Origin of the sequence: Phytobacter sp. SCO41 (assembly GCF_003073275.1) — a bacterium.
Taxonomy (GTDB): Bacteria; Pseudomonadota; Gammaproteobacteria; order Enterobacterales; family Enterobacteriaceae; genus Phytobacter; species Phytobacter diazotrophicus.
In genome coordinates this window covers 3449894-3504836 of sequence record NZ_CP027225.1, presented here as the reverse complement: position 1 = coordinate 3504836, position 54943 = coordinate 3449894, and the positions used below count along the sequence as shown (strand labels likewise).

Sequence of the window (54943 nt, the reverse complement as noted above, 5' to 3'; positions counted from 1 at the left end):
CCACAATCCGCAAAGTGGGCTGGAGTATAACGGTCACACCCTTGCTTCGCTGTTTGCCCAGCGCCGAAATCTCATTAACCCATCTTTCTGGCATCTGCTCAGCGATATCGTGCGTTTTAACCGCCAGGCAAAACAGGCTCTCGCGGGCAAGGTAGATGAGAAAGCCACACTGCAAAGCTTTCTCGATGAGCACCGGTTCAGCGCCTTTTTTGCCCGCCATTACATTCTGCCGATGGGGGCGGCCATCTGGTCATCGTCCCTGCAAGAGATGCGGCGTTTCCCGTTGCCGCTGTTTTTGCGCTTCTTTGAGAATCATGGACTGCTGGATGTGACCCATCGCCCGCAGTGGTATGTGGTACCCGGCGGTTCGCGTGAGTATATCCGCGCCATGCTCGCCAAACTCGGCGACCGCCTGACGCTGCATCTCAATACGCCGGTGCAGAGCGTTACCCGCCACGATAAGGGGGTGGAAATCCAACTTGCCGATGCAACCTCTACGTTTGACCACGTTATTTTTGCCTGCCACTCCGCACAGGCGCTGGCGATGCTTGCCGATCCCACGGTTGCGGAAACAGAGATTCTCGGCGGTATCGGCTGGCAGCGTAACGAGGTGGTCTTGCACAGTGACCGACGCTGGCTCCCGCAACGTGAGCGTGCCTGGGCAAGCTGGAACTACCGCCTGAATGAGCGGGATCAGGCCAGCGCGTGCGTGACCTACAACATGAATATCCTGCAAGGGCTACCAAAGGAAGCGCCTTTATTCTGCGTAACGTTGAACCCGGACACGCCCGTTGATGAACTCTACGTCTGGAAACGCTTTGTTTATGAGCACCCGCTGTTTAACCCGCAAAGCTGGCAGGCACAGGCGCGGCGCGGTGAGATTAATGGCCATCAGCGTAGCTGGTTCTGCGGCGCTTACTGGTACAACGGCTTTCATGAGGATGGTGTTCGCAGCGCGCTCGATGTGGTGCAGGGCATCGCCCATGGGGAGGGCCAGTAACATGAACAGTTGTCTTTATGAAGGTGTTTTACGCCATCGGCGTCTTCTGCCCCGTGAGCACCATTTCAACTATCGTGTATTTATGGCCTTGCTCGATCTGGATGAGCTGGACGCACTCCCGATGTCAGGCATTCGTCGTAACCGTTTTGCTGCCGCCGCCTTTTATGACGAGGATTATCCGCTGGGATCGCCGCTTAAGGCGAAAGTTCTCGAACGGCTGGAAAATCTGACCGGCGAGCGTCCGCAGGGGCGGGTGATGTTGCTCACTCAACTGCGCTATTTCGGCTTTCATTTTAACCCGGTCAACTTCTATTACTGCTACGACCAGCAAGACGTTCTGTGTTGGGTGCTGGCCGAGGTGCGCAATACGCCCTGGAATGAACGACATTACTATGCCGTTGACGGACAGAATACCCGCCCGCTGGAAAAAGCGTTCCACGTTTCCCCGTTTAATCCGATGGATATGGTCTATCACTGGCGCTTTAACCGTCCTGGAAAAACGTTGCATATGCATATCGAAAACCATCAGGAGGCGAAGGTCTTCGACGCCACGTTGCGTCTGACCCGGCGTCCATTAACGCGCGCTGCACTCACATCCTTGCTGTTGCGTATTCCGCTCATGACGCTCAAGACCGTGATGGCCATTTATTGGCAGGCGCTGCGTCTGTGGCTTAAGCGCGTACCCCTTTATAACCATCCCGTCAGCAGGAGTGAACGCTCATGACCGATCCCGTCTTTGCGCTTGAACCCGATATGCCGCGTAATGCTCGCGTCGCGCGCTGGTTGCTCTTTCGCCTTCTGAACGGTTTACGCGTGGGGTCTCTCACGCTTCGTGAGGGGGGGCAAACTTACCATTTTGGCGACACTGCCGCCGCGTTGCGCGCAGAGGTGCAGATCCTTTCCCCGGTCGTTTACTGGCGTTTACTGACTGGCGGTAGCCTTGCGGCGGCGGAAGCCTGGATGGATGGCGAGTGGGAGACGCATCAGCTTACCCCGCTGTTGCAGATTTTAGCGCTCAACAGCCAGGTTTTAGGAAAACTGGAAAGCGGCTTTCGCCTGCTCGGGCGTCCGATTGAGCGGCTACGCCACTGGACACGGCGGAATGACCGTCAGCAGGCGCGGGAAAACATTGCCGCGCACTATGACCTGGGGAATCTTTTTTACGCCCAATTCCTGGATGAACAGTTGCTCTACTCCAGCGCGCTGTTCACCGCGCCCGATCAGGATCTCGCCAGTGCGCAGCAGGCAAAAATGGCGCGATTGTGCGAACAACTGGCGCTAACGCCGGACGATCACCTGCTGGAGATCGGCACCGGATGGGGGGCCATGGCGGAGTATGCCGCACGTCATTATGGCTGTCGGGTGACCACCACCACGCTATCACGCGAGCAGTACACGTGGGCTCAGGCACGCATTCTCCAGGCAGGCTTGCAGGATAAGGTTCAGGTATTGCTGTGCGACTATCGCGACCTGACCGGACAGTTCGACAAACTGGTTTCGATTGAGATGATTGAAGCGGTAGGAAAACGCTATCTCCCGACCTTCTTTCGAACCTGTCAGGCGCGCCTGCGCGCAGGTGGGAAAATGGCAATTCAGGCCATCACCATTCAGGATCAGCGCTACAGCGATTACAGCAAAAGCGTCGATTTTATCCAGCGTTACATCTTTCCCGGCGGTTTCTTGCCGAGCATAACGGCAATGAACAACCTGATGACCCGCCACACCGATTTTGTGGTGCGCAATGTGTTCGATATGGGGCCCGATTATGCCCGCACCCTCGCGCACTGGCGTCAGCGTTTCGTTCAGGCCTGGCAAGAGATTGAAAAGATGGGGTTTGATGAGCGTTTTCGCCGCATGTGGCTTTACTATTTTGGCTACTGCGAAGCGGGTTTCAATGCACGCACCATCAGCGTGGTGCAACTGACTGCGGAACGTGTATGAACCGCCATCTGCAGGTTTTCTTCATGGCCGTGGCGTTCGATCTTTACTGGACGCTGGTGGTGCTGTTTCGTGAGCGCGGCATTATCGTCTGGCTCGCACTGGCGATGCTCGCCTGCGTTATGCTTGCGCCAGCGTTGCGCATATATGCCCTGGTGCTGGCCGTGGCTGGCGGCTCGCTGGATGCCCTCTGGGCGCTTACCGGATTGATCCGTTTCAGCGGAGATGGCGTGCTGCCATTGTGGATGGTGGCGCTGTGGCTGATGTTTGCCGTCGTCTGGACCCGACTCACCCACACCAGTGCCTTGCCGGGCTGGACGCTGGCGTTGCTGGCGACGCTGGGCGGGCCAGTTGCTTACTATGTCGGTGAACGGCTGGGGGCGATTACATTCCTGCAACCGAACTTTATTGTGCTGAGCTGGCTCGGGCTCGGATGGCTGGTACTGGCGCTTTTTTTCCATTTATTGATGGGGAGGCGGCAATGAAAGCTCTGCGCTTTGCGCTGCTATTACTGATAGCCGCCGCTCCCTTAGCCAGTGCCTCTGACTGGCTAAACTGGCGCAAAGCCGGTGACGCAACATTAACCTGGGGGCCCTTTACCGTTTATACCTCGCAACTGCGCACGCCGCAGGGGCGTTATATCGCAGCGGATCAGGACCAGGCGTTAATCATTACCTACGCGCGGGACATCACGCGTGATGAACTGGTCGATGCGACTCGCGAACAGTGGCAGGCGCTGGGCATTCTGACGCGGGAAGCGCAGAGTCAGGCCTGGCTACGCACCCTGGCAACGCTCTGGCCGGATGTCCGTTCGGGCACGCAACTGGCGTTTGTTCTGCACGATAAACAAGGGCAGTTCTGGTATCGCGCTTCGGCGGCGCAAAAAGCCTTTACCCCGCTGGGGCCACCGCAATCCCTGGCGTTCAGCATCAGCTTTCTGGCCATCTGGCTCGATCCCCATACGCAATACCCCATGCTGCGTCAGCAGCTCATTGGAGGTGAACAATGAAACGCATTCTGGCACTTGGACTGACACTTCTCTTAATGCTGACGGGCTGCAGTAGCGAGATAAATGACTATCAACGCCAACAGCCGCCACTCGATATATTTCACTATTTTCAGGGCAAGACCGAAGCCTGGGGCATGGTGCAGGACTATAGTGGTAAACAATTGCGCCGCTTCCACGTTGAGATAGAGGGCGACGTGGTGGGCGACACGCTGACACTCAACGAACATTTTGTGTACGACGATGGCGAAAAACAGCAGCGGGTGTGGCATATCCGGCGTACCGGTAACGGCCGCTATGAAGGGACTGCTGGCGATATCGACGGTGTTGCACGGGGGCAGGCGGCAGGCAATGCCTTTAACTGGCGTTACAGCATGAACGTGACGGCTGACGGGAAAACCTGGCTGCTACACTTTGATGACTGGCTGTATCTGCAGGACGATACACACCTTTTCAACAAAACCGCCATGAAGAAATTCGGCATTACCGTTGCAACGGTCACGCTCTTTTTCACCCGAAAAACACAATAAAAGGAGAGGGGTATGAAAACTCAACCGACGATTGGTATCAGCGGCTGTTTGACCGGCTCGGCCGTGCGTTTCGATGGCGGACATAAGCGCATGGGGTTTGTGATGGACGAACTTGCCCAGTGGGTGACCTTTAGCCCTGTCTGCCCGGAGATGGCTATGGGGCTGCCCGTTCCCCGCCCGGCGTTGCGTCTGGTTCAGACCGCCAGTGGCGAGACCCGGATGCGCTTTAGCCAGGCGCCGAATGAGGATGTCACCCAGAAAATAGATGACTTCACCACGGCGTATCTGCCCCGCGTTGCCGAACTGGCCGGTTTTATCGTCTGTGCGAAATCACCGAGTTGCGGAATGGAACGCGTGCGACTGTACGATGAAAAAGGCGGGCGAGGGCGGAAAGAGGGGGTGGGGCGTTTCACCGGCGCGTTACTCTCGGCGTACCCGTGGCTGCCGGTGGAAGAAGACGGTCGCCTGCACGACCCGGTATTGCGCGAAAACTTTGTGGAGCGCGTATTCGCATTATATGAGCTCAATACCCTGCGGGCACGCGGTCTGACCCGTCATAGCCTGCTCGATTTTCACAGCCGCTACAAACTCCAGTTGCTGGCACATCATCAGGCGGGATACCGGGAGATCGGGCCGTTTGTCGCGTCACTTTCCCAGTGGGACAACCTGGAGGCGTTTTTCGAGGCTTACCGGGAAAAGCTGATGGCGATCCTCAAACACCCGGCCTCCCGCAAGAATCACACTAACGTATTGATGCACATTCAGGGGTATTTTCACGGCAAACTTACGCCTCGTCAGCGCGGTGAGCTTCGGGAGGTGATTCTTCACTATCGCGCCGGGCTGCTGCCGATACTTGCCCCCTTAACGTTGCTCAAACATTACCTTGGCGAATACCCTGACCACTATCTGCTGGCACAAAACTATTTCAATCCCTATCCCAACGATCTGGGGCTTCGCCTGAACCTCAAATAACCGGGTGGCAGTGACGTCAGACGCGGGCGATGTCACTGCATAACCTGAGTTGGTGACATGCGCAGAACAAGGTAAAGTATCGCCCGAATTCATCGCATGGGAATAAACAATGGCTGGCTGGCAACATATTGACGAGCTGCAGGATATCGCTGCAGATCTCCCGCGTTTCATTGAGGATCTGACACACCTTGTCACCCGCCTGGGGCTGGATATCCGTGACCTCAATGCTGACCATATCTCCTTGCGCTGTCACCAGAACGCGACGGCTGAACGCTGGCGTCGCGGCTTTGAACAGTGCGGTGAGTTGCTCTCAGAAAACCTTATTAATGGCCGACCTATCTGTCTGTTCAGGTTATCGCAACCGGTGCAGGTCGCGCACTGGGCATTTAGCGTGGTCGAACTGCCGTGGCCGGGGGAAAAACGTTACCCGCACGAGGGGTGGGAGCATATCGAAATTGTACTGCCGGGTGAGCCGGAAACCCTCAATGCCCGCGCGCTGGCGCTGCTTTCGGATGAGGGGTTGAGCCAGCCAGGCATTTTTGTGAAGACCAGTTCGCCAAAAGGTGAACGAGAGCGTCTGCCGAACCCCACGCTTGCCGTGACCGATGGTAAAGTCACCATCAAATTTCACCCCTGGTCGATAGAAGAGATAGTCGCCAGCGAGCAATAGAATCTCACTGTGTGAGGGCGCTCAGCACGCAGGTTGCCAAATAATGCCATGCTGAGCACGCTGCATCTTAAAGGAAGAAGAGATGACGTTACTGGAAATATGTTGCTATAGCGCAACCTGTGCAGAGATCGCGCAGCAAAACGGGGCGGACCGCATTGAGCTGTGCGCCGCGCCGAAAGAAGGCGGGCTTACCCCCTCACTCGGGACGCTTAAAGCCGCCCGTCAGCGGGTCACCATCCCTGTGCACCCGATAGTGCGCCCGCGCGGGGGCGATTTTTGCTACAGCGACGATGAATTCGCCGCCATGCTGGAGGATATCCAGGCCATCCGCGAACTGGGTTTTCCGGGAATGGTAACCGGCGTGCTGGATGAGGACGGCAATGTCGATATGCCGCGTATGCAACAAATTATTGAGGCCGCAGGGGGGATGGCGGTCACTTTTCATCGCGCTTTTGATATGTGTGCAAAACCGCGTGAAGCCGCTGAAAAATTGAGAGATTTAGGGGTTGCCCGCATTCTGACGTCAGGTCAACAGGCGAGCGCAGAAAAAGGTCTTTCATTAATTATGGAACTAAATACCCATTCAGGTGTTCCAATCATTATGGCTGGCGCGGGTGTCCGTGCAGCGAACCTGATGCGTTTTCTTGACGCAGGCGTGAAAGAAGTTCACAGCTCAGCGGGTATCTGGACACCATCGCCCATGCGTTATCGTAATACAGGATTGTCCATGTCGTCGGACGCCGCCGCGGATGAGTATTCGCGCTATGGTGTGGACGGCGAGGCAGTGGCGGTGATGAAGACAATGATTGTTCAGCATCGCCCATAACCGGTTTTTACCGCGCATCATGTCGCCCAATATGATGCTTGCTCGTACCAGGCCCCTGCCATTAACAGGGGCCTTTTTTTATCTTTCGCCTGCACATTTCGGCCTGCAACGGCGTTGGCTTTCCTCGCTCACCCTGGTCACCTGGTTATCTACGCTCCCGGGGATGCGCCGCGTCGCCGCTTTGTTGCAAACCGAACTATTCTGGCGAAAAGGCTTCGTCACTCATCACGGTTTACGTGCAATTAACACGGCGCGCACCGGGGCCGGGTAGCCTTCAATGGTCCTGGTGTGGTCATTCGGATCAAGGAAGTCAGCCAGTGATTCCGTCACCATCCATGACGTACCGCGCTGCTCCCCGGTGGTGGTCGCACAGACATCGGCGATACGGACATCAACAAAGCCGCACTTCTCAAGCCAGTTTTTCAGCGCCGCCGCCGAGGGAATAAAATAGACGTTACGCATCTGGGCATAGCGATCACCCGGCACCAGAACGGTATGCTCATCACCGTCGACAACCAGCGTTTCCAGTACCAGTTCACCGTCTTTCACCAGTTGGTCTTTCAACTGCCACAGGTGCTCCAGCGGTGAGCGACGGTGATACAGCACGCCCATTGAAAAGACGGTATTGAAGGCATTCAGCGCCGGAAGTTGCTCAATACCCAGCGGCAATAAATGGGCGCGACGATCATCCCCCAACAGCTTACGCACTGCTTCAAACTGACACAGGAAAAGTTGCGTCGGGTCGATGCCCACGGCCAGCTTTGCCCCCGCGCCAATCATGCGCCACATGTGATAACCACTGCCACAGCCTACATCGAGAATAGTCCGGCCCTGCAAGTCAGACAGGTGCGGCAGCACGCGATCCCATTTCCAGTCGGAACGCCATTCCGTGTCGATATTGATGCCATACAGAGAGTAAGGCCCTTTACGCCACGGCATCAGATTGCGCAGCAGGGTTTCCATGCGCGTCAGTTGCCCTGCGCTTAATGGTGTTTCGCTTTCGGCGGTGACGCTATTAAGCAAGTCGAGATGCGACGGCGTCAGCTCGGGTAAGAAATTCACCGCATTGGTCCACTGTTTGAACTGACCATGAAGCTGGTCACGTTGCCAGGCGGCAATCTGCGCCGGCAGGGTTTCTAACCAGTGAGACAGGGGGCTGACGGCGATTTGCTGATAAAAACGCTCGAAGGTGATCATGCCTGGTCACCCGCTTTCAGGGCAATCAGCGAACCAAAGTTAAAACACTGGAACCAGACTTCGCTATGTTCAAACCCGGCCTGTTGCAGGCGGGATTTATGCTTCTCGACCGAATCCGTCAGCATGACATTTTCCAGCATGCTGCGTTTCTGGCTGATTTCCAGCTCGCTGTAGCCATTGGCACGTTTAAAGTCGTGATGCATGTTGAATAACAACTCGCCGACGTTGGCATCTTCAAAACTGAATTTCTCGGACAGCACCAGCGCGCCGCCGGGATTCAACCCCTGATAAATCTTATCCAGCAGCGCCTGACGTTCTTCTGGCACAAGGAACTGCAGGGTAAAATTCAGCACCACCATTGAGGCGTTTTCAATGGCGATATCGCGAATATCGCCTTCAATAACCTCGACCGGCGTAGGCGCTTTATACGCATCAATATGACGGCGGCAGCGTTCAACCATTGCCGGCGAGTTATCAACGGCAATGATTTTGCAGCCGTCGTGATGAATATTACGGCGCACGGAAAGCGTCGCGGCGCCTAAAGAGCAGCCCAGGTCGTAAATCTGCGTCTGTGGCTGAACGAAACGCTCCGCCAGCATGCCGATCATCGAGATAATATTGGAGTAACCCGGGACGGAGCGCTGGATCATATCCGGGAAGACTTCGGCAACCCGTTCATCAAAGGTCCAGTCGCCCAGGCTGGCGATAGGCGCGGAAAAAAGCATGTCGCGGTTAGACATAATGTAAACATCCGGGAAAACAAAGTGGCGTATTGTGCGCTAACGCAGGGAGAAAACCAACTCCCACGGCATATACCACAGGTTTGCGACCACCATCAGTAGTAGCGAACTCCAGGTCGAGCTCATTCCGGAACGACGCCAGCTTAGCTGTCGGTGATGAAGCCCGTAGTAATGCATTAAACGTCCGGCAATAAGCAGGATGCCGCACACGTGAACCATCCAGGTTTCAGCGCCGTTCATCTCCATAAATAACAACAGCACCAACGCCAGCGGAATGTATTCCACCGCGTTGCCGTGAATACGGATGGCGCTTTGCAACTCGCTGAACCCACCGTCGCCATAGCTGACGCGGTATTGCATGCGCAGACGCACAACATCAAATGAAAACTTAATGAGCAGTAACGCACCCAGCACGGCATACAGCGCGCTTACCATACAAACTCCCTTTATACGCGGATGGCTTTACAATGATAGGTAATCCATTCAGAAAAGAGAAGATTGCTGAGGAATGGACGGAGGAGTGCCAATAGAGGGCAGCGCCTGCTGAAGATCTTTCCACAATACGTCCACGAGTTCCGGCGACTGGCCGTTATCAGGGGTGTGCAAAAACAGATATGGCGTGCTCTGCTTCTCCCATTGCGGCAGCTTCTCCAGCCAGACGCTGAATAATTGACGGTTCTGTTCCATATCGTCACTACCGATAAAGCGGATCAATGGGTTTTGTGCGGTCACCAGGGCATGAACCGGCAGCTTAGGCTTCTTGCGCTGCGCATCTATCACCGCTTCGCTGTGGGGGATGGCGCTGTGAATAGGGCGGCTATCCAGAATCACCCGGTTGACGCCGCGCTGATGCAGACCGCGGTTAAGCGACAACTCCGTCTCGCCTTTGGCAAAAAATTCCGGGTGGCGCACTTCAACACCGTAGGTGAAATCCGCCGGAAGCGCATCCAGGAAAGCCCACAGTGCCGGAAGATCGCGCGGACCAAACGTGGCGGGCAGTTGTAACCAGTACTGGCCGATACGCGTTTCCAGCGGCGCAAGACGGGTGAAAAATTCCTGCGTCAAATCGCTGCACTGGCGCAGCGAGGCCTGATGGGAAATGGTCGCCGGAAACTTAAAGCAAAAGCGAAAATCATCGTGGGTTTGATCGTACCAGCGCTGGACAATTTCAGCTTTCGGCAGGGCATAGAGCGTGGTGTTACCCTCCACGCAGTTAAAGTGGCGGGCATACTCTTCAAGACTGGTGATGCCAAGGCGCACCCATTTCGGGTGCGACCATTGCGGCAGGCCAAGGTAAATCATAACGCGGCCAGAATCTCCCCGGTGCTGCGCACGCGACCAATTCGCGGAAAGATATTTTTCATGCTGCCCTGATGCTGTTCGCTGTTGGCGGCGGAGCAGGCATCTTCCGCAACCACCAGGTTAAAGCCCAGTTCCCAGGCGTTGCGGGCGGTGGATTCCACGCCGATGTTGGTGGAAATACCGCACAAAACGATGGTGTCGATACCGCGGCGGCGCAACTGCAACTCCAGGTCGGTACCGTAGAATGCGCCCCACTGGCGTTTAGTGACCTCAATGTCGCTCTCTTTCTTGCCCAGCGTCAGCGGATACGTCCACCAGTTTTCCGGCAACGCGTGACCGCCAGTTTGCGCATCGACCGGCTGTTTTAACGCTTCGGCAAAATCGGCAGACCAGCCAACGCGGACCAGAATGACCGGCGCACTGTTAGCGCGAAACGCCTCCGCCAGCGTCGCGGCACGTTTCACCACATCCTCAGCGCTGTGCGGACCACCGGCAAACGGCAGAATACCTTCCTGTAAATCAATAACCACCAGGGCGGTGTTGGCAGCATTAAGTTCAAGCATGATAACTCCTGAAAAAAGAATGAGGTCGCACTTACCTTACGCGGTATCCTGCTGCACCCGGTTTACAAATTTTGTTAATTTTTGTGAGAATACGCACTAAGCGTGCGCAGCAAACGCGCGTACAGGCGGTATCGGGCTTATCGTGTGCCATTATTTCCAGTATAATAGCCGCCTTTTTTCATCCAGTTGTGACATTCAGCTAAAGCTGCGACATCGTCGCCTGCACGGCAGGCAACAATCAGCCTGCGGCAAAGTTAAGGGATATCTCATGCGTACAGAATATTGCGGACAGTTGCGTAAGTCCCACGTGGGGCAGCAGGTGACTCTGTGTGGTTGGGTCAATCGTCGTCGTGATCTCGGCAGCCTCATTTTTATTGATATGCGTGATCGTGAAGGCATCGTTCAGGTGTTCTTCGACCCGGATGCCGAAGCCTTCAAACTGGCTTCCGAACTGCGTAATGAGTTCTGCATCGTGGTGACCGGCACCGTGCGTGCTCGTGACGAAAGAAACGTCAACAGCGATATGGCGACCGGCGAAGTGGAAGTGTTTGCCAGCGAACTGACCATTATCAACCGCTCTGAGCCGCTGCCGCTGGATTCCAATCAGGTTAATACCGAAGAAGCGCGTCTGAAATACCGCTATCTGGACCTGCGTCGTCCGGAAATGGCCCAGCGCCTGAAAACCCGCGCCAAAATTACCAGCTTCGTGCGTCGTTTTATGGATGACCACGGTTTCCTTGATATCGAAACCCCGATGCTGACCAAAGCGACGCCGGAAGGCGCGCGCGACTATTTGGTGCCTTCACGCGTACATAAAGGCAAATTCTACGCGCTGCCGCAGTCTCCACAGCTATTCAAACAGCTTCTGATGATGTCCGGTTTCGATCGTTACTACCAGATTGTGAAATGCTTCCGTGACGAGGACCTGCGCGCTGACCGTCAGCCAGAATTCACCCAGATCGACGTGGAAACCTCCTTCATGACCGCACCGCAGGTGCGTGAAGTGATGGAAGAGCTGATCCGCAACCTGTGGCTGGACATTAAAGGCGTCGATCTGGGCCAGTTCCCGATCATGACTTTCGCCGAAGCGGAGCGCCGTTACGGTTCCGATAAACCGGACCTGCGTAACCCGATGGAGCTGGTGGATGTAGCCGATCTGCTGAAAAACGTTGAGTTTGCGGTCTTCTCTGGCCCGGCCAACGATCCGAAAGGCCGCGTTGCCGCGCTGCGCGTTCCGGGCGGCGCCTCTCTGACCCGTAAGCTGATTGATGAATACGGCAACTTTGTGAAGATCTACGGCGCGAAAGGCCTGGCTTACATTAAAGTGACCGAACGTGCGAAAGGCATGGAAGGTATCAACAGCCCGGTGGCGAAATTCCTGACCGCGGACATCGTTGAAGCTCTCCTGGATCGTACTGGCGCACAAGACGGCGACATGATTTTCTTCGGCGCTGACAACAAGAAAGTGGTAGCTGATGCGCTGGGCGCGCTGCGTCTGAAACTCGGTAAAGACCTGAGCCTGACCGACGAAAACAAATGGGCGCCGCTGTGGGTTATCGACTTCCCGATGTTTGAAGACGACGGTGAAGGCGGCCTGACCGCAATGCACCATCCGTTCACCTCACCGAAAGACATGACGGCGGATGAACTGAAAGCCGCGCCGGAAGAGGCGGTTGCGAACGCTTACGATATGGTTATCAACGGCTACGAAGTGGGCGGTGGTTCTGTGCGTATTCACCGTGGTGACATGCAGCAGACCGTGTTCGGCATTCTGGGCATTACTGAACAGGAACAGCGCGAGAAGTTCGGCTTCCTGCTGGATGCGCTGAAATTCGGTACCCCGCCGCATGCAGGCCTGGCATTTGGTCTGGATCGTCTGACCATGCTGCTGACCGGTACCGATAACATTCGTGACGTTATCGCTTTCCCGAAAACCACTGCGGCTGCTTGTCTGATGACCGAAGCACCGAGCTTTGCTAACCCGGCTTCCCTGGCGGAACTGGGTATTCAGGTGCTTCCGAAAGCGTCAAAAGAGATTTCGGAGAACGAATAATATGCAATTTAAGTATCCCGTTTCTGTCTTAGTTGTTATTTATGCCCAGGACACGAAGCGGGTGCTGATGTTGCAGCGACGCGACGATCCCGATTTCTGGCAGTCGGTTACCGGCAGCCTGGAAGAGGGAGAGTCCGCATCGCAAGCCGCCGCGCGCGAAGTAAAGGAAGAGGTCGCCATTGACATTGCGACTGAGCAACTGGCCTTAATTGACTGTCAGCGCACGGTGGAGTTTGAAATTTTTGAACATTTACGTCATCGCTACGCCCCTGGCGTGGTGCGCAATACCGAATCCTGGTTCTGTCTTGCGCTACCCCATGAACGGTCTGTCGTGTTCACTGAACATCTGGCTTACCGCTGGGTTGATGCGCCGCAAGCGGCCGCGTTAACCAAGTCATGGAGCAACCGGCAGGCGATTGAAGAATTTGTAATTCATGCCGTATAAATCAACGGTTAAGTGGAGAGTTTCTTATGGCAGGTCACAGTAAATGGGCCAACACCAAACACCGCAAAGCGGCACAGGATGCCAAGCGCGGTAAAATTTTTACCAAAATTATTCGTGAGCTGGTTACCGCAGCGCGCCTTGGCGGCGGCGATATCGGTTCCAACCCGCGTCTGCGTGCGGCAGTGGATAAAGCGCTGTCGAACAACATGACCCGTGACACCCTGAACCGTGCTATCGCACGTGGCGTGGGCGGTGATGAAGACGCGAACATGGAAACCATCATTTATGAAGGTTACGGTCCTGGCGGCACAGCGGTGATGGTGGAATGTCTGTCTGACAACCGCAACCGTACCGTTGCCGAAGTGCGCCATGCCTTCACCAAAACCGGTGGTAACCTGGGCACTGACGGTTCCGTTTCTTACCTGTTCAGCAAGAAAGGCGTGATCTCTTTCGAGAAAGGCGACGAAGACACCATCATGGAAGCGGCGCTGGAAGCGGGCGCGGAAGATGTTGTGACCTTCGACGACGGTGCCATTGACGTCTATACCGCATGGGAAGAGATGGGCGCAGTGCGCGATGCACTGGAAGCGGCAGGCCTGAAAGCCGACAATGCCGAAGTCTCCATGATCCCGTCAACCAAAGCGGATATGGATGCGGAAACCGCACCGAAACTGCTGCGTTTGATCGACATGCTCGAAGATTGCGACGATGTGCAGGAAGTTTACCATAACGGTGAAATTTCTGACGAGGTTGCGGCGACTCTGTGATGAGGCAACTTATCGCAATGACCGGAGACGCGTGATGTCTGTCATTCTCGGTATCGACCCGGGTTCACGCGTAACCGGTTACGGTGTGATTCGCCAGGTAGGCAGGCAACTGACCTACCTGGGCAGCGGATGCATCCGTACCAAAGTTGATGATTTACCGTCGCGCCTGAAATTAATTTATGCCGGTGTGACGGAAATCATCACCCAGTTCCAGCCTGATTACTTCGCGATTGAACAAGTCTTTATGGCAAAAAACGCCGATTCTGCGCTCAAGCTTGGGCAGGCGCGCGGTGTGGCCATTGTGGCTGCTGTAAACCAGGATCTGCCCGTGTTTGAATATGCGGCCCGTCAGGTCAAACAGACCGTCGTCGGTATTGGCAGCGCCGAGAAAAGCCAGGTTCAGCATATGGTACGCACCTTGCTGAAACTTCCGGCGAACCCGCAAGCGGACGCCGCCGATGCGCTGGCGATTGCTATCACCCATTGCCATGTCAGCCAGAATGCAATGCAAATGAGCGATACCCGGCTTAATCTGGCGCGCGGGCGGCTGCGCTAAGTAACGCGCTGATTTTTTGGGCATCCTCAGGCGTTGACGGGTTATAGACAATCATCGTCAGATCTGGCTGCCCTTCAACGACAAAACTCGAATACTCCAGCGATAATCTCCCCGCTTCGCGATGAATCAGCACTTTCGTGCCTTCGCCCATCGTGTCGATGGTATTGCTGCGCCACAGTTCGGCGAACAGCGGCGACGCGGCCATCAATTCATCAATAAGCGGTTTCACTTCTGCTGTTGCGCCTGAGCGGGTAGCATCCGCGCGAAAAGCGGCGACCAGCGACTGCGCCAGGCCTTCCCAGTCTGCCTGGACCTCACGCACCCGTGGGTCGAGAAAGATACGCCGCAGAATATTGCGCTCGGTATGGGGCAGCTTTGCATAATCGGTCAGCACGACGGCAGCGGGCTGATTCCATGCCAGTACACACCAGGTCGCGGTGCGGATCATTGCCGGGCTGAGCGTCATACAATCCAGCACCTTTTGCAGCCGCGCCGTGACGGCCAGAGACGGGGTATAACGCACCTCAGGGGCGCGTCCGAGCGCCAGATGGAAGACATGCTCACGTTCGGGTGGGCTAAGTTGTAAAGCGTGGCATAAGCGCTCCAGCACTTCTGCTGACGGGGTGCCGCCGCGCCCTTGCTCCAGCCAGGTATACCAGGTAGCGCTAATACAGGCCAGATGCGCCACCTCTTCACGGCGTAATCCGGGTGTACGACGACGCCCGGTATGAAAACCAAGCGCATCCGGGTCGAGCCGCGCACGGCGGTGTTTGAGGTAATCGCCTAACTCTGTGGGACGGGTATCGCGCTGCATCCTGTTAGTCCTTATACCACGATAATGTCACTACTTTTCACCTCTGAGGATATTCATCACTATCACATGATGAGTCAACACAAGGGGAGTGAGCTATGCATGTTTTTCTGACGGGGGCGTCTGGCTGGGTTGGTTCAGCCGTTGCTGAAGATCTACTGGCGGCCGGGCATCAGGTTACCGGGCTGGTGCGCAATGCGCAAAAAGCACAGGCGCTGGTGGCCCTGGGAATGCAGGTGGTCACGGGAACGCTGGACGATCATCAATTGCTGCATGATGGCGCAAGCCGTGCCGATGCGGTTATCCATACTGCCTTCAACCACGATTTTTCACGCTTTAGTGAGAACTGCGCGCAGGATGAGCGCGCCATCCAGATTCTGGGGGAGGCGCTACACGGTAGCGACCGCCCTCTGTTGGTGACCTCCGGGGTGGCGATGATTGCCCCAGGACGTCTGGCGACAGAGAACGACCTGCCGTTTGTCGCGCCAGCGTATCCACGCCGTTCTGAGGCTGCGGCACGTGAGTTGGCAGACAAGGGCGTGCGGGCCGCAACGATACGCCTGTCGCCGACAGTCCACGGCGTGGGCGATCATGGATTTATTCCCATCCTGATGGACCTTGCGAAGCAAACGGGTGTGTCTGCCTGGCCTGAGGACGCAGAAAACCGCTGGGCGGCGGTGCATCGTCGGGATGCCGCCACGCTTTATCGGTTAGCGCTGGAGACGGGGATGACTCAGGCGGTTTATCACGCGGTGGCGGAAGAGGGCATCCTGTTTCGCGATATCGCGCAGGCCATCGGTAAACATCTTGGGGTACCCGCCGAGCCGCGGGCGAGGGAGCATTTTGGCTGGTTTGCTGATTTTGCATCTCTCGATATGGCCGCAAGCAGTGAACAGACGCGCGCAGTACTGGGCTGGCACCCGACGCATCCAACGCTACTTGCTGACCTCGAGCAGGCGCAATATTAGGCCAGTAAATTAATACACTTCGCTTTTCATCAATAAGCGGCTGGATATCTATCCAGCCTTTTTTTATGATACAGCATTCTTACTTCGGCCATTAACGCAGGAGCGTCATGTGATAGGCAGACTCAGAGGCATTATTCTGGAAAAACAGCCCCCTTTAGTCCTGATGGAAGTCGGAGGCGTGGGCTACGAAGTGCATATGCCGATGACCTGTTTCTATGAACTGCCGGAGGCGGGGAAAGAGGCCGTGGTCTTCACCCATTTTGTGGTGCGTGAAGATGCGCATCTGCTGTTTGGTTTTAACAACAAGCAAGAGCGCACGCTGTTTCGCGAACTGATAAAAACCAATGGTGTGGGGCCAAAACTGGCGCTGGCCATTCTTTCCGGCATGAACGCGCAACAATTTGTGAATGCCGTCGAACGCGAAGACCCTGCGGCACTGATTAAACTGCCGGGTATCGGCAAGAAAACGGCAGAGCGACTGATTGTCGAAATGAAAGATCGCTTTAAAGGGTTACATGGCGACCTGTTCACGCCAGCCGCCGATCTGGTGCTGACATCACCCGCCAGCCCGGCTGCGGATGATGCAGAGCAGGAAGCGGTTGCCGCACTGGTGGCGTTGGGCTATAAACCTCAGGAAGCCAGCCGGATGGTTAGCAAAATCGCCAAACCGGGCGCCAACAGTGAAACTCTGATCCGCGAAGCATTACGCGCCGCGTTGTGAGGTAAAGGATGATTGAAGCAGACCGTCTGGTCTCCCCCGACAGCGTTATTAATGCGGAAGAGGTCGCGGATCGCGCGATCCGCCCTAAATTGCTGGCGGAGTATGTGGGCCAGCCGCAGGTGCGCTCGCAAATGGAAATTTTTATCCAGGCGGCGAAGCTGCGTGGTGACGCGCTGGATCACTTGCTGATATTCGGCCCTCCGGGGCTTGGGAAAACCACCCTGGCGAATATTGTCGCTAATGAGATGGGCGTCAACCTGCGTACCACCTCGGGTCCAGTGCTGGAAAAAGCGGGCGACCTGGCGGCGATGCTCACCAACCTTGAGCCGCATGATGTATTGTTTATCGATGAAATTCACCGTCTCTCGCCGGTGGTAGAGGAGGTCCTCTACCCGGCAATGGAAGATTATCAGCTCGATATTATGATCGGCGAAGGCCCGGCGGCACGCTCAATCAAAATTGATTTGCCTCCCTTTACGCTGATTGGCGCAACGACGCGTGCAGGTTCATTGACCTCACCGCTGCGTGACCGTTTCGGTATTGTGCAGCGGCTGGAGTTTTATCAGGTGGCGGATTTACAGCATATTGTTGGGCGCAGCGCCCGCTACATGGGGCTGGAGATGAGCGAAGAGGGCGCGCTGGAAGTCGCAAGGCGTTCGCGCGGCACGCCGCGTATCGCTAACCGTCTGCTGCGCCGGGTGCGTGATTTTGCCGAAGTGAAGCATGATGGCGCGATTACGCTTGATATCGCCTCTCAGGCGCTTGATATGCTGAACGTGGACGCGGAAGGGTTTGATTACATGGACCGCAAGCTGCTGCTGGCGGTCATCGATAAATTCTTTGGTGGGCCGGTAGGGTTGGATAACCTTGCCGCCGCAATCGGGGAAGAGCGTGAAACCATTGAAGATGTGCTGGAGCCCTTTTTAATTCAGCAAGGCTTCCTGCAGCGTACCCCACGTGGCCGCATGGCGACGGTCAGGGCATGGAACCACTTCGGGATCACGCCGCCGGAGATGCCCTGAGATTTTCCCGCATCAGCCATTGTCGCTATTCTGAATGGCAGAAAGGCCGAAACAACGGGTTTCGGCCAGATAAGAAGGGTCAGGTAGCGCTTTTTTTCATCATACTGAAAATGAACAACAGCGCGGCGCACAGCACGACAGACGGTCCTGCTGGTGTGTCGTAAAAGGCAGAGAAGGTTAGCCCACCGGTGACGGCAATCATGCCGACACCTACTGCCACTCCCGCCATTTGCTCTGGCGTCCGGGCAAAGCGGCGCGCGGTGGCCGCGGGAATTATCAGCAAGGACGTGATAATCAGCGCCCCGACAAACTTCATCGCCACCCCAATGGTCAGCGCGGTGACCAGCATTAACAGCAACTTCACACGCTGCAACTTCACGCCATCGACAAACGCCAGCTCCGGACTGATGGTCATCGACAGCAGGTTACGCCACTGCCAGAACAGGATCCCGATAACCAGTACAACACCAACAGCAATGGAGATTAAATCCGTGGGCGTGACTGCCAGCAGGTCGCCAAACAGGTAGGCCATCAGATCGACGCGAATATTCGACATCAGGCTGACAACCACCATGCCGAGGGATAACGCACTGTGAGCCATAATCCCCAACAATGTATCGATAGCAAGGTGAGGGCGTTTTTCCAGCCAGACCAGCCCGGCGGCAAGCAGCAGCGTGACGGCAATCACCGCATAAAAGGGGTTAACGTCGAGCAGCAAACCGAAAGCGACACCGAGCAATGAAGCGTGGGCGAGGGTATCGCCAAAATAAGACATGCGACGCCAGACCACAAATGAACCCAACGGGCCAGCGGCGCAGGCGAGCATCATCCCGGCTAACCAGCCGGGCAACAGTAATTCAATCATCCGCGTCCATTTCCCTGACGTAATATAATGCGCCCCTGCAAATCATGACGATGATTATGGCGGTGGCGATAAATACCCAACTGCTCTGCGCCGCGTGGGCCGAACATTGAGATAAACTCAGGGTGCATGGAAACCACTTCCGGTGCGCCGGAGCAGCAAATATGGTGATTCAGGCAGAGGACTTCATCCGTTTTTGCCATCACCAGATGCAGGTCATGGGAGACCATCAGTACGGCGCAATCAAGCTCGCGACGTAATTGATCAATAAGATCGTAGAGTGCCACCTGACCGTTAACATCGACCCCTTGCGTTGGCTCATCCAGTACCAGCAACTGTGGCTGATTGAGTAGGGCACGGGCCAGCAGCACGCGTTGCGTTTCACCGCCGGATAGTTTTTGCATCGGGGCATCGACAAGGTGCGCGGCATTCACACGTTTTAGCGCCGGAACAATATCATCTTTACGGGTGCCGGGCCGCAGACGCATAAAGCGACCCACGGTCAACGGCAGCGTGGTGTCGAGATGCAGCTTTTGCGGCACATAACCGATACGCAGGGCATTGCCACGCTTGATCGTCCCGGTATCGGGTGCTACAAGCCCCAGTACCACGCGCACCAGGGTCGATTTCCCCGCGCCATTGGGGCCGAGCAGGGTAAGAATTTTACCGGGTTGTAGAGTGAGCGAAATGTCAGACAGTACGCGTCTTTGGCCGAAACTGACGGAGACATTTTCCAGCGTTACCAGATTAGTCATAGCATTTAAAGGGTTGCACAAGTTGTCGAATGTTATAATATCACATTCCACATATTCATTACGATAATTAGTCGCATTATGTTACATAAAAATACGCTTCTTTGCGCAGCGCTTTTCACCGCCTTATCCGGTGGAGTAATGAGCACCGCAAACGCCGCTGTTGTCGCGTCGCTCAAGCCTCTGGGCTTCATCGCTTCCGCGATTGCGGATGGGGTAACGACAACAGAAGTACTGCTCCCCGATGGGGCTTCTGAGCACGATTATGCCCTGCGCCCGTCTGATGTAAAACGCTTGCAGAACGCGGACTTAGTCTTCTGGGTAGGCCCGGACATGGAAGCGTTCATGGATAAGTCCGCCCAGCAGATTCCGGCGGCAAAGCAGGTGCTCATGCAGGAACTGCCTGGCGTGAAACCGTTACTCATCAAGGGCAGCGATGATGACGACCACGACCATGACGCAGGCCATCACGGCGACGAAAATAGTGACGAACATCACCATCATGGTGATTACAACATGCATCTGTGGCTTTCACCAGAGATTGCGCGGCTGTCGGCGGTTGCAATCCACGATAAATTAGTAGAAGTTATGCCCCAAAGCCGAGCACGGCTGGACGCCAACCTGCAAGCGTTTGAGGCCAGTCTGGCACAAACCGACAAAGAGGTTGGCAGCGAGCTGGCGCCAGTGAAGGGTAAAGGTTATTTCGTTTTTCATGATGCCTATGGCTATTTTGAGAGGCATTACGGGCTGACTCCGTTAGGTCACTTTACCGTCAACCCTGAAATTCAACCTGGTGCGCAGCGTTTACATCAAATCAGAACACAGTTGGTTGAGCAAAAAGCAGCCTGCGTTTTTGCTGAGCCACAGTTCAGGCCAGCGGTCGTTGAAGCTGTTGCCAGAGGGACATCCGTTCGAATGGGAACGTTGGATCCCCTTGGTACCAGTATCAAGCTTGGCAAAGAGAGCTATTCGCAGTTCCTTGCCCAGTTGTCTAACCAGTATGCGAGCTGCCTGAAAGGAGATTAACGAGGAAGTGGATACGTGCAACAGATAGCCCGCTCTGTCGCCCTGGCATTTAATAATCTGCCCCGACCCCACCGCGTTATGCTGGGGTCACTTACAGTTCTCACTTTAACGGTTGCCGTTTGGCGACCGTATGTCTACCACCCCGAATCCACGCCGACACCCATCGTCAAAACCATCGAGCTGGAAAAGAAAGAGATTCGTTCGCTGTTGCCTGAGGCCAGTGAGCCTATCGATCAGTCTATGCCCGACGAAGTTGAAGACATTCCCCAGGATGAACTTGACGATAAAACTGCCGGTGAAGAGGGCGTGCACGAATATGTCGTGTCGACCGGCGATACGCTGAGCAGTATCCTGAATCAGTACGGCATCGATATGGGTGATATCAGCCAGCTCGCCGCGGCAGATAAAGACCTGCGTAACATGAAAATTGGTCAGCAGATCTCCTGGACGTTGACCGCAGACGGCGATCTGCAGCGCATGACCTGGGAAGTTTCCCGCCGTGAAACCCGCACTTATGACCGCGTTGATGGCGGCTTTAAAATGACCAGTGCGATTCAGGAAGGCGATTGGGTCAACTCCGTGCTGAAAGGAACGGTTGGCGGCAGTTTTGTCAGCAGTGCGAAAGAGACCGGCTTAACCAATGTCGAAATCAGCGCCGTCATCAAAGCGATGCAGTGGCAAATGGATTTCCGTAAACTCAAAAAAGGCGATGAGTTCTCTGTGCTGATGTCCCGCGAAATGCTGGAAGGGAAACAGGAACAGAGCCAACTGCTGGGTGTTCGTCTGCGCTCTGATGGTAAAGATTATTTTGCGATTCGCGCCGACGACGGTAAATTTTACGACCGCAACGGTACCGGGCTGGCGAAAGGCTTTATGCGTTTCCCCACGTCGAAACAGTTCCGCGTCTCCTCCAACTTTAATCCGCGTCGCCTGAACCCGGTCACGGGTCGCGTTGCGCCGCATAAGGGCGTCGATTTCGCCATGCCGCAGGGGACGCCGGTTCTCTCTGTGGGTGACGGCGAAGTGGTGGTTGCCAAACGCAGTGGTGCGGCGGGGTATTATGTCGCGGTGCGTCATGGCCGCACCTACACCACGCGCTATATGCACTTGCGCAAATTGCTGGTGAAAGAAGGGCAGAAAGTGAAACGTGGCGATCGCATCGCGCTCTCCGGTAACACCGGTCGTTCAACAGGCCCGCATTTGCATTATGAAGTGTGGATCAACCAGCAGGCGGTGAACCCCTTAACGGCGAAACTGCCAAGGACCGAAGGTCTGAGCGGTACCGATCGTCGTGATTATCTGGCGCAGGTGAAGGACATCGTTCCGCAATTGAAATTCGATTAACGCCTTACAGCATACAAGCCGGCGTCGACACACGCCGGCTTTTTCTTTTGTAGGAATTAACGCACCTCGTTACACTATTCTTACTTTGCTTACTTGAATACTTGCCTGCGGAACATGCATGGAAACGAAGAAAAATAATTCTGAATACATTCCCGAATTTGAAGAAGGCTTTCGCCACCCGCGCTACTGGGGCGCGTGGATGGGGGTTTTTGCGTTTGCCGGTGTAGCGCTGCTCCCTGCGTCGTTACGCGATCCGTTGTTGGGGACGCTGGGGCGACTTGCCGGTAAATTCGGTAAGAGTGCGCGTCGGCGTGCGCAGATCAACCTGCTGTACTGCTTCCCGGAAAAATCAGAAGCGGAACGCGAAGCGATCATTGATGAGATGTTTGCCACTGCACCGCAGGCAATGGTACTGATGGCTGAACTGGCGCTGCGTGGGCCAGAGAAGATCCTGCCGCGCGTTGAGTGGCAGGGCCGTGAGATTATTGATGGGCTGCGCGACAACAACGAAAACGTCATTTTTCTGGTCCCGCACGGCTGGGGCGTTGATATCCCGGCAATGTTGATGGCATCCCAGGGGCAGAAAATGGCGGCGATGTTCCATAATCAGGGCAATAAGGCGTTCGATTATGTCTGGAATACGGTGCGCCGCCGCTTTGGCGGACGTCTGCATGCACGTAACGACGGTATCAAACCGTTTATTCAGTCCGTACGCCAGGGGTACTGGGGCTACTATCTGCCCGATCAGGATCACGGTGCTGAGCACAGCGAATTTGTTGATTTCTTTGCCACCTATAAAGCCACGCTACCGGCGATTGGCCGTTTAATGAAGGTGTGCCGTGCACGCATTGTGCCGCTTTTTCCGGTGTATGATGCGACGACGCACAGGCTGATCATTCAGGTTCGCCCACCGATGGACGATCTGTTAACGGCGGATGACGTCACCATTGCGCGCCGAATGAACGAAGAGGTTGAAGTGTTCGTCGGCCCGCACCCTGAGCAGTACACCTGGATTTTAAAACTGCTGAAAACACGCAAGCCGGGCGAGACTGAACCGTACAGACGCAAAGAGTTATTCCCGAAGAAATAAAAAAACCCCGCCTGGCGGGGTTTTTGCTTTTTGGATACTGCTTATTCCACGGTCAGAATGCGCGTGGTGTTAGTGGTGCCCACGGTGCTCATCACGTCGCCCTGGGTGACGATCACCAGATCGCCAGAAATCAGGTAACCTTTGTCACGCAGCAGATTGACCGCATCGTTGGCAGCGGCAACGCCTTCGCTCGCACTGTCAAAATGGACCGGCGTTACGCCACGGTACAGCGCGGTCAGGTTCAGCGTACGCTCATGGCGGGAGAGCGCGAAAATCGGCAGGCCGGAACTGATACGTGACGTCATTAACGCCGTACGCCCGGACTCCGTCATGGAAATAATCGCCGTTACCCCTTTCAGGTGGTTAGCGGCATACATTGCCGACATGGCGATGGCTTCTTCCACGTTATCAAACTGAATATCCAGGCGGTGTTTTGACACGTTGATGCTGGGGATCTTTTCCGCACCCAGGCACACGCGCGCCATCGCGGCAACGGTTTCTGCCGGGTACTGGCCTGCGGCTGTTTCCGCAGAGAGCATAACCGCATCGGTACCATCCAGCACGGCGTTTGCCACGTCCATCACTTCTGCGCGAGTTGGCATCGGGTTGGTGATCATCGATTCCATCATCTGCGTGGCGGTGATGACCGCACGGTTAAGCTGACGCGCACGACGGATCAGCGCTTTCTGGATACCCACCAGTTCCGGGTCGCCAATTTCTACGCCGAGGTCGCCACGGGCAACCATCACCACGTCGGAGGCGAGGATCACATCATCCATCGCTTCCTGGCTGCAGACCGCTTCTGCGCGCTCAACCTTGGCGACAATTTTGGCGTCACAACCAGCGTCGCGCGCCAGGCGGCGTGCATAGTTCAGGTCTTCGCCACAGCGCGGGAAGGAGACGGCGAGGTAATCCACGCCAATCAGCGCCGCAGTTACAATATCTGCTTTGTCTTTATCGGTCAGTGCTTCTGCAGAGAGGCCGCCGCCCAGTTTGTTAATGCCTTTATTGTTAGACAGCGGGCCGCCCACCGTGACTTCGGTGAACACTTTCATGCCCTGAACTTCCAGTACTTTTAACTGAACGCGGCCATCATCGAGCAACAGGATATCGCCAGGCACCACGTCAGCGGGCAGGCCTTTATAGTCGATGCCGACTTTTTCTTTATCGCCTTCGCCTTTGCCGAGGTTGGCATCAAGCAGGAATTTATCGCCAATATTAAGGAATACTTTGCCTTCCTTGAACGTGGACACGCGAATTTTCGGTCCTTGTAAATCGCCAAGAATAGCAACATGACGTCCCAGTTTTGCCGCAATTTCACGCACTTTATCCGCACGTAATTTATGATCTTCCGGTGTGCCGTGTGAGAAGTTCATGCGTACCACGTTGGCGCCTGCGGCGATAATCTTCTCAAGATTATTATCGCGGTCGGTGGCCGGGCCTAAAGTGGTAACAATTTTGGTTCTGCGAAGCCTTCTGGACATGTAATACTCCGTTGTCTAAAACAACCAGGTGTTGCGTGAACATGGATTCAGTTAAGTTATCAAAATGAGAATTTAACCGAACAGCGTAAGATGTTACAACTTTGTTATTACTATCGGTCTATTAATGTTTGTCGCTCCGGATGAGCAACTCCTTATCAAAGCGCGATTCTTTCAGTGCTTCTTTGACACGCTTCAAGTTATCCCGGAATTTTGCGCCACGTCGCAATGTGAAACCGGTGGCGAGAACGTCAATAACCGTGAGCTGTGCCAGACGCGACACCATGGGCATGTAAATGTCGGTATCTTCCGGAACGTCGAGGGTAATGGCCAGTGTCGCTTCCCGCGCAAGCGGTGTATCGGCTGATGTCAGCGCAATGACCATGGCGTCGTTTTCCCGCGCCAACTGTGCCAGTTCAACCAGACTCTTTGTGCGTCCGGTATGAGAAATCAGCACAACCACGTCATCGTCACTACAATTCATACAACTCATGCGTTGCAACACAATGTCGTCGGTATAAATAACCGGTACGTTGAAGCGGAAAAATTTGTTCATCGCATCGTGCGCGACGGCTGCGGACGAGCCAAGACCGAAAAAGGCGATTTTCTTTGCCTGCGTTAGCAGATCTACGGCGCGGTTGACCGCCGTCATATCGAGCGACTGGCGCACATGGTCCAGGCTTGCCATCGCTGACTCGAAAATTTTGCCAGTATAGGCTTCGACACTGTCATCTTCATCGACGTTGCGATTAACATAGGGGGTGCCGTTTGCCAGACTTTGCGCCAGATGCAATTTAAAATCCGGAAACCCGCGGGTATCCAGACTGCGGCAAAATCGGTTCACCGTTGGTTCGCTGACACCCGCTTGCTGGGCAAGGGCGGCGATACTGGAATGAATGGCTTGATCGGGGAAGGCGAGGATCACTTCCGCCACTTTGCGCTCGGATTTGCTAAGGTGTTCCAGTTGAGACTGGATTTTTTCCAGCATATTCATTTTTAACGAATCGCTCATCAGTGAAACGATTCCACAGAAAGGTGAAATCGTGATGCGTTTTAGCAAGAATATACCTTTCTGCCGCAAAGAAAGGTAAGCGACAACGTTAAATGTTGTTGTTTTTTTTCATTACATGATCGCAGTCGGATTTTATTCGCCGCGTATCGGGCAAACATCCAGCATTTTCAAGGCGAAAACCCAGATTTTCGCCGAAGAGAAGAAGAACGCACACGTAGCCAAGCGTTAGCAGTTTCGGGAATTACGTAAAAGCAGTACAGTGCAGTGTAATAAAATTACAACTAAAACCTGGCATAAGCACCAGGATAGCCAACTGAGGAGAATGACATGGCGGTAACGCAAACAGCCCAGGCATGTGACCTGGTCATTTTCGGCGCGAAAGGCGACCTCGCACGTCGGAAATTGCTGCCTTCCCTGTATCAACTGGAAAAAGCGGGTCAGATCCATCCGGATACGCGTATCCTGGGTGTCGGACGCGCCGACTGGGATAAAGAAGCCTATATAAAAGTGGTGCGTGAAGCGCTCGAAACTTTCATGAAGGAAAAAATCGATGAAAGCTTATGGGACACGCTGAGCGGCCGCCTGGATTTCTGCAACCTGGACGTTAATGACACCAAAGCGTTTAAACGCCTTGGCGCCATGCTTGACCAGAAGAATCGCACCACTATTAACTACTTTGCGATGCCGCCAAGCACCTTTGGCGCAATTTGCAAAGGCCTGGGCGAGGCGAAGCTGAATGCGAAACCTGCCCGTGTGGTCATGGAAAAACCGTTGGGTACCTCGCTTGCCACCTCCTGCGAAATTAACGATCAGGTTGGCGAATATTTCGAAGAGTGCCAGGTCTACCGTATCGACCACTATCTGGGTAAAGAGACGGTGCTGAACCTGCTGGCGCTGCGCTTTGCCAACTCCCTGTTTGTGAACAACTGGGATAACCGTACGATTGATCATGTGGAAATCACGGTGGCGGAAGAGGTGGGTATTGAAGGTCGCTGGGGTTACTTTGACCAGGCAGGTCAAATGCGCGACATGATCCAGAACCACCTGCTGCAAATCCTTTGTATGATCGCTATGTCTCCGCCGTCCGATCTCACCGCAGACAGCATTCGTGACGAAAAAGTGAAAGTGCTGAAATCCTTGCGTCGCATCGATCGCTCGAACGTGCGCGAGAAAACCGTTCGTGGTCAGTACACCACCGGCTTTGCGCAGGGCAAAAAAGTCCCGGGCTATCTGGAAGAAGAGGGCGCGAACAAATCCAGTAACACTGAAACCTTCGTCTCTATTCGCGTGGATATCGACAACTGGCGCTGGGCGGGCGTGCCGTTCTACCTGCGCACGGGTAAACGCCTGCCGACGAAATGCTCAGAAGTCGTGGTCTATTTCAAAACGCCGGAGCTGAACCTGTTTAAAGAGTCGTGGCAGGATCTGCCCCAGAACAAACTCACCATCCGTCTGCAACCAGATGAAGGTGTGGATATCCAGGTACTGAATAAAGTGCCAGGGCTGGATCACAAGCACAATCTGCAGACCACGAAGCTGGACCTGAGCTATTCCGAAACTTTCAACGAAACGCATCTGGCGGACGCTTACGAGCGCCTGTTGCTGGAAACCATGCGTGGCATTCAGGCGCTGTTCGTGCGCCGTGACGAAGTTGAAGAAGCGTGGAAGTGGGTTGACTCCATCACCGAAGCCTGGGCGATGGATAACGACTCGCCGAAACCGTATCAGGCCGGGACCTGGGGACCGGTTGCCTCTGTGGCGATGATCACCCGTGATGGCCGTTCGTGGAACGAATTTGAGTAATCAGGTTGTTGCCAATGTTACGGAGTTTTACCGGTAACATGATCTAACTCAGAAATCAGGCCAATATTTCAACTTTCAGGCTCCGACTGGATTCACCAGCGGAGCTTTTTTTATTACACTGGCTACAGTAATTTTGCCTTTGGGCGCGGTGTGGCGGCGTTTCTGCTGGAATTAAAATGCTGAAAACCTCCTGCATACCGTTGTCCCGGACAGATAAATTTCAGGAGCCTCTATGAATCCAGTATTGTTACGCGTAACAAATCGCATTGCTGAACGCTCGCGCGAAAGCCGAACTGCCTACTTAAAACGCATCAATCAGGCGAAGAGTGAAACCGTACACCGCTCCTCGCTGGCGTGTGGAAACCTGGCCCACGGCTTTGCCGCCTGCCAGCCTGATGACAAAGCTTCGCTCAAAAGTATGCTGCGTAACAATATCGGCATCATCACCTCCTATAACGATATGCTTTCAGCACATCAACCTTACGAAACCTATCCCAATATCATCCGCAAAGCGCTGCACTCAGTTAACGCGGTCGGCCAGGTAGCAGGCGGTGTTCCGGCCATGTGTGACGGAGTTACGCAGGGTCAGGACGGGATGGAACTTTCACTGCTCAGCCGTGAAGTGATCGCCATGTCGGCGGCAGTTGGTCTGTCGCATAATATGTTTGACGGGGCGTTGTTCCTTGGCGTCTGCGACAAAATCGTCCCTGGCCTCGCGATGGCCGCGTTTTCGTTTGGTCATCTGCCCGCTGTGTTTATCCCGTCAGGTCCGATGGCCAGCGGTCTGGCAAATAAAGAAAAGGTACGCATTCGTCAGCTTTATGCAGAAGGCAAAGTCGATCGTATGGCGCTGCTGGAATCCGAAGCGGCCTCTTACCACGCGCCGGGTACGTGCACTTTCTACGGTACGGCTAATACCAACCAGATGGTCGTTGAATTCATGGGCATGCAACTGCCAGGTTCTTCCTTTGTGCACCCGGATGCACCGCTGCGTGAAGCGCTAACTTCGGCTGCCGCACGCCAGGTGACACGCTTAACCGGCAACGGCAGCGAATGGATGCCGATAGGCAAAATGGTTGATGAAAAAGTGGTGGTAAACGGTATCGTTTCACTGCTGGCAACCGGTGGCTCTACTAACCACACTATGCATCTGGTGGCGATGGCGCGCGCTGCGGGCATCATTATTAACTGGGATGACTTCTCAGAACTGTCGGACGTGGTGCCGCTGCTGGCGCGACTCTATCCGAACGGTCCGGCGGATATTAACCACTTCCAGGCGGCGGGTGGCGTACCTGTGTTAATGCGGGAACTGCTTAAGGGCGGTTTGCTGCATGAGGATGTCAACACGGTGGCCGGTTTTGGCCTCTCCCGTTACACCATGGAACCGTGGCTCAATAACGGTGAACTGGACTGGCGCGAAGGGGCGGCAGCGTCGCTGGATGCGGACGTTATCGCCACAATTGAGAAACCCTTCTCTCGTCATGGCGGTACCAAAGTGCTGAGTGGCAACCTTGGCCGCGCGGTGATGAAAACCTCTGCCGTACCGGTTGAATATCAGGTCATTGAAGCGCCGGCGGTGGTATTTGAGAGTCAGCATGATGTGTTACCGGCCTTTGATGCGGGGCTATTGAACAAAGATTGCGTCGTGGTGGTGCGTCACCAGGGGCCAAAAGCGAACGGCATGCCAGAATTACATAAACTTATGCCGCCACTTGGTGTATTATTGGACCGCTGTTTCAAAATTGCGTTGGTTACAGATGGACGACTCTCCGGCGCATCAGGTAAAGTGCCTTCAGCGATTCATGTGACACCCGAAGCGTATGACGGTGGATTGCTGGCGAAAGTACGTGATGGCGACATCATCCGTGTAAACGGACAGACCGGCGAATTGACGCTGCTGGTCGATGATAACGAGCTTGCTGCACGTCAGCCGCATATTCCTGACCTGAGCGCTGCGCGCGTTGGCACGGGACGCGAGCTGTTTGGCGCACTGCGAGAAAAACTTTCCGGTGCCGAGCAGGGCGCGACCTGCATTACTTTTTAAAACGACAAGATTTTTAGTTCAGGCGAGAGAATAATTCTGATGAAAAATTGGAAAACGAGTGCAGAAGCAATCCTGAAAACTGGCCCGGTAGTGCCGGTTATCGTTGTCAACAAACTGGAGCACGCTGTCCCAATGGCGAAAGCTCTGGTTGCAGGCGGCGTGCGCGTTCTTGAAGTGACACTGCGTACTGCCTGTGCCATCGATGCGATTCGCGCGATTGCAAAAGAAGTGCCGGACGCCATCATCGGTGCTGGTACCGTCCTTAACCCGCAGCAACTGAAAGAAGTGACAGAAGCGGGTGCGCAGTTCGCGATTAGCCCGGGTCTGACTGAGCCGCTGCTGAAAGCCGCCACCGAAGGCACTATCCCGTTGATTCCGGGCATCAGCACAGTTTCAGAATTGATGCTGGGCATGGACTACGGTCTGAAAGAGTTCAAATTCTTCCCGGCGGAAGCAAACGGCGGCACCAAAGCGCTGCAGGCCATTGCAGGTCCGTTCTCTCAGGTGCGTTTCTGCCCGACTGGCGGTATCTCTCCGGCGAACTACCGCGACTACCTGGCGCTGAAAAGCGTGCTGTGTATCGGTGGCTCCTGGCTGGTTCCGGCCGACGCGCTGGAAGCAGGCGATTATGATCGCATTACGAAACTGGCTCGCGAAGCGGTAGAAGGCGCGAAGTAATCTGTTTCAGTGGGCGGCGTATTATTGACTGCTCATAAAATTGAAAAGCCCGGTAAGCGTTACTGCGACCGGGCTTTTTTATATTCTTTTTTCACCAGTGTAAAAGCGTCTCTTCAATAAGATATTTAATTATCAAAATTGCAGCTTTAAACTCCGCTTCTGTGCATCGTCAGCCGTTTTACGGGTTTTACGTGATCAAAGACGTTTGCATTTTATCAGGAGCAAAGGAATGTTTCGGAATATTTTTTGTATCAGCATATTGATGATGCTGTCGACCAACGTATCTGCAAGTATTGTCATGGATATTACACGAGTGATTTATAACGCAGGGATGCGTGAAGTCACCATCCCCATTACCAACCGCAGTAATAAACCGGTCCTGGTACAAAGCTGGCTTGATACGGGTAATAAGGCCAGCTCTCCCGCATCTAATGACACGCCCTTCATCATCATTCCTCCTATTACTCGTGTCGATGCTGAAAGTCACCAGACTTTGCGCCTTCATGTGGTTAACAGCTCGGCGCTACCGCGCGATCGTGAATCTCTTTTCTGGCTCAACGTGCTGGATGTACCCATGAAACTCCCGGCAGGTGAGGGGGTAAACCGCCTGCAGGTGGCGTTACACACGCGGGTGAAATTGTTCTATCGCCCGGAGGGATTGCGCGGCAACCCGGAAACGGCGGTGCAGGCGTTGAGCTGGCACAGCTCGAAGCAGGGTGTGACGGTTAGCAACTCCGGCGCCCGGTATGTGTCGCTGGTGTCAGTGGCAACAAAAAGCGGAAACTGGCCGGTTGATATGGTTGCGCCCGGTGAATCGCGTAATTTTCCATTGCCTGTGAAGAGCGGTACGCCAGCACAGGTGACATGGATAGATGATAACGGCATGACGAAGATATATGACGTCGTTATTAAATAATTGAAGGAGTATATAATGATCAGGGAACGTCTGCTTTCAATAATAGTTATATTAAGCGCGCTGTTATTTTCATTCTCTGCGCAGGCATGGTGTACATTAGTCTCTTATTCACCGGGCGATCAGCCAGCCGGCAAGGTTATCACCAGCAATATAAAATTAAGCTCAACACTGCGGATGCCGAAAGATATTGCAGTGGGGACCGAGCTTTACAGAGTCCACGCGCGGAATGACACCTATATCTATTACAGAGCCAATTGTAATAATAATTCTACAGACACTAATTATTATGTGATGGGACGATTTGTCGGCGGCATCACGCCTGCGCTGTCATCATGGCAGGGGAGTAGTCTGGGAACTGTCTATCAGACCGGTATTGCGGGTATTGGTATGGTAGTTCTGAACAATAGTCGGGCAATGAGAGATAAAAGATATAGTTTTGGGACTTGCTATACCAAGTCTGACTATTCCTGCAATACCTATACATCAAACGGTAATCTCAGATTTATACTCATCAAAACGGGCGAAATCACGGACAGTTTTATTGACCTGTCCACCTTGCCTAAAGTGGAAGCCGTGGTGGGAGGGAATAATTCACCTGGCAGCGACGTTCCGGTTTTCCGCCCCAGCCTAACCGGCAGGCTTACCTTTACCCAGGCGACATGCACACTTGCAGAAGCCAGTAAAACGGTGGATCTCGGCAAATATAAAGCGTCAGAATTTACTGCTACAAATACGGCAACCCCGTGGGTGAAAGCATCTATTGATCTACTCAACTGCAATTACGGTGGGGCACAGTCTTACGGTCATTTCATAGAGAATAACAGTAGCAGTGGCAGTAAAACAATCAGGGGCCCCATCACAGCTAACGCCATCTGGAGCCTGAGCCTTACCCCCGCCACCAGCGTCATTGATGACGCAAACGGGATTATGGCAATCAGCAGTGACTCAAACAGTGCCACGGGTATAGGGATTCAGCTTTCGAGTTCAAACACGACGCTGCAGCCAATGACGTTCTCGCAGCCGACAACCGGAACCCTGGTATCAGGCACCGATGCCACCATGACCATTCCACTGTATGCCCGCTATATCAAAACCGGAGCAGCCGTGACGCCAGGCCGGGCCGATGGGAAACTGACCTATCTGATCGAATATAAATGAACACCATAGCCCCGGTAAGCGAAGCAATACCGGGGACTGCCGTCGGGTTTAACCCGTAACTTTCACCGCTGCTGCCGCGGCTTTTGCGCGTTCAACAGCTTCTTCAACGCTATCTGCCGTTGCCAGCGCAACACCTAAACGACGCGTGCCGTCGATTTCGGGCTTGCCAAACAGACGGACCTGCAGGCCGGCACCAACGGCATTTTGCACGTTATCAAACGTGACGTTCTGGCTTTTCAGCTCCGGTAAGATCACCGCCGATGCCGATGGCCCGTACTGGCGGATTTGCCCAATGGGCAGACCAAGGAAGGCGCGAACATGCAGGGCGAATTCTGAAACATCCTGAGAAATCAGCGTGACCATGCCTGTGTCGTGCGGGCGTGGAGAGACTTCGCTAAAGACCACCTCATCGCCGCAGACGAATAATTCGACACCAAACAGCCCATAGCCCCCGAGCGCCAGCACTACTTTACTGGCGATCTCTTTTGCACGTTCCAGCGCAAGGTCGGTCATTGATTGTGGCTGCCAGGATTCACGATAGTCGCCATCTTCCTGACGATGACCGACTGGCGCACAGAAATGCACGCCATCTGAGGCGCTAATGGTCAACAGGGTGATTTCAAAATCAAAATTCACCACACCTTCAACGATAACGCGACCGGCACCCGCGCGCCCGCCTTGTTGCGCATATGCCCAGGCTTTCGCCAGTTGCTCGGCGCTGCGAATGAAACTCTGGCCCTTACCGGAAGAACTCATGACGGGTTTGACGATACAGGGCAGGCCGATCTCATCAACGGCCTGACGGAACGCCTCTTCACTGTCGGCAAAGCGGTAGCTTGATGTAGGAAGGGCAAGTTCTTCGGCTGCCAGACGACGGATACCTTCACGGTTCATGGTCAATTTGGTTGCCCGTGCACAGGGCACGACATGCTGCCCCTGAGCTTCCAGCTCCAGCAGTGTGTCGGTGGCAATCGCTTCGATTTCCGGCACGATAAAATGCGGTTTTTCCTGCGCGACCAGCGCTTTTAACGCCTCACCATCAAGCATATTAATAACATGCGAGCGGTGGGCCACATGCATTGCGGGCGCGTCGGCATAACGGTCTACGGCAATGACTTCAATGCCCAGACGCTGGCATTCAATCGCCACTTCTTTGCCTAATTCCCCTGAACCCAATAACATTACGCGAGTCGCCGCCGGACGCAGCGCAGTACCTAATAGAGTCATAGTAAGTCGACCTTCTTAAAAAAATCTGGCGGCAGTATATACGAAAACGTTTGCGTCTGTCTTTTACGACTTGCGCTCTGATAAATGACGCAGTAATATACTGTATATAAATACAGTTAAAAGGGGCTGCATCATGGCGGTTGAAGTCAAGTATGTTGTGATTCGTGAAGGTGAGGAAAAAATGTCTTTTGCCAGCAAAAAGGAAGCTGACGCTTACGATAAAATGCTCGACCTGGCCGAGGTACTTGAAGGCTGGCTGGGCGAAGCGCCAGTGACGCTTGAAGAAGGCCAGCGCGATCAAATGGCGCTCTGGCTGGCTGAACAAAAAGATGTGCTCAGCCATATCCTCAAGTCCGGGAAGTTACCGGGTGCGGATACCCAGGAGAGTGCACCAGCAGTGGCTCAGGATGACGCAGAAATTGAGTCATCAGACGCGGTTGATATTAAGTCAAAAGCGAAACGTTCTGCCGCCTGATCCCGGCTTGCACTGCCAGTAATTTATACCATGCTTTGATTGGGCTCTATGCACAGGAGAAAAGCATGAAAATAGCAGGAGTGTTGCTGGGTACAATATTACTGGCGGGCAGCGTAGTCGCGTCGGCTGCTACTGCCAAATCGGTGAAATTTCCCTCTTGCGAAGGTATGAACGCCGAGGGGATTGCTGCGAGCGTCAAACGCGATTATTTGCAAAACCGCATCGTACGCTGGGCTGATGACCAAAAAAAACTTGGCCAGGCGGATCCCGTTGCCTGGGTTACTCCGAAAGACATACGGGGTAAGAACGATCAATGGGATGTTCCCTTGACGGTTCGCGGCAAGAGTACTGACATTCACTATCTCGTCAAAATCGATTGTAAAGCAGGAAAAGCGGAGTATCAGCCTCGTTAAGGCTGCGACCTTTTCTCATCTTTTGCTGTTTTAGACATTTCCTGACACCCCCTCGCTTAGGCTTCTCGTTTACGAAACGATTAAGTGAGGGGAATCATGGCAAACTGGTTAAACCAATTACAGTCTCTTCTTGGCCAACAAGGCCAGTCATCGTCATCCTCCGGCGGGCAGGATCTCGGCAAATTACTCGTGCCCGGTGCCTTAGGCGGGCTTGCTGGTTTGCTGGTCGCCAGCAAATCCTCTCGCAAATTACTGACCAAATACGGTACCAGCGCGCTGCTTGTTGGTGGTGGGGCCGTGGCGGGCAGCGTGCTGTGGAATAAATACAAAGACAAAGTGCGTGCTGCCCATCAGGGGGAAGCGCAGTTTGGTCAACAGAGTTCGTCTATTGATGCGCGCACGGAACGCCTTATTCTGGCCCTGGTGTTTGCCGCGAAGAGCGACGGACATATTGATGACAGAGAACGTGCCGCTATCGAACAACAACTGAACGAGGTCGGTATTGAAGAACAGGGGAGAGCGCTGATTGCGAAAGCGATCGAACTACCATTGGATCCGCACCGTCTTGCATCCGGCATCAAAAATGAGGAAGAGGCGCTGGAAGTGTACTTCCTGAGCTGTGCTGCGATAGATATCGACCACTTTATGGAGCGCAGCTATCTGGCCGCTTTAGGTGATGCGCTTAAGATCCCGCAGGAGGTTCGGGACGGTATCGAAGAAGACCTTCGACAACAAAAAAAGGGGCTCATCGACTAACGCTACTTTCTCGTTTCGCTTGCATCACGCGCGGCTTTTGCCAACCTTATAGTGTGTTAAACAAATAAGAACAGAGCTATGCCGCCGAAAGCTAAACAAATCCCCCACGCCATGACAGTTCATGGCGATACACGTCTGGACAACTATTACTGGCTGCGCGACGACACCCGTTCGCAGCCAGATGTACTCGAGTACTTGCAAGCTGAAAATGAGTACGGCCGCTGCATTATGGCTTCCCAGCAGGCGCTACAGGATAGTCTGCTGGAAGAGATCATTTCGCGTATTCCGCAGCGCGAGGTTTCAGCGCCCTACGTTAAGAATGGCTATCGCTATCGCCACATCTTTGAGCCGGGGTGTGAGTATCCCATATACCAACGCCAGTCTGCGCTGTCTGCTGAATGGGATGAGTGGCAGGTGCTGCTGGACGCGAATCAGCGCGCTTCGCATAGCGAATTTTATACCCTCGGTGGGATTGCCATCTCGCCGGATAATACGCTTATGGCCATTTCCGAGGATTACCTGTCGCGCCGCCAGTACGGAGTACGCTTTCGTAATCTGGAAACCGGCAACTGGTATCCGGAGATGCTCGACAATGTCTCACCGGGGTGTGTCTGGGTTAACGATTCAGAGACCCTTTATTATGTGCGTAAGCATGCCACGACTTTGTTGCCTTACCAGGTCTGGCGTCACACCGTCGGAACGCCCTCAACGCAAGATGAACTGATTTACGAAGAGGCGGACGACACTTTTTACGTCAGCCTGAGCAAAACCAGCTCCCAACACTACATCATTATTCATCTTGCGAGTGCGACGACCAGTGAGGTATTGCTGCTGGATGCTGAATTGCCGGATGCACAGCCGCTCTGTTTTTTACCGCGTCGTAAGGATCACGATTACAGCCTCGATCATTTTCAGCACTCGTTCTATTTGCGTTCAAACCGCGATGGCAAAAATTTCGGCTTGTATCGCACCAAAGTGCGCGATGAAAGACGCTGGGAGGTACTGATTCCTGCCAGAGATAATGTCATGCTGGAAGGATTCACCCTGTTTACCGACTGGCTGGTGGTTGAGGAAAGACAGCGTGGTCTTACCAGTCTGCGGCAGATCAACCGCAAGACGCGAGAAGTCACCGGAATCGCGTTTGACGATCCGGCATATGTTACCTGGCTTGCTTATAACCCGGAGCCGGAGACCTCGCGGCTGCGCTATGGCTATTCGTCCATGACGACGCCCGATACCTTGTTTGAACTCGACATGGATACCGGCGAACGCCGGGTGATCAAACAGACGGAAGTGGCCGGGTTTGATGCCAGTGACTATCGTAGCGAGCATCTGTGGATCCGCGCGCGGGATGGCGTGGAAGTGCCGGTATCGCTGGTCTACAACCACAAACACTTCCGCAAAGGGGAAAATCCGTTATTGGTCTATGGCTACGGATCCTACGGCGCCAGCATGGATGCCGATTTCAGCAGTAGCCGGTTAAGTTTGCTCGATCGTGGTTTTGTCTATGCCATTGCCCACATTCGTGGCGGCGGGGAACTGGGGCAGCAGTGGTATGAGGACGGTAAATTCCTGAACAAAAGAAATACTTTCAACGATTTTATCGATGTCACGGATGGGCTGTTAGCACTGGAGTACGGCTCTCCGCTTTTCTGCTACGCCATGGGCGGCAGTGCAGGGGGGTTGTTGATGGGGGCCGTCATCAATGAGCGTCCGTCACTGTTTCACGGCGTCATCGCTCAGGTACCGTTTGTGGATACGCTCACTACGATGCTGGATGAATCCATCCCTCTGACCACCGGTGAGTTTGAAGAGTGGGGGAATCCGCAGGATGAGACCTACTATCACTACATCAAACGCTATAGTCCGTACGATAATGTCGGCGCCCATGACTATCCCCATATGCTGGTTACCACGGGGCTGCATGACTCTCAGGTGCAATACTGGGAACCTGCCAAATGGGTCGCGAAACTGCGAGAATTTAAAACGGACAATAATCTGCTACTGCTTTGTACCGATATGGATTCCGGTCACGGCGGCAAATCAGGCCGTTTCAAATCCTACGAGGGCGTGGCGCTGGAGTTCGCTTTCCTGGTCGCGCTGGCGCAAGGTACGCTCCCGGGCAAAAAAGCGGATTAATTATCGTCGAGATAATGCTTTAACGTCAGCCGTAGTTCCGGACTCATTCGGTCCAGATTGTTGAACAACCAGCGCAGGTAACCGGGGTCGCGCTCTGCGACTTCGGCAACGGCTTTACCCCGATATTTACCGAAGGTGAAGGTTGTCAGCAGAGCGGGTCTGCCGGTAACCGTTGCCATTTGGTCCGGGGTCCAGCCTGATGTGTTGATAATGTCAATCAGCAAGGCCGCGGTGATATAGCAATCATAAAGCGCACGGTGATGATGCAATCCGGCAGGTGTCTGCACGCTAAGTTTGCGTGATTTATACAAAGCCATATTGCTGTATTTAATGCCGGGCCAGAGCCGACGCGCCAGCTTCATGGTACAAATCCATTCACCGGGCATTTCGGGTAAGACGCGCCTGTCGAAGCTCGCATTATGGGCGACATACCAGTGACTGCCGTAGTAGTGGGGAATAATCTCTTCAATCCACGGTTGATTCGCCACCATGGATTCGGTTATCCGATGGATAGCCATCGCCTGCGGACTGATAGGGCGATCCGGGCGCACGAGATGGCTCATTGGATTAATAATCTGCCCGTTCACCACATCCACGGACGCAATCTCGACAACCCCGCCCTGCAAATCGCAGGTTTCGGTATCGATGACGCGCAGTACGGTTTCGGCGGTCATTTGCTTTTCGGCTCGTAAGGCAGACGAGACAGATTGACGGACGCCAGGCGGTGAGCAATAAGCCGTTCACGAAACCAGTTGCGCAGGTGTTCTGGCTGTTCGCGTTCCACCACCTCAGCGACAACTGGCATGTTATAGCGCTCTTTAAAAGCTACACCGGCCGCCGCCAAATCGACGTTGACTTTGTCCATCTCTTCCTGTGAAAGACGGGCCAGATTGGTATTCATGCGTTTCTCCTGGGTTTATGCCGCAAAAGTTACTAAGCCTGTTGCAGAAAGACAAGTCTGCCGATGATGATACTCGACGAGACCATTATACAGAGTTATTCTCGTCGCTTTAAACATAACAAAAAGGAATGCCAGACATGTTATTCACCGCATCCCACCTGACACGCGCGTTGGTTTTTGCTGCGGCTCTCGCCACTACGCCTGCCGTTTTCGCACATGCTCATCTGAAAAACCAGTACCCGGCAGCAAATGCCGAGGTGACGGCCGCCCCGCAGGCATTAACCCTCAATTTCTCAGAGGGCATAGAACCCAAATTTAGCGGTGTCACCCTGACGGGGGCGCAGCAACAGAGCATCAAGACAGGTGCGGTCAAACGTAATGAACAGGACAAAACCCAAATGATCGTTCCGCTGGCGCAGGCGCTGCAACCGGGCAATTATACCGTTGACTGGCACGTCGTCTCGGTCGATGGCCACAAAACCCACGGTACCTATACTTTTTCAGTGAAATAAGATGCTAACGGCTGGCTATATTGGGTTGCGCGGCATCCATTTTGCCGCCGTGATGCTGCTTTTCGGCTGCGCGCTCTTTATTAGTCGGCTGGCGCCTCGCCATCTGCAACCTGTTATGGTAACGCGTTTTACACTATTAACGCGTATCTGCCTTGGCATGAGCATGTTGAGTGCCGTCTTCATGTTTGCCCTACAGGGCGGGATCATGGGTGATGGCTGGACAGATGTTTTCAGTCCGCAAATCTGGCTGCTGCTTACCGGCACACAGTTTGGCAGTATCTGGCTATGGCAGATTATCATTGCCGTTATGACGATGCTTGTCGGTTACCTGCAACCACAACAGCAGGGACGGTTGATGTTGCTGGCAGGCGCGCAACTGATCCTGATGGCGGGCGTTGGTCATGCCGCCATGCACGATGGCATGGCGGGCATATTACAACGTACAAACCACGCTTTTCATTTGCTGTGTGCCGCGGCCTGGTTTGGCGGATTATTGCCAGTGATATTTTGTATGCGGTTGAGCCAGGCCCGCAGGCGAGATCATGCTGTTATGGCGATGATGCGTTTTTCACGCTATGGCCATGTCGCTGTCGCAGGTGTGCTTGCCACAGGTATTATCAATACCCTGTTGATTCAGGGCAGCATGTGGTCCACACAGACAAACTATGGTCGCATGCTCTTGATCAAATGTGCGCTGGTGGCGCTAATGGTGGCAATAGCGTTAGCGAACAGGTATGTTCTGGTTCCACGCTTAGGCCTGAAAAACTCGCAGGCACGACATTTCCTGATTTGGATGACATGGACCGAAGTGGTCCTGGGCGCGCTAGTGCTGGCGGCGGTCAGCCTGTTCGCAACCTGGGAACCCTTCTGATTAACCGGGCGAAAATGATGAAAAAAACCATTCTGACGATGCTTTTACTGGCATGTTCCGCTGGCGCCTTTGCCGCGCCGTCGGTGATTACCATAAGCCGCTTTGAAGTGGGTAAGGACAAATGGGCATTTAAGCGCGAAGAGGTGATGCTCACCTGCCGACCTGACCATGCGCTTTATGCCATCAATCCCAGCACACTGGTGCAATACCCACTGAATGAAGAGGCGCAAAAGCAGGTGGCAAGCGGTAAAATAACAGCGCAGCCTGTCAGCGTTATCCAAATTGACGACCCGGCCAGACCCGGTGAAAAGATGAGTCTTGAGCCCTTTATTGCCCGAGCGGAAAAGCTCTGTTAATAAACGAAAGTATCTGACTGATTTTCCATAAAAAACCGCAAGCCTGATTCCTCAGAACTTGCGGTTTTAACATTTTTAAGCGTGACGATAACCGAATTTTTCAGACCGGATTTGCCGCAAACTGGAAAACCTGGCGTCGTCATCTATTCTTAAAGTGCATGGCGACTTAGCCTGCATTAATGCCAACTTTTAGCGCACGGCTCTCTCCCAAGAGCCATTTCCCTGGACCGAATACAGGAATCGTATTCGGTCTTTTTTTGGAACCCTTTCCAGACAAGCACTTATGTGGCTCCGTCCGAAAATGTCCGAAAATCGTCCGAATTCCCATATTCGGCGACCTAACCCTTATACCAGAATAAATTCCTTTTTGCGCGGATCTAAATACTTTTTCGTAGTCGCTTCTGAGGAGTGCCCCAGCAGCCGCTGTGCGAATGCTTTGCCTTCTTTTTTGCCGTGAATTTCTGAATATTCAGACTCATGCAGGCGCCCGGCCAGACTCCTGATTTCATGAAACGTAGGAGGGGATTCGCTGAAAGCGATCTGAGATAGTTTTCTTGCCTTCACGAAATATTTGGTTAACCCGTCCGGGTGAATCGACCCCGCCAGGCTGTTTTTTCTTACACCAGCAGAAATCAAAAAATCCGTAGAATTACCTTTCCGGCAGCGCTCAATGACATCCCCCAGGACCAGACCGGCGCAACGCAATTCCAGATCCAGAGAGATGGCGATCATCATTCCCGTTTTTATGTGGACTACGTGAAGCCGATTATCTCTGATCTCTGAAAAACGCATTTCCACTATGTCTTCGCGGCGCTGGCCGGTGACCAGTGCAAGGTCCATTCCGTTGCGAAACCAGACTGGAAGAACTTCCGCTTCATGCCTTATTGAGATAAAGGTTTCTAGTTCCAGGCGTTCCCGCTTAACTTTGATTGTTGGCGTTCTTGTGGGCTCAACCGGATTGGCTACCACCCGGCCATTCACGATGGCCTCACGGAACACATCCGACAGGACTGAACGGTAAGTGGTAGCCATCGTCATTTTGTCCTCATCTGTCCAGCGCTTAAGAAAGTCTGCAATATGCAGAGTCGAAACTTTTGCGAGGATCATTTCCCCCAGCGATTGGCGGATCACCTCAAGATGTCCTTTACGGGATTTGAGCGTGATCGCCGAAAGCTCTCTTTTACCCAAAATTTCCCAGTATTCTTTTAGCCATTCAGCAACAGTGTATTCATGCTCGCCTTTCAACTGCTCGAGCAGCGTGACCGGGGTGTAATTTTGCTCAAGATAGTGATTAGCCTCGATAGCCTGGGCAACAGCTTCACGTTTGGAAATCTTACCGAGAGAGATCTCCTTGCCAGTGAGCGGGTTGCGCCAGGCGTACGTTTTGCGTGACTGGCGGTATGTCAGGTTTCTGGGGAGATTCTGATCATAATTTTCCCGCCTTTTTGTCATGTTGCAACTTCTCCAGTAATGACCCCTTTCTGGGGTGTCTTGTATCCATTCCGTTAACCGGGGCGACTGAACATAATTTGTTTGGGCGTATATAGATGGCGTTGGGGCAAACCTGGTAACTCGTCCCGTGTTTTTCCGGAGCAGGGTAGATGTTCCCCATCCGAGCCCACCGCCTTAATGTGTTCAGCGTTGGGGGTTTTACATACGTCTCTTTGGCCCATTCTTCGAGAGGCATCAGTTTTGACATAACGTCTCCTTAGCCCCGGCCAGAAGAGTAATCCCCCAGCCAGGTAAAAGGTGATTTTTGAAAATCAGTTCTGGGTCAGTTTTTGCCAGATAGCTGAAACGTATTTGACCTGGTGCCGGGCGTCAGCCAGTGCGTTATGCATGTCGCCGTCGAAAGGGATCTGATAGCGCGGGTTGATACCGACAACTTTGCCCAACTCGACAATGGTGCGCACGTCACGGTCATTCCAGAACGGCACGGACAATTCTGCGCCAACCTGCTCATATGCGCGGCGCAAAATTACATTGTCGAATGAACTGCCATTGCCCCAGAGCTGCACATACTTGATGCCGTTGGCTGAATTCGTGTGAATAAATTCGTCGAGGTTATCGATGGCGTCCATCAGCGAAATAGCATCGCCGCCGGTTATCGCTGCGCGCGCCTCTGCTGACTGTTTCATCCACCAGATTATTGTGGCGGCGTCAGGTTTCGCGCCGAACTCCATTGCGGACTCGAGGCTGACAATCTGATAGAACTCCTCACCCGTTTTGCCTGTTCCCGGATCGAAAAACACCGCGCCAATGGCGATAATCGGTGCTTCCGGATTGTTGCCCATCGTTTCCAGGTCAACCATCACATGCGTCATCAGGGGGTATGATTTGCCATCGTTAATTTGATGCCCGGTATCAATATTGTTATCTACGGCAGTTGCCTGTGGACGAGCTGCAGCACCGCTTTCAGTTGACACATTTTCTGCTTCGCCCGGCGGTACCGCAGAATCAGTCTGGGTTTCATCACGGCCAGTTTCTTCCATCTGCACATCGTCGGCAGCCTCGCTCTGTAGTGTGGTTGTGCCGGTGGCGGATTGTTGGCCCATCAGGTTATTGATGGAGAAAACGCTATTACCAAGATTCGCAACTTCCGTTGTTGTTTTAGAATCCCCTGCAGTTTTGCCTGCTGCTTCTGCAACCTGCTTGCCTACAACAACGAATTCGGTAGAGAGTTTATCCAGACTTTCTACCGGTTCTGTTCCCTGAATGACCCCGGCAACTACTGCTGCACTATCCAACTGGCGCGCGGCAACTAATGTTTCCTGCGTTGGGTTGGCATGATCGGTTTCGGTAAGGTTGGCATTTATGTAACCGCTCAGACGACCTGAGTATTTGTAATACTCAGGATGAGCACTTCTGATGACAGCAAAAATTGCTGCCCGGGAATAATCTAAAATACTAGGCGTTTTGCGGAGTACATCTGACCACTCTTTCCAGGGACTCTCTTTGCCTGAAATAATCTCTTTCGCCCTGCGATGGATCCCCCCAGGGATGTTGTAGATGTCGAAATCCATAGGCAGGGTTGCCGCGGCAATTTCTTCATCCAGCGTATCCAGAGTATGGATGTAGTCTGGATTGCGGTCTGTTGGAATTCCACCGCCAGCAGTTGTTCCTGAATCAGTTCGCTGAATAGCGGCTACGCGTTTGCCTGCCAGCCACTCTTTAACCAGTAAGCCGCGGTCAATATGATGAGTTGCTGCCCATGCCTGCATGAACCGCAAAACCACGCCGAGTTCATGACGTGCCGAAGGGGCAAATACTTTTTTTACAGCGTCAGTGAGCTTCCAGATCTCTTGCCAGGAATATTTTTTTGCCTCCGCCACATTCTCGGCGGCCAGCATCAGGTTTTGAACATAATGGTTATCTACGTCAAGCATGAGATCGGAGATCATGATCCGCTGGTCAGCGGTGACGTGATGGGCAAACTCATCGCAGATGTAAGCGGCAAGGAACTGCTGGCGGAATCCCAGTTGTGCTGCCGGATGCTCCATCTTATCGGTAACATCCTCGCTTCGTGTTACCGGTTCTTTAGCCGGTAATTTGCCGCTTTGCCAGTCTTCCACCAACTGATTGCGGGAATCAGGTTCAGCAGAGATCCAGTCCGTTACAAATTCGGCCATCAACTTCGGGGCGTGCTCGCCATCCTGAGGGAATACAACTTTAACTGCCTGCACAAGTTTCCATTCGACGTGCAAGGAAAGGTCGGAAAATTCAGCAACGTCAGTGATGGCCTGGAGTAAGTTATGCACGTAGGAGTTGCTTTCATCCAGTGACAGCTCGGTGGCGGCAATCTGCTGCGCCTTCGTGATATGGGTCTGGTATTTATCGTTCAGCAGGTGAATAGCAATGCGAACAGCCAGCCCACGATTTTCCAGAGGAATACTTGCTTCGTCAGATGTAGTCGGGAGTTCTTCTTTCGCAACTGGTACTAATGAGGTCGTAACCTCGCTGTTGCTTAGTTCCGGTTCCGGCGCTGGCCGGGAAATCAGCTTCCACGAACGTCCGTCTTCGTTGAGTTCGTAGCGGTCGCACCAGGTATTGTCCAGCTTACCTTCTTCCGGCAGGTCATCAACAACAGGCCAGTCTGTCCGAACCGGCTGCAAATAAGGCGCGCCGCGCCCGGTTTCGATTTCTGCATCTTCAAGAATATTGGCAATTTCGCGTTCAGCGCGGGAATCGGATTTTGCAGATAGCCAGCAAAAAAGGTGTTTAGCGTCAGTCGCTTTGGCTTTCGCTTTAATCAAAAACGCGTATGTCTGCATTGCGTTCGGGCTCCTAAAGGTTGTAAGATTCCCGGCAGCTAATGGTTAGCCGCCTGCGGTTGGTCATTGGTCAAAACTCGTTCCGGAAAGCTTTGGTCGGCTAACCGGGCACTAACCCGCTTCGGCGGGTTTTGTGCTTTATGGGGTACTGATCTTTGCGTCGGACAGTTGCGAGACGAGAACACTGTCGAGCGCAACCAGTACCGGGTCGAAAATGCTGCTGTGCGGAATTATGGTTACAGCGCGGATCACTTCGGCGACGCTGGTGTCGGACTCAGGTTTGCAAAGGTGGTAGCCGCCTCCCGGCCCTTTTTGACCACGCACGATTTTGGCCTTCCCCAGCTTTGATACGATCTGTTCAACGTACGATTGGGAAAGCTTCAATTCGCTGCTGATGGTCGCAACAGTGACAGGTGCGCCGGTATAAAGCTTTTTCATTACAGCGACGACGCGCACTGAGGCAATGATACGTTTCATTCCAAATTCCATCGTTTTTCTCCGGCTCGTCATTGGTCAAAACTCGTTTAAAAATGAACTGCAGGCTGTTGGTCGGCAGCCGAAATATTCATCGGAAAGCACTCGCCTTTAATACTTTGATCCGTTGCGGCGGCATTACAGTCATCTTCGGTTTGGTACACCCCCAGCGGGGTATCAGAACACTCGCCAGTGAGCGCACAAACGGTGATGACTAAATAAAAAAACGTGCTCACGCCTTCATCTCCGGGTTGCCTTTCTGCGCCAGGAAATAGCAGAACTTACGTGTTAAGGCGGTGAACCAGTTAAGGCGGACTGCTTGTTGTCCTGTTACCACCCGTGCGAAATCCGTCATAGAAAATCCTCGTTGTGATGCATACTTTAAGCTCATATGGCGTGGTGCTATTCTTTTGTTCCCAGACATCGGCATTGGAATACAAAAATGGCAGCCCGTCCGATAAGCGTTTTTTGGTTCAAAAATAGTGCTCAATACGATTCGTACAAAAAAGTTTTGACTGATGCATGGGTACTACCCGACGATTATCGGGATTGGCTTATCCGGTTTAATCAGATGGTTGAGCGTTACGAAAATACCGGTATCCAGGTGATCAAAGTAGAGTGCGATAGCGACACATTCGTCTCCTGGTGCGTTAGCAATAGCCGTGACGCAAGTACCAAGAGTTGCAACGATTACGCGGTCTTCGAGGCTGGTAGCGATATGCTCCGCGATAGAGAACGCGATTGGGGATATGAGTAAACAGACTCGGCCCTCTTTCCTGGATATTTCGATTCTCACGTTTTTCACCTTCTCAATAATTTTTTCAGGGGCGGTAACAGAACGAGCGTTTAAGCCCCTGACACTTACTCGAACGACCTTTCCTTTTCTGCCGTTTGCGCCCGGCTGGCGGAACGTTGGTCTGCTGCGCGTTAAAACTGAAATCGTAAAATCAACGTCGCCATCTCATCCGGTGTTTCGTATGCCGCCGGCAGCTACTTCGTGGGCGTCCTGCCTGGATGACTTGCTGCGATGGAGAAATTATTATCGAAGTAATCGATAATAGTCAAATTAAATTGATAGCTAATTGCGTGGAAAGTTCGTAGGTCATCATGACCCACTTGAGCGGAGTGGAAGAGATTTGAAGGGTTATTTGGTTGGAGGGATGAGGTTTCTTTTTTGCAAATAAGCAGTTGCTACATCATCAAGTTCTTTAAGACGTAGTTCTATCGTCATGATTACTCTTTCTTTTTCCCTGTCATCGGGAAGTTGCTCAAAAACATCGAGAAGTTTTGACTGCAATTCTGAGGCAGGCTTAATTTGGGGTTTGGTTTCCCATGGATCATGCTCTTCCATAGGTTCGTGATCTTCCATGAAGAACCACGAGAGCGGTAAACCTGTTGCCGATGGAAGTCGGTTTAATATTTCAGAGCGAGGTAAAATATCAGAATTACACCAACCATTTACTGATTGAGCCTTTACGCCAAGTCTGCGCGCCAGTTCAGATTGGGAAATTCCGAGATCTTTAATCGCTTTTTGCAATCTCTTTCCGAAGTTCATCTCTTTATCCATTCAGATACTTATCACCGATTATACAGATTTTTTCTGTAGTCTCTCTTATCGAAATAATTTGACGATATCGATTTAATTTGATTTATTACCCTCCATCGATACCACGAGAGATGAACCAATGAAGATATCAATTCAAAAAAAGCTTTTGAACGTCTGCAGTCAGGCTGAGCTTGGACGCCGAATGAAGAGAAGAGCTCAGACTGTAAACGGCTGGTTTAAAAATAAAATTCCAGGAGAGCTAGTTCTCAAGGTGAGTGAAGTGGTGGATTTTAAAGTAACGCCGCATGAGTTACGTCCCGATCTTTACCCAAACCCCACTGATGGGTTGCCACAGCAGGAGACTGCACATGCACACAATCAGCTTTGATCATCTTAATCAATGTCCGCCCTTGGCATTGAAATCGAAAAATCAGATTGAACCGCGGCGCCGTGACAACCTGAAACGCATGGCGATCAATGCCGCTGTCAGCGAATGGGAAAAAACGTTGCCGGGTCAGGCTCAGGAACAGATAGCGCGGCTGGTGGCACAAGAATGGAAACGTACTGGCGGCAAGGGTATCACAGTCAACAAGCTGAACCTGTTCCGCTATCTGCGTAACGAAAATGGTTCCGAAAAATATAACCGCTATGTCATGCAACTGGCCCCGGCGATTTCAGCAGTGATGCCAATCGAGATAGCACGCGCCTACGGCCTCCGTTCCGGCAAGACCGAAGCAGAGCTGGTGGCGAGCGCAATCAAGGAATGCGCAGAAGCACACCAGGCAAAGCTGTTGGGCGCACCACTGCAGCGCCTGGAAAAGGAAATTTGGGAAGCGGCCACGTCGCTATACGCGATGCTCCCAAAGGAGGTATCGGAGCCAGCGCTGGCGCTGCTTAGCACTCTGGCGCCGCAGTGTTTTTGAAACGAGTTTTGACCAATGACCATCAGCATTTTGCTGATTAATACGAGGTTTTAGATGGCCCGCATCAGAACAGTGAAACCTGAATTCTGGACAGACGAAAAGGTGGTGGAATGCTCGATCCCCGCCCGACTTCTGTTTATTGGGTTGTTCAACTTCGCCAATGACCTGGGATGCATGGAGCGTTCCCACAAGCGGATCAAAATGCAGGTGTTCCCGGCGGATTTAATCGACTGCGAACCCCTCATCGCTGAGTTAATTACTCACGGATTACTCACTGAGTACTCAGTGAACGGTCAGGAATATTTGCACATAAAGGGCTTCGCTAAGCACCAGAAAATCAACCGTCCGTCGGCAACGAAGATACCCGCTCCGGTACTACTCACTGAAAACAGTAGCGGTAGTGGTAACCAGTTCAGTGATGACTCAGTGAGTGCTCAAGGAGGTGTCACTGACGGAAAAGGAAGGGAAGGGAAGGGAAAAGGATCAAACCCCTCTCTTAGCGAGCGCGAAGAAGAATTTCAGGATCACGAAGAACAACGGCAACAACATCCGCCGCCGACTCAAGCCCCCCGATATCTGGAAGGCCTAGATGAACCTATCGGCAAATTTCAGATGACGGATGCCTGGCTCCCGTCTCGTGATTTCCGGCGACGAGCAGCGATGTGGGGCATAGCCCTACCAGAACCGGATTACCTGCCAACCGAATTGGCGGAGTTCACAACCTACTGGGGGGCTGAGATGAAGGTTTTCACGCAGGTTCAGTGGGAACAGAAGTTTGCCCGTCACATACCCGTAGCGCGGGCCAACAACCAAAAATCCGTAGCAGCGAGAGGTAACGAAAATGCGCCAGTTCACTCTGGAAGCGCTTCAAGAGCAGTACAGCAAGTCCGGGATGCCCGAGCCCGAAAAGAACGTGACGGTGGATCCTCGGGCGGAAGACACAGCATGGCGCCTGTGGGAAGTCATGGCGGAAATCTACTCGAACCGCTGGACACAGAAGAACGGGGCCGAACCCTCGACTATGTGGATAGCTCAGATCGGTTCGATGACTGAGAGGCAAATCACCTTGGTATGCAATCAGTGCATGGAGCGCTGCGCCGACGGGAACTCATGGCCGCCAGACCTGGCGGAATTTGTTTCGCTGGTTTCAGAGAGTGGCGCAAACCCATTCAGCCTGACATCAGAAACGGTGATGGCGGAATACAAGCGCTGGCGCAATGAGTCATACCGCTATTCCGGCAGCGATAAATATCCATGGCCTCAGCCTGTGCTCTACCACATCTGCATTGAAATGCGCCGTACAGGCGTGGACCGACGAATGACGGAAAACGAGCTGCAGCGGCTGGCTGAAAAATTACTGACCAAGTGGACGAAGCACATTCAAAACGGTTTCTCGATTCCTCCGGTAGTGCGTCAACTGGCAGGGCCGAAATCACCGGCTGGGCCAACCCCGGCACAGTTGCTGATGGCGGAATACAAGCGCCGCAAAGCGGCAGGTTTAATCAACTAACGAGTTTTGACCAATGACCAAACAAAAACGAATTACTCAGGCTGACCGACTGGTTGTGTATGTCAGCCATCACCCGGGCATTACCACCCCGGAAGTGTGCGACGCGTTTAACTCTGACTCCGGTTCGACGGGACAGCAACTGGCTGCGTTAGTACAGCGCGGTGTCATGACCCGCAGTCACAACGGTACCCACTGGGAATATACCGTTGTGCCCGGCAGCGATATCCCCGATATCGAGTTACCGGAACTTGCTCAGAAAGCCGATCCGGAAGTTCTACGGGTGGCGCTTGAAGAGGCTGCCCTGATTGAATCACGGGGGCACTGGCTGCGCGCTGCTACGAAATACAGCGAGATTATGCGACTGGCAAAGAGCAGTCAGGAGATTCAGGACATTTCCCGATTGCGTAACCGCTGCATTCGCAATGCCCGCGCGCGGAGGGCAGAAGCATGCTGAAACCTGAGCAACGCGCCATCGTTGATTTTCTGGCGCGCGAAAAATCCATTTCCACACGGCAGGTTCGCAGTCTGCTGGGATGCGACATCAAAGAGGCCTACGACCGCCTGAAACGTCTGACGCTGGCAGGCATCGTGAAAAACGTTGGTAAACCTCACCACCCTGAATACCGGCTTACACATCGGTGGCGTTCGCGAGTGGCACCCGCTGCCTGTCCACCAGCGCCGCAAACTGTAGCGCAGATTTGCCGCGAAAAATGGCAGGGCTATCAGATTCACAAACTTTTCGGGAGCGCACAGAAATGACCATCGTTGCAAACAAACATGTAGCCCGCGTGGGCCACGAATTTGCAGCCGCAATGACGGCTGACACCCCGATTATCGAGATCGCCAGGATGGTGTCTCGCCTGGCTACTGCACTGGATAAACAAACCGAACTGACCGCGCAGTTGGCGATGGAAAACACCATTCTTCTTACTCCCGAAAACTGGTTAAAACATAGCGAGGAAGGTGCAGCGGCGTCCGCAATTGCAGAAGGTAACGGAGCTTCGGAGAACGAGGCGTTGTTGGCTGGAATGAAGGCAATCATAGCTTGCATGCAACCCCTTGCCACATCGGCAGCAATCGCAGCCCTGCGGGAAGAGGCCACAGAGGCGGCATTTAACAGCGATAAACATGCTGCACTTTGCGACAGCGCATACGTTTCAGGTATGCAGGCAGGCTGGAATTTCGGTGTGGATGAGGATGTGACGGGGTTCCAGCAATCTCTGGAGGCATATCGCAAACCAATGCGCGAAGCTCGCCGTCATTTTCGCGAGAGCAAAGTGGAGGTGCAATCGTGAGCTTTGAATACGTGAACTTCCATTACGGCGTTAATGCTTGTGTCGGTCGCCGCGTTGTTGCCTACGGCGAACCCGGCACCATCGTTAAAGATTTCGGCCATTACATCGGTGTGGTGCTGGATTCTGCGCCGCACTCCTCACCGGGCCGATATCACCCGATCGACGGCATTGTTTATGGCGAAGTAGTGGATTACGAACCGCCGAAAATGAACGCGCGTAAGTATGAGGCCAAACGCAATTATCAGGAATTTCAGGATGCCGATTGCGGTTATGACTTTCACGAATGGTTGGGCATCAATAAACCTCGCGTGGATTATGACCACCATGGCAATTGCCGCATGTACCGTATCGGAAACTACCGCGATGTGAGCATTTACGGTGAATGGCGCAAAACCAAGAAACAGGCCAAAGCTAGTTACAAAGACGCATTACGCGCCAGCAAAGGAGCACGGTCATGAGCACTGAGAAAAAATACTGCTACCGTTACGTTGACGGCAATGATAGCGACGGCCGCGCAATCGTCATGCTGTGGAAGCGTGTCATTATCCGCGAGTCTGAAAAGACGTTCTGGCACACCGACGATATGCCAAACATGGATTTAGAACAACTCGTTAAGTACCGGACCGCCGGGCCGAAAGAGCGGCGGAAATACTACGTTAAACGTTGCTTAAAAGGTGCTGAGCGTTCCAGTTATCACTACACGAAGGAAGAGGCGCTGACGGCTTTTGTTCACCGCAAGTTGTACCAACTTTCACGTATGGACCTGACGGCTGAAACTGTGCGCCTGTGCCTGAAAGGGCTGGTAAATCACGGTCACATCTCTGGTGATGATGATGGTCAAGTAACCAGGTTCAGTAAAATCATCGCTACTCCTGATTCCACTCTGATAGCGGCAGATGAACCAGGCCCAGAAGCATCAACTTACAGTTGGGGAGAGTACTGATGATTCAGCTGTATAACGCTGACTGTTTCGATATTTTCCCGACATTAGCCAGCGGCAGTATCGATATGGTTTGCGCTGACATTCCATACGGCACGACTCAGTGCAGTTGGGATACCCCGTTGGATTTGCCCCGAATGTGGCTCGAGCTATATCGAGTGGCTAAGCCGTCGGCGGCCATCGTGCTGTTTTCGGCACAGCCGTTCACTAGTGTGTTGGTCAACAGCAATTTGCGCGACTGGCGAACCGAATGGATCTGGGAGAAGGGTAACGCGACTGGCTTTTTCAATGTCGCAATTCAGCCGCTGCGTGCGCACGAAAACGTCCAGGTGTTTTACCGTCGCCAACCGACTTATAACCCGCAGATCACCCATGGTCATGCGCGGAAAAAATCGAAGCGTAAAACGGTAAATTCCAATGTATACGGCAAAGCAGTCTCGTTGACCGCTTACGACTCCACCAGCCGGTACCCGCGTGATGTTCAATTTTTTTCGAGCGATAAACAGAAAAGAAAATACCACGACACGCAAAAGCCGCTGGATTTGGTTCGGTACTTGATCGAGACGTACAGCAACCCAGGCGATTTGGTGCTGGATTTCACCATGGGAAGTGGCACGGCGGGCGTTGCCTGCCAGCTTACCGGGCGAAACTTCATAGGCATTGATAGTGACCCGCGCAGCTACAGCACGGCATGCGGGAGAAATGGCGTTGACGAAGGGAGGTGTGCCGCATGACGGATTCGCTTATCTCCTATGCCTGCAGTCGCATCAGCGAACTGGAATCCCTGTTGCTGGTGGATGTTCCCGAGACTGTCTGGCCTGCCGAGGTAGCGCTGGTTTACTCACAAGTTGAACGCGCCGGGGATCTCCCGGCGCACCACCAGCGCCGCCTCAAGCACCACATAAACCGCATGTGGCTGGAAAAGGTGCCAGTACCCGAAATCGTTACAGCAGCCCGTTCGCTGGCTGCTGCCATGGAGAAATATGCGTGAGAGAAATCATCGTTGATAATTTTGCTGGCGGTGGCGGGGCCAGTACCGGCATTGAACTGGCAATTGGCCGCAGCGTGGATATCGCTATCAACCACGACGAAAACGCGGTTGCGATGCACACCACAAACCACCCCGGCACGCTGCACTATTGCGAGAGTGTTTTTGACGTGAATCCCCCGGTTGTTACCGCAGGTATGCCAGTGGGTCTGGCATGGTTTAGCCCGGATTGCCGCCATTTCTCCAAAGCGAAAGGCGGTACCCCGGTAGAAAAAGCGATTCGAGGCTTAGCCTGGATTGTGGTTCGGTGGGCGCTGACGGTGCGCCCCCGCGTCATGATGCTGGAAAACGTTGAGGAGTTCCGCACCTGGGGACCGCTGCTGGCGGCGGAAATGCGTCCAGACCCGGAGCGCGTAGGCGAGACGTTTAATGCGTTTGTCAGCATGCTGTCCGATGGCATAAGTGCTGATAACCCGGCATTGGCCGAGTGCTGCGAGTTTCTGAACATTGAGCCGGGCAGCAAACAGGCGCAGCGGCTGGTTGCCGGGCTGGGTTATGCGGTCGAACATCGAGAGTTGCGCGCGTGTGATTACGGAGCACCGACGATTCGCAAACGCTTTTTCATGGTGATGCGCTGCGACGGCGCCGCAATTTGCTGGCCGGAGCAAACCCACGGGGATCCGAAAACAGCCGCGGTTAAATCAGGTGAACTTAAACCCTGGAGAACGGCGGCGGAGTGTATCGACTGGTCTATCCCGTGCCCGTCGATTTTCGACCGCAAAAAGCCGCTGGCAGACAATACGATGCGACGGATTGCGCGCGGTATTGAACGTTTCGTGGTGAACAGCGCAACGCCGTTTATCGTGAAATGCAATCACACCACAACGCGTGGCACGTATGACTGTTTCCGTGGGCAGCCGCTGGATGAACCGGTTCAGACAATAACTAAGAAGCACGGCTTCGCGCTGGCCGTTCCGCACCTGACGAAATTTCGCACCGGAGCAACCGGGCAGGAGGTAACCGAACCGGTACCGACGGTGACAGCCGGTACATCAAAGCGCCCTGGCGGGAACGGTCACGCACTGGGTATTGTCGAGGCGGCTATTTCACCGTTTATTGCTGGCGCTGGTGGCCCGAAATATTCAGCTAAACCCCGCAGTGTTGAAAACCCGATGCACACACTGTGCAACACTAACCATTCCTGCGTTATTGCACCTGTAATTGCCAGGCAGTTCGGCAATAGCATCGGTCATCGCGCTGATGAGCCCGGCGCAACCGTGACGGCTGGTGGTGGCGGAAAATCGCAACTGGTATCAACCACGCTAATTCAGATGGGTTACGGTGAACGGGTAGGGCAGGCACCGCGGATTCTCCAGATTGAGAAACCACTGGGTACTGTCACCGCCGGGGGCAATAAATTTGCGCTGGTGGCGGCAAACCTGGTCAAACACTTTGGGGGCAATTATTCGGGGGCTGGTCTGGTACTTGATGAACCAGTTCATACTGTGACAACGACAGATCACCATGCGCTGGTAACATCCAGTATTGTAAAAATGCGCGGTACCAACCTTGGGCAGCCAACTGATACACCATTGCAGACCGTAACGGCGGGTGGTCTGCACTTTGGTGAGGTGAGGACCATGCTGGCTGAAAACGCATATGACGAGCACCGGGCGGGGCAGGTGGCGGCATTCCTGCATGAGTACGGCATCAGCGAGTTTGTAACCATCAAAGACGTGGTTTATCGCATTGTTGATATTGGAATGCGCATGCTCCAGCCGCGTGAATTATATGCTGCACAAGGCTTTCCGGAGTGGTATATCATCGACCGCGACTATCAAGGTGTGAAGTACGCAAAAGACAAGCAAGTTGCGAGGTGCGGCAACGCGGTACCGCCGCCGTTCGCCGAGGCACTTGTACGCGCAAATCTACCTGAATTGTGTTCTGTCAAAGCGATCGCAGCCTGATATAATCCCCCTCCAGAACGGAGGGGATATGAATATTAGGATAATGCTTTTTCTTGCTATTTTTTTGCCGTTGTCAGCTTTTGCCGATAAAGGTGATTTCACTTTTAAAGTCGGTGAAAATGTTAAGGTTATACCATCTTCATGTATAGAGTCAGTAAGTTACGAAGGAAAAGACGAGATTGATTCTGAGAGTGTGTACATCTCTCTAACTACAGCGTGTAATCAACTACTTTATCAGGTGACGCGCGAGAACATTGGTAAAATGGCCCATTTCTCGTATAGAGAAAATTTAATCTCATCTGTAGTCATTACTTCCGCCTTAAGAAGCAGTATCAGGATATCTTCAAAGGAAATACCAAGAACTGTGTTGATGCAGATATTTAATGACTATGGTGTAGCAAGTTAGAGCCCCTGGTTATATTGAGATAGCGGAATCCAATAAAAAATAAGGATGTATAGTATGAGGCTGATTATTGTCTTGTTCGTGACATTATCGCTGTTAGGATGCGCGAAGAGTGAAATGCCCGTTCAGTGTGAAGGTTATGCCACTTTCCTACCTGTACCCAACGATGAGAATGTGAAACCAAAAACTGCAAGCATGAAATTGGATAAGTTACGTCAAAATGCAAACGGTACCTGGGATTTTCATCGAATTAACGGAAAAGGAATGACATCACAATCGGCGTGGATGAAGCCTACGGAATATGATCGCATTGAATGTACTCAGGGACCAGTTGAACAACTCATGAGTTTAAAAACCCGCAAAGGGCAACCAGTGACAATGCTTTAATTGCTTTGATTTTCTACAATCACCTGTTCATAATACCAGTATCAGCCTGAACAACTGACGACCTGTGCGCATTTGAGGGGACTTAAATGCGCAATTACTCTAAGCACTGAATTGTTACTCTATCCGGCAACCTCCCTCCAATCATTTCCATCCGCCCTAGGAGCCCTATTAGGGGAAGGTTTCCTTTCTTCCCGTCGGGGGTATCACTCTTCACGTAAATGACTTTCCTCCAATTGCAATAATACAACCCAACGTCAATGGCTGGGTTCTGTCCCTTGGAGGTATCATTTAGGAACCCTTTCTATCGCATAATTTATGTTGTCATACAGTGCACCG

The 54943-nt window shown here is 53.4% G+C and carries 65 protein-coding genes (1 of these 65 only partly in view); 45 read left to right on the top strand and 20 right to left on the bottom strand.

Annotation, left to right across the window (positions count from 1 at the left end; translation table 11 throughout):
* The 9 genes from C5523_RS17105 to cutC form a co-directional block, all read left to right on the top strand.
* Positions 1–1000, top strand: the 3' portion of a protein-coding gene (locus C5523_RS17105) for an NAD(P)/FAD-dependent oxidoreductase (protein ID WP_108701612.1). 260 nt of this gene lie to the left of the window's left edge; 1000 of the gene's 1260 nt are visible here — the last part of the coding sequence; its start codon lies beyond the left edge, outside the window; it ends in the stop codon at positions 998–1000.
* 1 nt (position 1001) lies between these two features.
* Positions 1002–1724: a DUF1365 domain-containing protein gene (locus C5523_RS17100; protein ID WP_108701611.1), complete on the top strand. Its 723-nt coding sequence runs from the start codon at positions 1002–1004 to the stop codon at positions 1722–1724.
* Positions 1721–2941, top strand: coding sequence for a cyclopropane-fatty-acyl-phospholipid synthase family protein (locus tag C5523_RS17095; protein ID WP_108701610.1), 1221 nt, complete (start codon positions 1721–1723; stop codon positions 2939–2941). The genes C5523_RS17100 and C5523_RS17095 overlap by 4 nt, the downstream gene beginning before the upstream one ends.
* The gene (locus tag C5523_RS17090) at positions 2938–3423 is read left to right on the top strand and encodes a DUF2878 domain-containing protein (protein ID WP_108701609.1); all 486 of its coding nucleotides are present in this window, start codon (positions 2938–2940) and stop codon (positions 3421–3423) included. Before C5523_RS17095 ends, C5523_RS17090 begins: the two co-directional genes overlap by 4 nt.
* Positions 3424–3428: 5 nt before the next feature.
* Positions 3429–3947, top strand: a complete 519-nt coding sequence (locus C5523_RS17085; RefSeq protein ID WP_108702350.1) for a hypothetical protein — start codon at positions 3429–3431, stop codon at positions 3945–3947.
* On the top strand, positions 3944–4474 hold the full coding sequence (locus tag C5523_RS17080) for a DUF3833 domain-containing protein (protein WP_107223001.1): 531 nt from the start codon (positions 3944–3946) through the stop codon (positions 4472–4474). The genes C5523_RS17085 and C5523_RS17080 overlap by 4 nt, the downstream gene beginning before the upstream one ends.
* A 12-nt stretch (positions 4475–4486) precedes the next feature.
* Entirely contained in the window at positions 4487–5446 is a 960-nt protein-coding gene (locus C5523_RS17075; RefSeq protein ID WP_039078710.1) for a DUF523 and DUF1722 domain-containing protein, read from the top strand.
* Positions 5447–5555: 109 nt separating this feature from the next.
* Positions 5556–6116, top strand: a complete 561-nt coding sequence (locus C5523_RS17070) for a VOC family protein (protein WP_039078711.1) — start codon at positions 5556–5558, stop codon at positions 6114–6116.
* Positions 6117–6198: 82 nt separating this feature from the next.
* The gene (cutC, locus tag C5523_RS17065; protein ID WP_039078712.1) at positions 6199–6942 is read left to right on the top strand and encodes a copper homeostasis protein CutC; all 744 of its coding nucleotides are present in this window, start codon (positions 6199–6201) and stop codon (positions 6940–6942) included.
* A gap of 225 nt (positions 6943–7167) precedes the next feature.
* Here the strand turns inward: cutC and cmoB are convergent, their stop codons facing one another.
* Genes cmoB through C5523_RS17035 form a run of 5 tightly spaced genes read right to left on the bottom strand, consistent with a single transcriptional unit; the run spans position 7168 to position 10744 of the window.
* Positions 7168–8139: a tRNA 5-methoxyuridine(34)/uridine 5-oxyacetic acid(34) synthase CmoB gene (cmoB, locus tag C5523_RS17055; RefSeq protein ID WP_108701607.1), complete on the bottom strand. Its 972-nt coding sequence runs from the start codon at positions 8137–8139 to the stop codon at positions 7168–7170.
* Entirely contained in the window at positions 8136–8879 is a 744-nt protein-coding gene (cmoA, locus tag C5523_RS17050) for a carboxy-S-adenosyl-L-methionine synthase CmoA (RefSeq protein ID WP_039078714.1), read from the bottom strand. Before cmoA ends, cmoB begins: the two co-directional genes overlap by 4 nt.
* Before the next feature lie 39 nt (positions 8880–8918).
* Positions 8919–9314 (bottom strand): MAPEG family protein, encoded by a 396-nt coding sequence (locus tag C5523_RS17045; RefSeq protein ID WP_108701606.1) that lies wholly within the window; start codon positions 9312–9314, stop codon positions 8919–8921.
* Between the two features lie 48 nt (positions 9315–9362).
* Positions 9363–10181, bottom strand: a complete 819-nt coding sequence (locus C5523_RS17040; RefSeq protein WP_108701605.1) for a DUF72 domain-containing protein — start codon at positions 10179–10181, stop codon at positions 9363–9365.
* The gene (locus C5523_RS17035; protein WP_108701604.1) at positions 10178–10744 is read right to left on the bottom strand and encodes a hydrolase; all 567 of its coding nucleotides are present in this window, start codon (positions 10742–10744) and stop codon (positions 10178–10180) included. Before C5523_RS17035 ends, C5523_RS17040 begins: the two co-directional genes overlap by 4 nt.
* 268 nt (positions 10745–11012) lie before the next feature.
* On the opposite strand from C5523_RS17035, the gene aspS reads away from it, so the two are divergent.
* The 4 genes from aspS to ruvC are packed head-to-tail and all read left to right on the top strand — an operon-like array spanning position 11013 to position 14565.
* Entirely contained in the window at positions 11013–12797 is a 1785-nt protein-coding gene (aspS, locus tag C5523_RS17030) for an aspartate--tRNA ligase (protein ID WP_039078718.1), read from the top strand.
* A gap of 1 nt (position 12798) precedes the next feature.
* Positions 12799–13242, top strand: a complete 444-nt coding sequence (nudB, locus tag C5523_RS17025; RefSeq protein ID WP_039078719.1) for a dihydroneopterin triphosphate diphosphatase — start codon at positions 12799–12801, stop codon at positions 13240–13242.
* Between the two features lie 26 nt (positions 13243–13268).
* Positions 13269–14009, top strand: coding sequence for a YebC/PmpR family DNA-binding transcriptional regulator (locus C5523_RS17020; RefSeq protein ID WP_047370910.1), 741 nt, complete (start codon positions 13269–13271; stop codon positions 14007–14009).
* A 34-nt stretch (positions 14010–14043) separates the two neighbouring features.
* Complete coding sequence (ruvC, locus tag C5523_RS17015) at positions 14044–14565, top strand: crossover junction endodeoxyribonuclease RuvC (RefSeq protein ID WP_039078721.1); 522 nt, start codon at positions 14044–14046, stop codon at positions 14563–14565.
* Here the strand turns inward: ruvC and C5523_RS17010 are convergent.
* Complete coding sequence (locus tag C5523_RS17010) at positions 14537–15379, bottom strand: helix-turn-helix transcriptional regulator (RefSeq protein WP_079496729.1); 843 nt, start codon at positions 15377–15379, stop codon at positions 14537–14539. The genes ruvC and C5523_RS17010 overlap by 29 nt on opposite strands.
* Positions 15380–15474: 95 nt before the next feature.
* On the opposite strand from C5523_RS17010, the gene C5523_RS17005 reads away from it, so the two are divergent.
* From C5523_RS17005 to ruvB, 3 genes are all read left to right on the top strand, one after another.
* Complete coding sequence (locus tag C5523_RS17005) at positions 15475–16344, top strand: SDR family oxidoreductase (RefSeq protein ID WP_108701603.1); 870 nt, start codon at positions 15475–15477, stop codon at positions 16342–16344.
* A 109-nt stretch (positions 16345–16453) separates the two neighbouring features.
* The gene (gene ruvA, locus C5523_RS17000; protein WP_039078724.1) at positions 16454–17065 is read left to right on the top strand and encodes a Holliday junction branch migration protein RuvA; all 612 of its coding nucleotides are present in this window, start codon (positions 16454–16456) and stop codon (positions 17063–17065) included.
* An 8-nt stretch (positions 17066–17073) separates the two neighbouring features.
* On the top strand, positions 17074–18087 hold the full coding sequence (gene ruvB / locus C5523_RS16995; RefSeq protein WP_039078725.1) for a Holliday junction branch migration DNA helicase RuvB: 1014 nt from the start codon (positions 17074–17076) through the stop codon (positions 18085–18087).
* A 79-nt stretch (positions 18088–18166) separates the two neighbouring features.
* Here ruvB and znuB read toward each other — a convergent pair whose 3' ends face one another.
* Positions 18167–18952, bottom strand: coding sequence for a zinc ABC transporter permease subunit ZnuB (gene znuB, locus C5523_RS16990; protein WP_039078726.1), 786 nt, complete (start codon positions 18950–18952; stop codon positions 18167–18169).
* Positions 18949–19704 (bottom strand): zinc ABC transporter ATP-binding protein ZnuC, encoded by a 756-nt coding sequence (gene znuC, locus C5523_RS16985; RefSeq protein ID WP_039078727.1) that lies wholly within the window; start codon positions 19702–19704, stop codon positions 18949–18951. Before znuC ends, znuB begins: the two co-directional genes overlap by 4 nt.
* A 78-nt stretch (positions 19705–19782) precedes the next feature.
* On the opposite strand from znuC, the gene znuA reads away from it, so the two are divergent.
* The 3 genes from znuA (at position 19783) to lpxM (ending at position 23161) form a co-directional block, all read left to right on the top strand.
* On the top strand, positions 19783–20727 hold the full coding sequence (gene znuA / locus C5523_RS16980; RefSeq protein ID WP_039078728.1) for a zinc ABC transporter substrate-binding protein ZnuA: 945 nt from the start codon (positions 19783–19785) through the stop codon (positions 20725–20727).
* Positions 20728–20742: 15 nt separating this feature from the next.
* Positions 20743–22071 (top strand): murein DD-endopeptidase MepM, encoded by a 1329-nt coding sequence (gene mepM / locus C5523_RS16975; RefSeq protein WP_108701602.1) that lies wholly within the window; start codon positions 20743–20745, stop codon positions 22069–22071.
* 118 nt (positions 22072–22189) lie between these two features.
* Positions 22190–23161, top strand: a complete 972-nt coding sequence (gene lpxM / locus C5523_RS16970) for a lauroyl-Kdo(2)-lipid IV(A) myristoyltransferase (RefSeq protein ID WP_108701601.1) — start codon at positions 22190–22192, stop codon at positions 23159–23161.
* Positions 23162–23202: 41 nt separating this feature from the next.
* Here lpxM and pyk read toward each other — a convergent pair whose 3' ends face one another.
* Positions 23203–24645: a pyruvate kinase gene (gene pyk / locus C5523_RS16965; RefSeq protein ID WP_039078731.1), complete on the bottom strand. Its 1443-nt coding sequence runs from the start codon at positions 24643–24645 to the stop codon at positions 23203–23205.
* A 121-nt stretch (positions 24646–24766) separates the two neighbouring features.
* Complete coding sequence (locus C5523_RS16960) at positions 24767–25636, bottom strand: MurR/RpiR family transcriptional regulator (protein WP_039078781.1); 870 nt, start codon at positions 25634–25636, stop codon at positions 24767–24769.
* Between the two features lie 345 nt (positions 25637–25981).
* On the opposite strand from C5523_RS16960, the gene zwf reads away from it, so the two are divergent.
* The 5 genes from zwf (at position 25982) to C5523_RS16935 (ending at position 32253) form a co-directional block, all read left to right on the top strand.
* Entirely contained in the window at positions 25982–27457 is a 1476-nt protein-coding gene (zwf, locus tag C5523_RS16955) for a glucose-6-phosphate dehydrogenase (RefSeq protein WP_108701600.1), read from the top strand.
* Positions 27458–27689: 232 nt separating this feature from the next.
* Complete coding sequence (gene edd / locus C5523_RS16950) at positions 27690–29501, top strand: phosphogluconate dehydratase (protein WP_039078733.1); 1812 nt, start codon at positions 27690–27692, stop codon at positions 29499–29501.
* Between the two features lie 39 nt (positions 29502–29540).
* Positions 29541–30179 (top strand): bifunctional 4-hydroxy-2-oxoglutarate aldolase/2-dehydro-3-deoxy-phosphogluconate aldolase, encoded by a 639-nt coding sequence (kdgA, locus tag C5523_RS16945; RefSeq protein WP_039078734.1) that lies wholly within the window; start codon positions 29541–29543, stop codon positions 30177–30179.
* Positions 30180–30408: 229 nt separating this feature from the next.
* Entirely contained in the window at positions 30409–31095 is a 687-nt protein-coding gene (locus C5523_RS16940) for a molecular chaperone (protein WP_052249235.1), read from the top strand.
* Positions 31096–31110: 15 nt separating this feature from the next.
* Positions 31111–32253 (top strand): fimbrial protein, encoded by a 1143-nt coding sequence (locus C5523_RS16935; protein ID WP_108701599.1) that lies wholly within the window; start codon positions 31111–31113, stop codon positions 32251–32253.
* 48 nt (positions 32254–32301) lie between these two features.
* Here C5523_RS16935 and purT read toward each other — a convergent pair whose 3' ends face one another.
* Entirely contained in the window at positions 32302–33480 is a 1179-nt protein-coding gene (gene purT / locus C5523_RS16930; RefSeq protein ID WP_039078737.1) for a formate-dependent phosphoribosylglycinamide formyltransferase, read from the bottom strand.
* Positions 33481–33613: 133 nt separating this feature from the next.
* On the opposite strand from purT, the gene C5523_RS16925 reads away from it, so the two are divergent.
* The 4 genes from C5523_RS16925 to ptrB all read left to right on the top strand — a co-directional run bounded on the left by C5523_RS16925 (position 33614) and on the right by ptrB (position 37263).
* Positions 33614–33955, top strand: coding sequence for a YebG family protein (locus C5523_RS16925; protein WP_039078738.1), 342 nt, complete (start codon positions 33614–33616; stop codon positions 33953–33955).
* Positions 33956–34020: 65 nt separating this feature from the next.
* Entirely contained in the window at positions 34021–34368 is a 348-nt protein-coding gene (gene yebF, locus C5523_RS16920; RefSeq protein WP_039078739.1) for a protein YebF, read from the top strand.
* A gap of 96 nt (positions 34369–34464) precedes the next feature.
* The gene (locus C5523_RS16915; RefSeq protein WP_079496723.1) at positions 34465–35124 is read left to right on the top strand and encodes a tellurite resistance TerB family protein; all 660 of its coding nucleotides are present in this window, start codon (positions 34465–34467) and stop codon (positions 35122–35124) included.
* A 78-nt stretch (positions 35125–35202) separates the two neighbouring features.
* Complete coding sequence (ptrB, locus tag C5523_RS16910; protein ID WP_107222992.1) at positions 35203–37263, top strand: oligopeptidase B; 2061 nt, start codon at positions 35203–35205, stop codon at positions 37261–37263.
* Here the strand turns inward: ptrB and exoX are convergent.
* Positions 37260–37937 carry an exodeoxyribonuclease X gene (gene exoX / locus C5523_RS16905; RefSeq protein ID WP_039078742.1) on the bottom strand — a complete coding sequence of 226 codons (678 nt, stop codon included), beginning with the start codon at positions 37935–37937 and terminating at the stop codon, positions 37260–37262. The two genes, ptrB and exoX, sit on opposite strands and share 4 nt — an antisense overlap.
* Positions 37934–38164, bottom strand: a complete 231-nt coding sequence (locus C5523_RS16900; protein WP_039078743.1) for a DNA polymerase III subunit theta — start codon at positions 38162–38164, stop codon at positions 37934–37936. Before C5523_RS16900 ends, exoX begins: the two co-directional genes overlap by 4 nt.
* Positions 38165–38301: 137 nt before the next feature.
* On the opposite strand from C5523_RS16900, the gene yobA reads away from it, so the two are divergent.
* Genes yobA through C5523_RS16885 form a run of 3 tightly spaced genes read left to right on the top strand, consistent with a single transcriptional unit; the run spans position 38302 to position 39903 of the window.
* On the top strand, positions 38302–38676 hold the full coding sequence (gene yobA, locus C5523_RS16895) for a CopC domain-containing protein YobA (RefSeq protein WP_108701598.1): 375 nt from the start codon (positions 38302–38304) through the stop codon (positions 38674–38676).
* A 1-nt stretch (position 38677) separates the two neighbouring features.
* Complete coding sequence (gene copD / locus C5523_RS16890; protein ID WP_079496722.1) at positions 38678–39547, top strand: copper homeostasis membrane protein CopD; 870 nt, start codon at positions 38678–38680, stop codon at positions 39545–39547.
* A gap of 14 nt (positions 39548–39561) precedes the next feature.
* Positions 39562–39903 (top strand): YebY family protein, encoded by a 342-nt coding sequence (locus C5523_RS16885; RefSeq protein ID WP_108701597.1) that lies wholly within the window; start codon positions 39562–39564, stop codon positions 39901–39903.
* 345 nt (positions 39904–40248) lie between these two features.
* Here the strand turns inward: C5523_RS16885 and C5523_RS16880 are convergent, their stop codons facing one another.
* The 7 genes from C5523_RS16880 to C5523_RS16850 form a co-directional block, all read right to left on the bottom strand.
* The gene (locus C5523_RS16880) at positions 40249–41355 is read right to left on the bottom strand and encodes a tyrosine-type recombinase/integrase (protein ID WP_108701596.1); all 1107 of its coding nucleotides are present in this window, start codon (positions 41353–41355) and stop codon (positions 40249–40251) included.
* Positions 41330–41590: an excisionase gene (locus tag C5523_RS16875; RefSeq protein ID WP_336513218.1), complete on the bottom strand. Its 261-nt coding sequence runs from the start codon at positions 41588–41590 to the stop codon at positions 41330–41332. Before C5523_RS16875 ends, C5523_RS16880 begins: the two co-directional genes overlap by 26 nt.
* A 76-nt stretch (positions 41591–41666) precedes the next feature.
* Positions 41667–44174: an exonuclease gene (locus tag C5523_RS16870; RefSeq protein WP_108701595.1), complete on the bottom strand. Its 2508-nt coding sequence runs from the start codon at positions 44172–44174 to the stop codon at positions 41667–41669.
* 138 nt (positions 44175–44312) lie between these two features.
* A complete protein-coding gene (locus tag C5523_RS16865) occupies positions 44313–44651 on the bottom strand; it encodes an Rrf2 family transcriptional regulator (RefSeq protein WP_108702349.1) in 339 nt (112 codons plus the stop codon).
* 47 nt (positions 44652–44698) lie between these two features.
* On the bottom strand, positions 44699–44884 hold the full coding sequence (locus C5523_RS16860) for a DUF1482 family protein (RefSeq protein WP_108701594.1): 186 nt from the start codon (positions 44882–44884) through the stop codon (positions 44699–44701).
* Entirely contained in the window at positions 44881–45003 is a 123-nt protein-coding gene (locus C5523_RS27905; protein ID WP_255423151.1) for a hypothetical protein, read from the bottom strand. The genes C5523_RS16860 and C5523_RS27905 overlap by 4 nt, the downstream gene beginning before the upstream one ends.
* A 789-nt stretch (positions 45004–45792) precedes the next feature.
* Positions 45793–46215, bottom strand: a complete 423-nt coding sequence (locus tag C5523_RS16850; RefSeq protein WP_223878717.1) for a helix-turn-helix domain-containing protein — start codon at positions 46213–46215, stop codon at positions 45793–45795.
* 118 nt (positions 46216–46333) lie between these two features.
* On the opposite strand from C5523_RS16850, the gene C5523_RS16845 reads away from it, so the two are divergent.
* From C5523_RS16845 to C5523_RS16785, 14 genes are read left to right on the top strand one after another with little or no spacing between them, the layout of a single operon-like run.
* Positions 46334–46582, top strand: coding sequence for a YdaS family helix-turn-helix protein (locus C5523_RS16845; RefSeq protein ID WP_108701592.1), 249 nt, complete (start codon positions 46334–46336; stop codon positions 46580–46582).
* On the top strand, positions 46563–47117 hold the full coding sequence (locus C5523_RS16840; protein ID WP_108701591.1) for a toxin YdaT family protein: 555 nt from the start codon (positions 46563–46565) through the stop codon (positions 47115–47117). The genes C5523_RS16845 and C5523_RS16840 overlap by 20 nt, the downstream gene beginning before the upstream one ends.
* Before the next feature lie 54 nt (positions 47118–47171).
* Complete coding sequence (locus C5523_RS27760) at positions 47172–48170, top strand: DnaT-like ssDNA-binding domain-containing protein (protein ID WP_155525412.1); 999 nt, start codon at positions 47172–47174, stop codon at positions 48168–48170.
* The gene (locus C5523_RS16835) at positions 48082–48627 is read left to right on the top strand and encodes a replication protein P (protein ID WP_155525411.1); all 546 of its coding nucleotides are present in this window, start codon (positions 48082–48084) and stop codon (positions 48625–48627) included. Before C5523_RS27760 ends, C5523_RS16835 begins: the two co-directional genes overlap by 89 nt.
* A 13-nt stretch (positions 48628–48640) precedes the next feature.
* Positions 48641–49081, top strand: a complete 441-nt coding sequence (locus C5523_RS16830) for a hypothetical protein (protein ID WP_108701590.1) — start codon at positions 48641–48643, stop codon at positions 49079–49081.
* On the top strand, positions 49075–49386 hold the full coding sequence (locus C5523_RS16825) for a hypothetical protein (protein WP_108701589.1): 312 nt from the start codon (positions 49075–49077) through the stop codon (positions 49384–49386). The genes C5523_RS16830 and C5523_RS16825 overlap by 7 nt, the downstream gene beginning before the upstream one ends.
* Entirely contained in the window at positions 49383–49922 is a 540-nt protein-coding gene (locus C5523_RS16820; protein ID WP_108701588.1) for a hypothetical protein, read from the top strand. The genes C5523_RS16825 and C5523_RS16820 overlap by 4 nt, the downstream gene beginning before the upstream one ends.
* Positions 49919–50380: a hypothetical protein gene (locus tag C5523_RS16815; RefSeq protein ID WP_108701587.1), complete on the top strand. Its 462-nt coding sequence runs from the start codon at positions 49919–49921 to the stop codon at positions 50378–50380. Before C5523_RS16820 ends, C5523_RS16815 begins: the two co-directional genes overlap by 4 nt.
* On the top strand, positions 50377–50865 hold the full coding sequence (locus C5523_RS16810; protein ID WP_108701586.1) for a hypothetical protein: 489 nt from the start codon (positions 50377–50379) through the stop codon (positions 50863–50865). Before C5523_RS16815 ends, C5523_RS16810 begins: the two co-directional genes overlap by 4 nt.
* A complete protein-coding gene (locus tag C5523_RS16805; protein WP_108701585.1) occupies positions 50865–51596 on the top strand; it encodes a site-specific DNA-methyltransferase in 732 nt (243 codons plus the stop codon). The genes C5523_RS16810 and C5523_RS16805 overlap by 1 nt, the downstream gene beginning before the upstream one ends.
* Positions 51593–51853: a hypothetical protein gene (locus tag C5523_RS16800; protein ID WP_108701584.1), complete on the top strand. Its 261-nt coding sequence runs from the start codon at positions 51593–51595 to the stop codon at positions 51851–51853. Before C5523_RS16805 ends, C5523_RS16800 begins: the two co-directional genes overlap by 4 nt.
* Complete coding sequence (locus C5523_RS16795) at positions 51850–53817, top strand: DNA cytosine methyltransferase (protein WP_108701583.1); 1968 nt, start codon at positions 51850–51852, stop codon at positions 53815–53817. The genes C5523_RS16800 and C5523_RS16795 overlap by 4 nt, the downstream gene beginning before the upstream one ends.
* A gap of 28 nt (positions 53818–53845) precedes the next feature.
* Positions 53846–54223, top strand: a complete 378-nt coding sequence (locus C5523_RS16790) for an Insecticidal toxin complex protein tccz (RefSeq protein WP_108701582.1) — start codon at positions 53846–53848, stop codon at positions 54221–54223.
* A gap of 54 nt (positions 54224–54277) precedes the next feature.
* Entirely contained in the window at positions 54278–54607 is a 330-nt protein-coding gene (locus C5523_RS16785; protein WP_085007431.1) for a hypothetical protein, read from the top strand.
* The last annotated feature ends 336 nt before the right edge of the window (positions 54608–54943 follow it).

Excerpts from the sequence above, each read along its gene's own strand:
- C5523_RS17100 (WP_108701611.1), top strand. The coding sequence starts at position 1,002 with ATGAACAGTTGTCTTTATGAAGGTGTTTTACGCCATCGGCGTCTTCTG.
- C5523_RS17095 (WP_108701610.1), top strand. The coding sequence starts at position 1,721 with ATGACCGATCCCGTCTTTGCGCTTGAACCCGATATGCCGCGTAATGCT.
- C5523_RS17090 (WP_108701609.1), top strand. The coding sequence starts at position 2,938 with ATGAACCGCCATCTGCAGGTTTTCTTCATGGCCGTGGCGTTCGATCTT.
- C5523_RS17080 (WP_107223001.1), top strand. The coding sequence starts at position 3,944 with ATGAAACGCATTCTGGCACTTGGACTGACACTTCTCTTAATGCTGACG.
- C5523_RS17075 (WP_039078710.1), top strand. The coding sequence starts at position 4,487 with ATGAAAACTCAACCGACGATTGGTATCAGCGGCTGTTTGACCGGCTCG.
- C5523_RS17070 (WP_039078711.1), top strand. The coding sequence starts at position 5,556 with ATGGCTGGCTGGCAACATATTGACGAGCTGCAGGATATCGCTGCAGAT.
- cutC (WP_039078712.1), top strand. The coding sequence starts at position 6,199 with ATGACGTTACTGGAAATATGTTGCTATAGCGCAACCTGTGCAGAGATC.
- cmoB (WP_108701607.1), bottom strand. The coding sequence starts at position 8,139 with ATGATCACCTTCGAGCGTTTTTATCAGCAAATCGCCGTCAGCCCCCTG.
- cmoA (WP_039078714.1), bottom strand. The coding sequence starts at position 8,879 with ATGTCTAACCGCGACATGCTTTTTTCCGCGCCTATCGCCAGCCTGGGC.
- C5523_RS17045 (WP_108701606.1), bottom strand. The coding sequence starts at position 9,314 with ATGGTAAGCGCGCTGTATGCCGTGCTGGGTGCGTTACTGCTCATTAAG.
- C5523_RS17040 (WP_108701605.1), bottom strand. The coding sequence starts at position 10,181 with ATGATTTACCTTGGCCTGCCGCAATGGTCGCACCCGAAATGGGTGCGC.
- C5523_RS17035 (WP_108701604.1), bottom strand. The coding sequence starts at position 10,744 with ATGCTTGAACTTAATGCTGCCAACACCGCCCTGGTGGTTATTGATTTA.
- aspS (WP_039078718.1), top strand. The coding sequence starts at position 11,013 with ATGCGTACAGAATATTGCGGACAGTTGCGTAAGTCCCACGTGGGGCAG.
- nudB (WP_039078719.1), top strand. The coding sequence starts at position 12,799 with ATGCAATTTAAGTATCCCGTTTCTGTCTTAGTTGTTATTTATGCCCAG.
- C5523_RS17020 (WP_047370910.1), top strand. The coding sequence starts at position 13,269 with ATGGCAGGTCACAGTAAATGGGCCAACACCAAACACCGCAAAGCGGCA.
- ruvC (WP_039078721.1), top strand. The coding sequence starts at position 14,044 with ATGTCTGTCATTCTCGGTATCGACCCGGGTTCACGCGTAACCGGTTAC.
- C5523_RS17010 (WP_079496729.1), bottom strand. The coding sequence starts at position 15,379 with ATGCAGCGCGATACCCGTCCCACAGAGTTAGGCGATTACCTCAAACAC.
- C5523_RS17005 (WP_108701603.1), top strand. The coding sequence starts at position 15,475 with ATGCATGTTTTTCTGACGGGGGCGTCTGGCTGGGTTGGTTCAGCCGTT.
- ruvB (WP_039078725.1), top strand. The coding sequence starts at position 17,074 with ATGATTGAAGCAGACCGTCTGGTCTCCCCCGACAGCGTTATTAATGCG.
- znuB (WP_039078726.1), bottom strand. The coding sequence starts at position 18,952 with ATGATTGAATTACTGTTGCCCGGCTGGTTAGCCGGGATGATGCTCGCC.
- znuC (WP_039078727.1), bottom strand. The coding sequence starts at position 19,704 with ATGACTAATCTGGTAACGCTGGAAAATGTCTCCGTCAGTTTCGGCCAA.
- znuA (WP_039078728.1), top strand. The coding sequence starts at position 19,783 with ATGTTACATAAAAATACGCTTCTTTGCGCAGCGCTTTTCACCGCCTTA.
- lpxM (WP_108701601.1), top strand. The coding sequence starts at position 22,190 with ATGGAAACGAAGAAAAATAATTCTGAATACATTCCCGAATTTGAAGAA.
- pyk (WP_039078731.1), bottom strand. The coding sequence starts at position 24,645 with ATGTCCAGAAGGCTTCGCAGAACCAAAATTGTTACCACTTTAGGCCCG.
- C5523_RS16960 (WP_039078781.1), bottom strand. The coding sequence starts at position 25,636 with ATGAATATGCTGGAAAAAATCCAGTCTCAACTGGAACACCTTAGCAAA.
- zwf (WP_108701600.1), top strand. The coding sequence starts at position 25,982 with ATGGCGGTAACGCAAACAGCCCAGGCATGTGACCTGGTCATTTTCGGC.
- edd (WP_039078733.1), top strand. The coding sequence starts at position 27,690 with ATGAATCCAGTATTGTTACGCGTAACAAATCGCATTGCTGAACGCTCG.
- kdgA (WP_039078734.1), top strand. The coding sequence starts at position 29,541 with ATGAAAAATTGGAAAACGAGTGCAGAAGCAATCCTGAAAACTGGCCCG.
- C5523_RS16940 (WP_052249235.1), top strand. The coding sequence starts at position 30,409 with ATGTTTCGGAATATTTTTTGTATCAGCATATTGATGATGCTGTCGACC.
- C5523_RS16935 (WP_108701599.1), top strand. The coding sequence starts at position 31,111 with ATGATCAGGGAACGTCTGCTTTCAATAATAGTTATATTAAGCGCGCTG.
- purT (WP_039078737.1), bottom strand. The coding sequence starts at position 33,480 with ATGACTCTATTAGGTACTGCGCTGCGTCCGGCGGCGACTCGCGTAATG.
- C5523_RS16925 (WP_039078738.1), top strand. The coding sequence starts at position 33,614 with ATGGCGGTTGAAGTCAAGTATGTTGTGATTCGTGAAGGTGAGGAAAAA.
- yebF (WP_039078739.1), top strand. The coding sequence starts at position 34,021 with ATGAAAATAGCAGGAGTGTTGCTGGGTACAATATTACTGGCGGGCAGC.
- C5523_RS16915 (WP_079496723.1), top strand. The coding sequence starts at position 34,465 with ATGGCAAACTGGTTAAACCAATTACAGTCTCTTCTTGGCCAACAAGGC.
- ptrB (WP_107222992.1), top strand. The coding sequence starts at position 35,203 with ATGCCGCCGAAAGCTAAACAAATCCCCCACGCCATGACAGTTCATGGC.
- exoX (WP_039078742.1), bottom strand. The coding sequence starts at position 37,937 with ATGACCGCCGAAACCGTACTGCGCGTCATCGATACCGAAACCTGCGAT.
- C5523_RS16900 (WP_039078743.1), bottom strand. The coding sequence starts at position 38,164 with ATGAATACCAATCTGGCCCGTCTTTCACAGGAAGAGATGGACAAAGTC.
- yobA (WP_108701598.1), top strand. The coding sequence starts at position 38,302 with ATGTTATTCACCGCATCCCACCTGACACGCGCGTTGGTTTTTGCTGCG.
- copD (WP_079496722.1), top strand. The coding sequence starts at position 38,678 with ATGCTAACGGCTGGCTATATTGGGTTGCGCGGCATCCATTTTGCCGCC.
- C5523_RS16885 (WP_108701597.1), top strand. The coding sequence starts at position 39,562 with ATGATGAAAAAAACCATTCTGACGATGCTTTTACTGGCATGTTCCGCT.
- C5523_RS16880 (WP_108701596.1), bottom strand. The coding sequence starts at position 41,355 with ATGACAAAAAGGCGGGAAAATTATGATCAGAATCTCCCCAGAAACCTG.
- C5523_RS16875 (WP_336513218.1), bottom strand. The coding sequence starts at position 41,590 with ATGCCTCTCGAAGAATGGGCCAAAGAGACGTATGTAAAACCCCCAACG.
- C5523_RS16870 (WP_108701595.1), bottom strand. The coding sequence starts at position 44,174 with ATGCAGACATACGCGTTTTTGATTAAAGCGAAAGCCAAAGCGACTGAC.
- C5523_RS16865 (WP_108702349.1), bottom strand. The coding sequence starts at position 44,651 with ATGAAACGTATCATTGCCTCAGTGCGCGTCGTCGCTGTAATGAAAAAG.
- C5523_RS27905 (WP_255423151.1), bottom strand. The coding sequence starts at position 45,003 with ATGACGGATTTCGCACGGGTGGTAACAGGACAACAAGCAGTCCGCCTT.
- C5523_RS16850 (WP_223878717.1), bottom strand. The coding sequence starts at position 46,215 with ATGGATAAAGAGATGAACTTCGGAAAGAGATTGCAAAAAGCGATTAAA.
- C5523_RS16845 (WP_108701592.1), top strand. The coding sequence starts at position 46,334 with ATGAAGATATCAATTCAAAAAAAGCTTTTGAACGTCTGCAGTCAGGCT.
- C5523_RS16840 (WP_108701591.1), top strand. The coding sequence starts at position 46,563 with ATGCACACAATCAGCTTTGATCATCTTAATCAATGTCCGCCCTTGGCA.
- C5523_RS27760 (WP_155525412.1), top strand. The coding sequence starts at position 47,172 with ATGGCCCGCATCAGAACAGTGAAACCTGAATTCTGGACAGACGAAAAG.
- C5523_RS16835 (WP_155525411.1), top strand. The coding sequence starts at position 48,082 with ATGGCGGAAATCTACTCGAACCGCTGGACACAGAAGAACGGGGCCGAA.
- C5523_RS16830 (WP_108701590.1), top strand. The coding sequence starts at position 48,641 with ATGACCAAACAAAAACGAATTACTCAGGCTGACCGACTGGTTGTGTAT.
- C5523_RS16825 (WP_108701589.1), top strand. The coding sequence starts at position 49,075 with ATGCTGAAACCTGAGCAACGCGCCATCGTTGATTTTCTGGCGCGCGAA.
- C5523_RS16820 (WP_108701588.1), top strand. The coding sequence starts at position 49,383 with ATGACCATCGTTGCAAACAAACATGTAGCCCGCGTGGGCCACGAATTT.
- C5523_RS16810 (WP_108701586.1), top strand. The coding sequence starts at position 50,377 with ATGAGCACTGAGAAAAAATACTGCTACCGTTACGTTGACGGCAATGAT.
- C5523_RS16805 (WP_108701585.1), top strand. The coding sequence starts at position 50,865 with ATGATTCAGCTGTATAACGCTGACTGTTTCGATATTTTCCCGACATTA.
- C5523_RS16800 (WP_108701584.1), top strand. The coding sequence starts at position 51,593 with ATGACGGATTCGCTTATCTCCTATGCCTGCAGTCGCATCAGCGAACTG.
- C5523_RS16790 (WP_108701582.1), top strand. The coding sequence starts at position 53,846 with ATGAATATTAGGATAATGCTTTTTCTTGCTATTTTTTTGCCGTTGTCA.
- C5523_RS16785 (WP_085007431.1), top strand. The coding sequence starts at position 54,278 with ATGAGGCTGATTATTGTCTTGTTCGTGACATTATCGCTGTTAGGATGC.